Source organism: Ensifer sp. NM-2 (assembly GCF_003024455.1).
Classification (GTDB): Bacteria; Pseudomonadota; Alphaproteobacteria; order Rhizobiales; family Rhizobiaceae; genus Ensifer; species Ensifer canadensis.
Window position 1 is genome coordinate 111307 of the sequence record NZ_PVZR01000016.1, and the last position, 57671, is coordinate 168977.

Here is a 57671-nt window from a genome sequence, read left to right on the forward strand (position 1 = left end):
AGCGACTTGCGGCAGCGTAGCGCACCGAACCAGCCGATCCGCCAGGGGCCGTCTGGTCGCGCTGTGGGGGCCGCGGAAACCTGCAGGCAATCTCGATCGCCGAGCTCCAGCACCTTGTTCTCCAGCAGCATGACTGGCGTCTCCAACCCGGAGAGTGGGCGGAAATAATGCTCGACGAAGGCGGGAGAACTGGTGATCAAAAGCCGCGCATTGCGTCCGAGATAGGCTTCGCTGGCGCGCATGGCGCGTCCAGCCACGTCCTTGCGCAGAAGCAGGCGGTGAATGTCGAGGCATTCATAGACAATAGGGACATCACCGCCGAACATGGAAACCGCCTTGTTGGCGACGGCGAGCATGTCGAGGTTGCGGGCGATGATCAGGTCGGGCCGGCCGACCGCGCGCAGCTTGGCGGGTAGCGACAGGCAGGCCTTGGTGATCGCTGAGACCCGCTGGGCAAAGCGACCGTCGCGCGTCGTGCCGAGCTCGATCGGATCGATGCCCTCGATCGCGGCCAGTGCGTTCGCGCCCCGGCGAAAGCCGGCCAGCGTCACGCGCGCACCGCCTGCCTTCAACATCAGGATTCGACGGCGAACCGCGGGGTCAGCCAGATCCTGCGCGAAATAAAGTATCTGCAGCATGAAAACATCCGTTTTCGTGCTTAGCCCGAGCCAAGCTTGATTCAAGAAATCGTGCATCGCAACGGTGGCGTTGCGATGCACGGATGCGGCGGCGTTGTGCCGTCCTCAGTTCAATTTGCAGGCGACGGACTCGGCGAACTGGCACTTGTCGTTGGGTGCGGTGAAGGCGATCCGGTCAACCTGCAGCGCTGTCGGCCCCTTGTAGTTAAAGGTGCCCATCCAATCGCTGAGGGTGTCGGTGCCCCACAGGCTGAAGAAGATCTTCTGGGCGTTGGACGGGATCTTGGCGGGATCGGTCACTTCGTGAACCAGTTCACCATTGACGTAGTAACGGATACGCTCCTTCTCCCAGACGAAGGCGTAGTCGTTGAAGCCTTGGTTGGCGCCGCCCGGTACGTCGGCGAGCTTCTCGTTGCCGCCCTTGGCGGAGACGTACTGATTGAGCTGCACCTTTGCCGGGTTCTTGCCGAGCACTTCGAAGTCGATCTCGTCATGCGCCTTTTTGTCGGCAGGACCGATATAGGTAAAGAAGGCTGAGTTCAGCCCCGATCCGTCGGCGGACTTGATGCGGGCTTCGTAGGTCCCATAGCCGAACCGCTTGCGGGTCTGGACCTCGCCGCAGGCATAGTTGCGTTCGCCTGTCTTGCCCTCCTCGAACTTCAGTTCAAGGATGCCGTCAACGACCACCGCCTGCTCCTTCGACCAGGTGCAGTTCTGGTGCGGCCCGTTGTTCCAGCCATCCGAAACATACCAGTGGCCGGTGTCGAGCGTGTCGAAGTTGTCGAGGAACGACGTGCCGGTGGCACCTTCCTGTGCCATTGCGGAGCCGGCAAGGCCGGTGGCGAGACATGTGAGAAGGGCGAGGCGGTGAGGTCTGATCGATCTCATGGTCAGGTCCTTTGCTGTGGCGAGTAGTCGGAGCGACGGCCGGTATCCGGGCGCGCGTTGGCTTGGGAGGAGCCGGTGCGGCTGCCGGTCAGGACGGCGGTGAGGCCCGGTGCCAGGCGCTTGGCAAGCCCATGCGCGGCAACGAGAATGGCGATCGTGATGAACGGGATCGTGAAATAGAACAGGCGATAGTCGGCGATCTCGGTGCGATTCCAGACCATCCAGGAAACGATGAGCAGGGGGTAATGGGCACAGAAGATCCAGAAGCTGAGGCCACCGGTACGCGCCAGGCGTTCGCCGAGCCGGGTGCGCACGAGAAGCGCTGAAACGGCCCAGGATCCGACGATTCCGGAAAGTGCTGTCAGGCTGCGCAGCATATCGACCCAGACCGGGAACTCCGGACCCGTCTGGTAAAGAACGATCGAGAGCGCGACAGCGGCGGCGAGGAAAACGGCGGTGATCGATCGGGCATAGGGGTCGAGCAGCTTGGTATCGATGCGATGCAGGCTCAGATAGATACCGGTGCAGAAGCCGAAGAGGATGGATTTCTTCAGGAAGATGCCATTCGGCAGTGGAAGCACGGCGAAGGCGAGCAGAACGCCAAGCGTTTGCAGCGGATAGCGCTTGATCAGCCAGGCCAACAATGGCGAGAGCAGGATGCATAGCAGCAGATCGCGCAGAAAGTAGAGTGGAACGTTGATCGGCAGCGCCTCAAGCGCGAAAGCAAGGCTCAGCCATTCGCGTGGCGTGGCATTGACCACATCGGGAAGGTAGCCGAAGCCAATATTCTTGAGCTGCGCCACATAGACGAGTGCGAGAAACGCGAAGTTCCACAGAAGGAAGGGAAGCAGCACCGTGCGCGCCTTGGTCCGAAGCGTCTTCTTATAATCGAACGTATCCAGACCGCGTCGGAACATGAGATAGCCCGAGATCGCGCTGAGGCAGGGAACGCCGACGCGAAACAGGCTGTCGCCCAAAAACACGCGCAGCCAGTCCAGAAACCCATAGGTTCCCAGGAACGGGCTGGTTTGCGGATCATGCGGCACATGTACGAAGACGATGCCCGAGATCAGCACGATGCGCATCAAATTGATCCGCGAGGAAATGTTCGCGTCCATAGCCACGATATCCGTCACTCCTATCTGCCAGCGTCATTTTCGGCGCCGTTTCAACAGAGCAGACTAGAGCCCGCATCGATTAAACTAGGGCAGGGGCGTGGATAAAAATATGGCGCTGCAACAAAAGAATCAGCCATGATTTGTTGCGGTGCAGCATTCGCCACATTTCGAGTTAGCGGCAAAACAACAGGGAATCGACCCCTTCAATCCTTAAAAGCGCACGTATTGTCGCATGTTGCGGAATATGTTCATATTCTCATGAACCAAAGTCTGTGATTGAACGCACGCCGATTAATTGCGATCAAAAATTGCAGATTTTTTTCGTTGATCATTGTCAAATCGGAGTTTTTTTGCTGCCGGCGGCGCGAATTGCGGCGAGTGTAAGGCAGGGCCGAGCTCGCCATTTACGATCATTCCGCAGGTTCTGGCGAAACACCCACCGCGCCGCGCTGGCGGATCATCCGATGTAGTTTCACCAGCAACTGCCGCTCGGTCAGAACCATCAGAATGAGATAGATGAGACCGCCGATGGCAGCCCCGATCAGCACCTGCAAGATGGCGTTGGGAACCAGGGGGCCGAATCGCTCGAGCAGAAAACGCACGGCAAGCGCCATGGCAAAGGCCGCAAACATCGGCCGCGTTGAGACGAAGAAGCCTCTCACGAACGGCATATGGTCGGCCCGGAATACCACCCATGAATATCCGACCAGCGTCAGAACGTTGACGATGCAAAGCGCGATCATCGCGTCGATCAGCGAGCCGTTGATCGCCCCATAGGCGACCGCGCCGGTGGTGATGACAGCTCGGATCACAGCCCACCAGAACAGGATGGCGCCCTGGCCGATGCCTTTGAGATAGGGTACGTAGGTGCTGCAGGGGGTCAGGATGCCCTTGGACAAAGCCAGAAGGCCGAGAACCGGCCAGGCCGCTGCCCATTGGCTACCGAAGAGGACGAGCATCGCTGGTTCGGCGAGCGCCCACAGCCCGAACATCATCGGAGCAAGCAGCACTGTGGTGACCTGCGTGCTCAGCATCAACGCCTGCGACCGGCGCTCGCGATCCTCGCCCATATGGCTGAAGGCGGGGAAAAGCACACCCATGACAGCCGAAAGCACGATCTGGTTTGGAATGCTGGAGAAGCGGTTGGCGGCGGAATAGGCACCGGCATCAGAAAGGCCGAGATAGCGGGAGATCACCACCATCGGCGATTGGAAGGTGATGAAATTGGCGATTTCGGAGCCCATCATGCCGAGACTGAAGCGGCATAACGTCCATACGCGTTGAAACGAAAAAACCAGCCTCGGCACGTAGCCGGAGACGGAATAGAGCCCGAAAAGACGGATCAACGCCGATACGAAGAGCTGCCCGAGGAGCGACCACACGCCGAACCCGACGAGCGCCATGGCAACGGCGACGAGAGCGCCGAGCGTCTCCGAAATCATGCTCCAGGCGGCATCCTTGCTGAAATTCATGCGCCGGGCGAGGAGCGCATAGGCGACATCGCCGCCAAGCTGAAGCGGGATGAGCAGGCTCATGATCTTCAATAGGTAGGCAGCTTCCGGCGCGCCCAGCAGCGTTGCGAGGGGCGCGGCAAAGACAAAAAGCCCAAGCGCCATTGCCATGGAAATCGCCAGATTCGCCCAGAACGCGGAGTGGACAAGGTCCATTTCCTCGTCGCGCTGAATGATCAGCGCGGAGGCCAGACCGGCGCCGCCGATCATCGCCAGAAATTGCACGACGGTGAGCGCGACCGCGACCGTTCCGAACTCTTCAGGCGTCAGGATGCGCGCAAGAATAGGCACGGTGACAAATTTCAGCCCGAATGTGCCTGTCTTTGAGAGCACGCTCCAGCCGACGTTACGGGTGACGGATTTGGCATTGACGGTTGAGGGCATGGCGAACATCCCGTGAGCCCTTTGAAAGAATGAATGACAAAGGACAAGCGATAGACATACGGCCGCGACCCAGTGGGAGGAGACCACGCAAGACTCTTTGTAGAGAAGCCGCAGGGGCGAAAAGATGGCAAAGCTGACGATTATTATACCTTACTACCAGAAGGAGCCGGGCATCCTTCGGCGGGCGCTTTCGTCCGTCTTCGCCCAGACTTTTCAGGACTTCCATGTTTTGGTCGTCGACGATCAATCTCCTTATCCTGTTGATGAGGAGCTGGCGCCGCTCAGTGAAGACATGCGCGAGCGCATCACGATCGTGCGCCAACCCAACCAGGGACCGGGCGGCGCACGCAACACCGGGCTCGACAATGTTCCTCAAGATTCCGAGTTCGTGGCATTCCTTGATTCCGACGACGTCTGGACACCGGATCACCTGAGAAATGCCTATCAAAGCCTGACGCGATTCGATGCCGATTGTTATTGGGCGTCGATAACGGGTGGCGATGCCTTCTACTATCATTTTGGCGTCGCCGATCTCCTGAAGAGCGATACCTGCATCCGGCTGCAGGAGAGCCCGCTGGTCGTGGAAATCCCCGATCTATCCAACGTCATGCTGAGGAATTGGAGCTTTCTGCACCTTTCCTGCATGGTGATCGGGCGCTCGCTGTTCGAGACGATCCGCTTCGACGCCGCACTCCGGCTGGCAGCCGAGGACGTGCTGTTCTTCTGCGATTGCGTGCTGTCGGCGCGGCGTGTGGTGCTTTGCGATGCCGCGGGTGCGGAACGCGGCGAGGGCATCAACATTTTCCATTCGATCGACAACGATTCGCCGGAATTTCTGCAGCAGCAGTTCAACACTTTCGTGGCGCTTGAAACGCTTGAGGGCAGGTTTTTGCGCCGGCCGCAGGAAATCGCCTCGATCCGCTCCTACCAGCATACGGCCCGCCGCCAGGCCCTATGGAGCCAGGCACGGCGACTGCGTCGCAAGAAGCCGCCACAATTCAGGCTGCTTGCGCGCTGGGTATGGCGCGATCCGAAATTGCTGCAAAGCGCGCTTGAACTGGCCGTCGGCAAACTATCACCGCAACGCTGATCACGAAGACAGCATCCCTCAGGAGGGAGAAAGACCCGTCGCTTGCGGCGCCGGACACATTTTTATTTGAGAGAAGGGACCGCTTATGAAGCCCTATTACTGGGAATCACATCACGGAAATTTTGGAGACGACCTCAATCTTTGGCTCTGGGATTTCCTCTTGCCTGGTTTCCGCGACAGCCATGACGACATTCTGCTCGTCGGCGTCGGTACGGTGCTCAATCGAGCGTTATTACCTGACGGCATGCGAAAATTGGTGCTTGGCAGCGGCTTTGGCTATGGCACGCTTCCAGATATGCGCGATACGGCGGAATGGGACATTCGTTGTGTGCGCGGCCCGCTGACGGCCGAAAAGGTCGGTATCGAACCCGAACGCGGCATTGTTGACCCGGCCGTGATGGTCGCCGAAATGCCGGAGTTCCAGAACTTGCCCAAGATCCATAAGCATAGCTTCGTGCCCCATTGGGAGAGTGCGATTGCCGGCATGTGGCCAACGACATGCGGCACGGTCGGCCTGCACTACATCGACCCACGCGGAGAGGCCGGAGCCGTGATCCGGGAGATCGCGCAGTCCGAACTGATCGTAGCAGAATCGATGCACGGTGCGATCCTGGCGGACGCCTTTCGCGTTCCGTGGGTCGCAGTCTCGACATCGAACAGCATCAACAGCTTCAAATGGAACGATTGGGCCCGGACGGTCGGGGTCACCTATCGCCCTCGCCATGTCCCGGTTTCAAGCCGGGCGGAAGCGATGATCAAGGGAACCCGGTTCTGGGGCATGGGTTTTGATGTCGCCGAGACCTATGGTGAAGACCCGAACCGGCGACAGATCGACGGAGACCTCGTCGTCAGCGCGACGCAGCCAAGGCAAACTTTCTTGCGTGGAGCGGCCAAGCAGCTTCTGGCGGCGCCGTCGACGCTAGCATTGTGGCAGGCAAGCAGAGCGCAGCCGCAATTGAGCGAAGACCGCGTCCTGGCCGAACGCAAGGCACGCTTCCGCGACGTACTCGATACGGTTCGTCGCGATTATCTCTAAGGGCTGAGATCAAGCGGCGCCCCGAGCGGGCGCCGTTTAGCCTATCATTGGCTCAACTCAGCGGAAGCCGGCAGCAGGTAGCGCAGCCGCCCCGAGCCGCCGAGCCCCACCGGAGCGTCCGGCTTGCCCGGTCGCATACGTTCGGTCTTATCGGCAAAGATCCCACCGGCGACTGCCGGAACTGCCCCCGGCTTGCCGAGCAGGTAGGTGACGGCGGCGATCGGGCCGCCCTCGCGCTTCAGGTCGAGAAAGCGCCGATGTTCGTAACGTCCCCGGATGTGGCGTTCATGCCGGCGGATCACGGCCGTCGCTTCTGCACTCAATTGATTGTCGGCGAGGATGGCACGGTCGGCCTCGTAAAGGCGCTTCAGGTCCTCGGTGCGGTGACTGCCGCTAAGCGAATTGCCACGCACGATCGCCGCATAGCCGCAGCTGTGGATGATCTTGTAGCGTGCACCTTTGGCAAGCGCCCGCAGATAGAGGTCGTAGTCTTCACCGAGGCGGAGGGTCTCGTTGTAGGCGAGTTGATAGCTGGACAAAAACGCACGCCGCATGAGGGGTTTGAGAAAACCGATCTCGCCACGCCTGACACCGCGGCGCGAGATATTACCTTCGACGAAGCCGGTGAGATCGAGAAGGCGCGGCTCCGGTTGGAACCGGCCGACGTCGGCCGCAGCGCTGGCGGCAGCCCTCTCGTCCATGAAGGCGATGTTGTCGGCGACAAAATCCCAATCCGAAACCTCAAGAAGCTTGGCCAGCCTGCCGGGCAGAAAAAAGTCGTCGGCATCGAGGATGGCGAGGATAGGCGAGCGGCTGATCGAGATCGCGTGGTTTCGCGCTGCAGCCGGCCCCCTGTTTTTCTCAAATCGCACGATGTTCAATCGTCCGGTGTCATCGGCAGCGGACAGGGCGGCTGATGCAGTCGCGTCGGTCGAGCCGTCGTCGATGACGATGACCTCGGCAGTCTCCGGCTCGGCTAGCGCCGAAGCGACGGCCCTTGCGATCGTTTCGGCGGCATTTTTTGCGGCGATGATGACACAAACGTCCATCGTTGCAGCTGCGGTCATTGTGGCCTCCAGCGTTACGTCGGGCATGGCCGGCATCGGTATTCCTTGCCGGCCCACCGCACGATGCAACGGGATCATGTCGCAACCGCGTCAAAACGTTGACATTTTTGTTGTGGGCATTGCGGAGGGCGAGGGGAGTTTCCCATCGTGCCCTACGGGTTGAAGTGACCCGGCCTGTTCAAGCGCCCCGGCGAAACCTTACCCGCCTGTTTTTCATCGGTCGTTGCGCGTGCGTTCTCGGCCGCCTGCCTGTCGCGTTCGCGCGCCTTCTTCCAGACGAGAAAGACAACAGCCAGGAAATAGCCGACCTGCATCAGGACGGCGCAGACCAAGGTTTGAATAAGGGTCGAGGTAAGCGAACCGTTCAGCAGATAGGTGACGATGGCAAAGACCGCCAAAGCGCCAATCATGCTCGCAAAGACGCGTGGTGCGAACATCGCGCTACCTTGCCTTCGGGGCTGTTGTTGGTGTCTCCATATGAGCTAAGGCCCTTCCCACCACAGGGTTTCAATATATTGGCGGTTATCCCTCGGTTCAACCGACAATAACCGCAGATGCAATATGAGCCGCTATAGCCCCTAAAATGTTTATGTCGCCTTTAGAACAGGCCGCCTCCGATCAAATTCCGTTGATTGCCCGGCGTGGGGCGGATGCAAGGAATCAGTTTGCGGCCGGCCGTATCGAGTTTGGTCGGGGTTTAACGGGGCGAAATGTGTCGCTCGATATTCCACCCTCCGTGGGTTTCGCCCTGTTTCGCTCGTCTCGAAGTTGGCCTCGCTCTCACTTTGTTATCAACTTTTGTTACAAGATTCGCGTTTGTGAAGGATTTGTGCGTGCAGTGCAAAAGAATGCTGCGCCGCAAAAAGCGCCCGTGAAGTTGACGGATTTCAATTTACAGGGCGGGAAAATCTTCTGATGCAAGACGAAAGCAAACATCACTAGTTCAAGGTAAGGTCAATTTTTTCATGAGTAAATTCGGTTTGCCCGCGAACTACATCGAAATCGACTGGAAGCCACTTGGCTCGCCATGAATAGATGATCTTCGGTCCCGAAGAAATATTACATATTCGCGATCGATGATATACGTCCGCGAACCGCGGGCACGGCACCGGCCATCATTTCGCCTTTAAAAACCAAATTCTAACCATACACTCATTCTTGGATACGAGTGCGCCCCCACAGGGGACCGACCAATCGCCAACGTAAATGGAGTCTTCTCTATGAAGTCTGCGACTCGATCGGCCAATTCGCCGTTTTTCAGTACCGCAGAGTCGGGAGCATTTCGTCCGGTAGGAGGAATATCGAAGCGTGGCTTCGATATTTTTACCGCTTCACTGGCTCTCGTCTTTCTCAGTCCGCTCTTCCTGCTCTTGATGATGCTCGTCAAGTTTTCCGATGGCGGATCCGTTTTTTACGGTCACCGCCGTATCGGCCATAACGGCCGTGCATTCCGCTGCCTGAAATTCCGCACGATGCGGGCAGACGGAGATCGGCTCTTGCAGGACTATCTCCGCAACAATCCGGCCGCCTACGAGGAATGGCGTGCGACGCGCAAGCTTCAGGACGACCCGCGCGTGACCATTGTCGGCAGCGTTCTGCGCAAACTCAGCCTCGACGAGTTGCCGCAGCTGATCAACATCATCCGTGGTGAGATGAGCATCGTCGGCCCGCGACCTGTCGTGGAAGACGAACTCGAACTCTACGACGCCGCAGCCGTGTTCTATCTGCAGTCTCGCCCGGGTCTTACCGGCCTGTGGCAGATCAGCGGCAGGAATGACGTTTCCTATGCCGCCCGCGTCGCCTTCGACACGCACTACGTACAGAACTGGTCGCTGATCCGCGACTTTTTCATCGTCGTCAAGACGATCCCCGCAGTCTGCTTTTCTCGCGGCAGCTACTGACAAACGCTGCGCCACGGAGCCTGACGACCTCGTCGTCGGACGCCGGCGCGCGCGACCAGCAACCGGGAAACCGTAATGAAACATCAAATTGCCAAGGGGAGATCGCGTATCTCCCTCCGAAAGCCGTATTCTCTGAAGGTCGCCATGCTGGCGGCCATAACTGTGTTCGGCACCTTGCCTGTCCATGCCGACGAGTACCATCTCGGGGTCATGGACAAGTTGAAGATCCGCGTGGCCGAATGGCAGACCGCAGAAGGTGCTGTGCGCGACTGGTCGGTGGTCAGCGGCGAATACACCGTTGGTGCCTCCGGCATGGTCTCCATCCCCTTCATCGGCGATCTGCCGGCGGCGGGCAAAACGACCAACGAGATGAGCGAGGCGATCGGCCTCAAGATGCAGACGCTGTTCGGCCTGCGTGATCGGCCTTCGGCGTCGGTCGAGCTCGCGCAGTATCGTCCGGTCTATCTTTCCGGAGAAATCCAGAAGCCCGGTGAGTACCCTTACGTGCCGAACCTGACGGTCCTCAAGGCCGTCAGCCTTGGCGGCGGGTTGAGACGTTCGGAAAGCGGACAGCGCTTCGCACGCGACTACATCAACGCACGCGGAGATTCGAGCGTGCAGGTCTCCGAACGCAACCGGTTGCTTATCCGGCGCGCGCGCCTGCAGGCGGAGATCGCCGGCAAGGAAAAGATCGAATTGCCGAAGGACTTGAAGGACGCGCCTGACGTCGCCGGCTTGCTTGAAAGCGAGACTGCATTGATGGTTTCGCGCGACAAAAGGCAGAAACGCCAGCTGGCGTCGCTGGCCGATCTCAAGTCTCTGCTCGAAAGCGAAATCCAGGCACTGGCGAAAAAGTCAGAAACGCAGAACCGTCAATTGGATCTGGTGATCGAGGACCGGGACAAGATCGAGGGGCTTGCCGAAAAGGGGCTGGCGCTGAGCGCGCGCAAGCTCGCGCTGGAACAGCGCGTGGCGGAGCTGCAGTCAGCTGTTCTGGATATCGACACGGCGTCTCTGAAGGCAAAGCAGGATGTCAGCAAGGCCACCCAGGACGATACCAACCTGCGCAACGATTGGGATGCCCAGCTTGCCCAGGACCTGCAGAACACCGAAGCTGAGCTCGATACGCTGTCCATCAAACTTGGTACCAGTCGCGACCTCATGACCGAGGCGCTGCTGCAATCGGCCGAGGCGGCACAGTCCAAGGACGACATGTCGGACGCTGTCATCAGCTATTCGATCGTCCGTGAAAAGGATGGCAAGGCGCAACAGATTGCCGCCGACGAGAACACGCCGGTGCTGCCGGGCGACGTGATCAAGGTCGAAGCCAATCTGGCGATGCGCTAGAGCCTTTCCAAGGAAAAGTGCGAAGCGGTTTTCCGTCAGGAAATGCTTGGAAATAAAGAGATGGAGCGTTTCTGTGACTCTGTTTAACCCGGCTACGCTCTAAGGAATCGTGATGAGGATTTCCAAGGCAAGCCTCGTTTCTCCTGGTGCAAACCAGGCCTACGGTACGTTTGCGCTGGCGATATCGTTCTTCGTCTTTGCCTATTCCTCGCGGTTCGGGCAGGCGTCGATCCTTGTCTACTATGCGCTGTGGCTGCCGTTGGTGCTCGTCGACTATCGAAGCGTGCTCGGCAATTACGGCAGATATATCTGGATCCTTGCCTTCGCCGTCTTTGCCTGCCTTTCCGTCTTCTGGTCGGCAGCGCCCGGGATGACGGCAAGGACGGGAGTTCAGTATCTCTCGCATGTCGTTTGCGCGCTGATTGCCATGCGCACGATCGACATCCGCACGCTCGTGCGCGGCGCACTGGCGGGCGTCGGTATCGTGCTCACCTATTCGCTGCTGTTCGGCGTCTACCACCTCGATCCGCTCGACGGTACGTTCAGCTTTGTCGGCGCCTTTTCCTCGAAGAACCAGCTTGGCTTTTACGCCTCACTCGGGATCTACTTCGCCTTCATCGCCCCAGTCGCGCTCAGGGAACGCGGGCTTTGGCTCGCCGCCGCCGGGGCCGTTGGGCTGATATCAGCCTATTCGCTGCTTGCCTCGCAATCGGCGACGTCGGTTCTGACGGCCGTCGCCATCGTTGGCTGCTGGCTCGGCATGCGCGCCGTGGGCATGCTGTCGCCCGGTCATCGCAAGGGACTGTTCTTAGGTGCTGTTGTCGTCGGCGGGATCACCGCCATCGCTGCGACCTATGGCGGCGGCGTCGACCTCGTTCTCGGCCTCTTCGGCAAGGATTCCACGCTTACGGGGCGAACCTACCTTTGGCAGCAAGGGATACACGCCGCTTTATCCTCGCCTGTCGTCGGGGTGGGCTACCAGGCCTATTGGGTCCAGGGCTTCTCCGAATCCGAACGTCTCTGGGAAGAGTTCTTCATCGCCACCCGCTCGGGCTTCCACTTCCACAACACCTTCATCGAGGCGATGGTGGAGACCGGAGCAATCGGGCTCGTGCTCCTATGCACCGTGCTTCTGGTCACTGTCTTTGGCCATATCAAACGGTTGCTCGCCTATGACCATCACATCGAATCCTCGGTGCTCTTCGGCGTCGCCATGCTGCTTTTCGTGCGGGCATTTGTCGAAATCGACATCATGAATCCCTATCACGTCGGTTCCTTCCTGCTCTACTTCGCAGCCGGCAAGCTGACGATAAGGCAAGGCCGGCGCGTCGTCACCGAGCGGCGCCTTGCAGAGGGCAGGGTGTTGGCGAGCCATCATCCGCAGCTGAGGTTCTGATGGCACCAACGCCGATGAAAACCATCCACGGCATCCAGTATCTGCGTGCGCTTGCGGCGCTGGGGGTCGTGCTCTTTCATGCAGCCGAACGGACAGGCCATCACTTCGCGATCGGCGCAGCCGGGGTCGACGTCTTCTTCGTCATCAGCGGCTTTATCATGTGGGTGATCAGCGACCGACGCCCGGTTGCGCCGCTGGCATTCCTTAGAGAGCGGCTACGTCGGATTGCGCCGATCTATTGGCTCGCGACCCTGGTGATGATCGGCGGTGGCGTTGTCGGCCTCTTCCCGAACCTCGTGCTGACGCTCGGGCATATCCTGGCGTCCTTGATGTTCATTCCCGTGCGTTCGCCCAGCAGCGGCGAGATCTGGCCGGTGCTCGTGCAAGGTTGGACACTCAATTTCGAAATGTTCTTCTACGTCGTCTTTGCGGCATCTTTGATGCTGCCAAGGGACCGCCGGCTACCGGTGATGGCAGCGCTGTTTGTGTCGCTGGTGCTGCTCGGCCTCACGATCACTACGCAAAACGCGCTGATTTTGACCTATACGCGCCCGGTCATCCTGGAATTTGTCGCCGGCATGATTGTCGCCGAGTTCTGGCTGCGGGGCAGGACCGCCGGGCCAGGCCTCGGCATTGTGCTTGTCCTTGGCGCATTCACCGGATTTGCAGCCCTTGCCGTCCTGCGCCTGCCGTTTGACGAAAGAATATTAGGCCCGCTGGCGGTCATGCTCGTCGTCGGCACTCTTGCGCTTGAAGCCGGCGGCTGGTTTCAAAAATGGACATTACCGACGTTGCTCGGCGATGCCTCCTATTCGATCTACCTCTGGCACACCTTCGCCATATCGGTCGTCGTCAAGGCTGCGGCGATGATCGGGCTGGATTCAGTGCTGACGCTGCTCTGCGCTCTGGCCGCCGGCTCGCTGGCTGGTGTTGCGGCCTATCTCCTGATCGAGCGTCCGCTCATTCGACGCACCCGCTCCAGATTGCCTCTGAACCGGGTACGCGAGGCATCCTAGGCATCTAAGCCTGGGGTGCGATCAGCCGAGGTGCCCGATGTCAGGCGCCCTGGTTGCGGCGGGAATGCCAGTTCCAGGCCGTGCGCGTGATCGCCGCCAGGTCGTATTGCGGCTCCCAGCCGAGGACTTCGCGAGCCTTGTCGTTGTTTGCGACAAGCGTGGTCGAATCTCCCTCGCGGCGATCGACATAGTCGATGCCGAAGCTGCGGCCCGAGACATCGGTAATGGCGTTCAGCAGCTCCTTCACCGTCGTGCCGGTTCCCGTACCGAGATTGAGTTCGACGCTGTCGCCGCCTTCAAGCAGGTATTCGACGGCGCGGACATGGGCGTCGGCGAGGTCGAGGACGTGGATATAGTCGCGTACGCAGGTGCCATCGCGGGTGTCGTAGTCCGTGCCGAAGACCTTGAAGCCGTCGCGGCGGCCGAGCGCGGCATCGATTGCCAGCGGGATCGCGTGGGTCTCGGGTTCATGCCACTCGCCGATCCGCCCCTCCGGGTCGGCACCGGCGGCGTTGAAATAGCGCAAGATGACCGAGCGCAGGCCCTTGTACTGGCCATAGTCCTTCAATGCCTGCTCGCAGACCCACTTCGTGCGGCCATAGGGGTTGATCGGGGCCTGGCGGTGCTGTTCGTCGATCGGCACGCTCTCCGGCAGGCCGTAGGTGGCGCAGGTCGACGAGAACACGAAGGCTTCGATGCCGGCGGACAGTGCTGCCGACAGAAGGGTCAAGGTCCCGATGACGTTGTTGTCGTAGAACGAGACCGGATCTTTGACGGATTCCCCGACCTCGATCATCGCGGCGAAATGCAGGATCGCCCGCGGTTTGTGGCGCGCAAGCACCTCATCGAGACGCTGGCGGTCGCGGATATCGCCCTTTTCGAGAACGCCCCATTTGACGAACTCCTCGTGGCCGTTCGACAGATTGTCGTAGACCACGGGTTCGAACCCCTTGGACGCAAGCTGAAGGCAGGTGTGCGATCCGATATAGCCGGCGCCGCCGACGACAAGAACCTTGTTATTTGTCATGAATATCTCAATCTCGGGCTTGGAAGGAATTGGCAAAGTTTTCAATGAACAATGGCCGAATTGTCAATGCCTCTTGAAGCGTTTCACGCGTGATCGAACGCTCTCTTTTCGCACGATGATCCGCATGCCGCTTGAGACCAGCAAAAGAAGGCAGGGAAGCGGCCGCGGGAGAAATATCTCCGTCGGCTCTGAGGCGGAGATGCTTCTTTCGCTTCGCATGAAACATATAGCATATTAATTTACTAGATTTAGTTGATAAGCCGGCGCCTAGTCGTACGATAGCCTCCAGACATCTAGAAGGAAGGCTCCCATGACGACGAAACTGAAACGGCTCGCGCTGACGCTGGCGACACTCTCCGCCTCCGGCTTTTTCCTGTCCGGCGCTTTTGCACAAGGTGCAGGCGATCCGATCAAGGGCGGGACGCTGATCTATCTCGAGCAGCAGGCCCATACTAATCTCTACCCGCCGGCCGGCGGCTTTTACCCAAATGGCGGCATCCTCAACCAGATCACCGACAAGCTGACCTACCAGAACCCGAAGACGCTCGAGATCGAGCCTTGGATCGCGGAATCGTGGACGGTCAACGCTGATGCGACCGAATACACCTTCAAGATCCGTCCTGGCGTCACCTTCTCCGACGGCACGCCGCTGGATGCCGCTGCCGTCGCAAGGAACTACGACGTCTTCGGGCTCGGCAACAAGGAACTGAAGCAGCCGGTCTCGGAGGTCATCAATAACTACGCGCGCAGCGAGGTCATCGATCCGCTGACCGTCAAATTCTACTTCAAGAAGCCGTCGCCGGGCTTCCTGCAGGGCACGTCGGTGATCGGCTCCGGGCTCGTTGCCGCAAGCACGCTGGCGCTTCCGTTTGAACAACTGGGCGATGCCACCAAGATCGTCGGCTCCGGTCCGTTTGTCGTCGACAGCGAAACGATCGGCAAGGAGCTGAGCCTGAAGGCGCGCGAAGAATACGCCTGGGGTCCGGCAAAGCTGGAGCATCAGGGACGGCCCTATCTCGATGGTATCACATACATCATCACCGGCGAGGATAGCGTGCGCATCGGCGCTCTACTGGCGGGCCAGGCCGATTTCATCCGGCAGGTCCAGGCTTATGACGAAAAGCAGGTCGAGGCACAGGATTATCAGATCTATGCCCCCTCGACGCGCGGCGTGAACAACAGCGTCGTCTTCCGACCCGACAATCCGCTCGTCGCCGATGTCAGGGTCCGCAAGGCGCTGCTGCACGCGACCGACGCCAAGGAAATCGTCACCACGCTGTTTTCCGCCAACTACCCACAGGCGACCTCCATCATCGCCTCGACGGCGCTCGGCTACCGCGACATTTCGGCGAAGCTTTCCTTCGATCCGGAAAAGGCAAAAGCCCTGCTCGATGAGGCCGGCTGGACGGTCGGCGCCAACGGCCTGCGCCAGAAAGACGGCAAGGAACTAGTGCTGACGGCCTATGAATCTCTGCCGCAGCCGCAGAACAAGGAAACCTTGCAACTGGTCGCCCAGCAATGGGGCAGGCTCGGCGTCAAGCTGACGGTGCTTGCCGGCGACAGCGGCAGCAGGATCGTCGACGATCTCGACCCGCTCAAGACACCGGTTTCACCGGCCATGGTCGGGCGCGCCGATCCCGACGTGATCAAGAGCCAGTACTACCCAAAGAACCGTGACGTCCTTCGCCAAAAGGGTGGCCAGAGCGACAAGGTCCAGAGCTTCGCCGATGACAAGCTGAACGGCCTGCTCGAGGCGCTTGCTTCGGAGCCGGACCGCGAGAAGCGGTTGGCGATTGCCGGTGAGGTTCAGGACTATGTCGTCGACCAGGCCTATGCGGTCCCGATCTTCGAGGAGCCGCAAGCCTTTGCCGGTGCGCCTTACGTCCAGGGCATCGCCTTCGAGGCGGTTGGCCGCCCAAGTTTCTACAGCACGTGGCTTGCCGAACACTGACATCGACCGGTCGGCCACGCCCATTGCCGTGGCCGACCCTCGCAATGAGATCAAGCAAAGGAACGGCGAATGTCCGGATATTTGCTCAATCGCCTGGGGCAGGCGTTGTTCGTCCTATGGGCGGCTTTTACCATCTCCTTCGTGTTGCTGCAGGCGATGCCCGGTGATGCCGTCCTGATCAAGTTTCAGAACCCGGAACTCGGGCTTAACCCGCAGCAGATCGCCGATATCCGGGCATCCTACGCCGCCGACAGCGCCATCTGGGTGCAGTATCTCCAGACCATCGGCCGGTTTCTCACCGGCAACTTCGGCTATTCCGTTCAAGTGGGCGTTCCGGTCAGCACGATGCTTGCGACCCACCTGCCGGCGACGCTGAAACTCGCGTCGCTTGGTTTCGCGCTTGCCGCTGTCTTTGCCGTCGCAATCGCCTTCGTTTCGAGCCTCACGCCCTTCGCCTGGCTCCGCGGTGCACTCCAGTCCGTGCCGTCGCTCTTCATCTCGATCCCGACCTTCTGGCTCGGCATCATGCTGATTCAGATCTTCTCGTTTCGTTTGAAACTCGTACCGGTCATCAACCCCGGCCCTTGGCAGGAACTCATCCTGCCCGTCGTCACGTTGGCAGTGCCGATTTCCGCGCCGCTCGCCCAGGTCTTGGTGCGGAACATCGACGATGTGCTCACACGCCCCTTCGTCGCGGTTGCTCGCGCCAAGGGGGCAACCCGCCACTGGGTCCTTTGGCGCCACGTTGCCAAGAACGCGCTGCTGCCGACGCTCACCATTGCCGGCGTGCTCTTCGGTGAACTCATCGCCGGCGCCGTCGTCACCGAGACTGTCTTCGGCCTTAACGGCATCGGAGGGCTGACGGAAAGGGCGGTCGGCAGCCAGGACGCGGCCGTGCTCCAGGCGATCGTTGTGCTCTCGGCCTTGGCCTTCGTCGTCATCAATCTCATCGTGGATCTGCTCTTTCCTGTGCTCGATCCGCGTCTTCGGACAAAAGCAGGAGCCACCGCATGACCACGTTCGATACAATCCACGATGACGCCATCGCGTCAGGGCACGGACACCGGGTGGGCGGGCGCTTCTCGCTCCCCCATTTCATCCGCCGGTTGCCAGTGGGCCTGGCATTGTCCTGGCTGGTTCTCGCCATCGCCTTCCTCTGGGCAGTCGCTCCGTGGCTTTTCACCATCTACAATCCGCTCGAAGGGGTTGGTGGGGAACAGCTTCGGCGGCCGGACGCCAGCCATCTGCTCGGTACCGACGCGCTTGGGCGCGATCTCTACGGCCGTATCGTCTACGGAGCGGTTCATTCGCTGACCGGTGCCTTTGTCGCTGTGGCACTTGGTCTTGTCATCGGTACGGGCCTTGGCGTGGTCGCCGGCTCGGTCGACCGGCGGCTTGACGATGTGATCATGCGGCTTGTCGACGTTTTGCTGTCTATCCCGCCACTGCTGTTGTCTCTCAGCATCATCATCCTGCTCGGCTTCGGGACGGTGAACGCGGCGATCGCCGTTGGCGTCACCTCTGTTGCCGGTTTTGCCCGCTTGGCGCGTTCGGAAGTTGTTCGTGTCCGGCGCAGCGATTATGTCGAGGCGGCTTTCGGCAGTGGGGGCACCTTCACCTCCGTCCTCTGGCGGCATGTGTTGCCGAATTCGTTGACGTCGGTTCTCGCGATCGCCGCGCTGCATTTCGGATCGGCGGTGCTGCAGATCTCGACGCTCGGGTTCCTGGGCTACGGCGCACCGCCGCCGACGCCGGAATGGGGCTTGCTGATTGCTGAGGGCCGAAACTACATCTCGACCGCCTGGTGGCTGACGACCGCGCCCGGCATCGTCGTCGTTCTGGTCGTTCTGGCCGCCAATCGTGTCAGCCAATCCTTCGGCAAGGTAGCCGCATGAACACCTCAATCGCTGCATACACACCGATGCTAGAGGTCGAGAACCTGTCGATCTCCTACCATGACGGCGTCGCCCATCGCCGTGTCGTGCACGATGTTTCGTTCCGGATCGAGCCCGGCGAGGTGGTCGCGCTGGTCGGGGAGTCCGGCTCCGGCAAGACGACAACGGCGCAATCGATCATCGGCCTGCTCCATGCCAATGGCCGCATCGACGGCGGCAGAATCAAGCTCAACGGCACGGACATTTCCCGCTGGTCGGATCGACAGCTCGATGCCGTGCGTGGCGCCAAGATCAGCCTGGTGCCACAGGATCCGGCAAGTTCGCTCAATCCGGTGAAAACGATCGGCGCGCAGGTTGGCGAAATTCTTCGCATTCACGGCGCCGCCAGCGGTCGCGACGTGGACGCGCAGGTGATTTCTCTTCTAGAGCGTGTCGGGCTGAGCGAGCCTGCGCTTAGGGCGCGGCAATATCCGCACGAGCTTTCGGGCGGCATGCGCCAGCGTGTGCTGATCGCGATTGCGGTCGCGCTGAAGCCGCAACTCATCATCGCCGATGAACCGACAAGCGCACTCGACGTGACGGTGCAGAAACGCATTCTCGACCTGATCGACGAATTGCGCACCGAATACGGCACATCCGTTCTACTTGTGACCCATGACCTCGGGGTCGCCGCCGACCGAGCCGACCGGCTTGTCGTACTGCAGGGCGGCCTGGTGCAGGAAGTCGGCGCGACCAAAGTCGTGCTTGCCGCACCGCGAAGCGCCTACACACGGCAACTGATTGACGACGCGCCGTCGTTCTCAGCCGTTGCGCGCCGGGTCCCAGCGACCGCGCGCCAAAAACCCACATCATCAGACGATGATGTCGTTATCGTCGAAGGTCTTGCGCAGGACTTCGTTCGCCGGGATGGCGATGGCAAATCCTTTCGCGCCGTCGACGGTCTCAGTTTTCGGGTCCGTCGCGGCACGACCCATGCCATCGTCGGCGAATCCGGCTCCGGCAAGACCACCACCATCCGCGCGATTGTCGGCTTTCAGAAACCGACTGCGGGCCGTATCGAGATCGATGGCACCGATCTTTCGTCGCTTCGCGGCGAATCGCTGCGCCAGTTCAGGCGCAAGATCCAGCTGGTCTACCAGAACCCTTATGGCTCGCTTGATCCGCGCCAGACGGTGTTCGACATCGTTGCCGAGCCGCTCTTAAATTTCGGCAAACTCGCCCGGCCGGCACGCGAAGAGAAGGTCCGGGCAATCCTCAGTCGCGTCGGCTTGCCGGAAGCGGCGCTTGGCCGCCGCCCTCACGCGCTTTCGGGCGGTCAGCGACAACGGGTGGCAATCGCCCGCGCACTCGTTCTCGACCCCGACGTCGTCGTTCTCGACGAGGCGGTCTCGGCTCTGGACGTGACGGTGCAGGCCCGCATCCTCGATCTTCTCGACGAACTCCAGCGCGATCTCGGTCTGACCTACCTGTTCGTGTCTCATGACCTCGCAGTCGTTCGGCAGATCTCAGACACGGTGTCCGTGCTGAAGGACGGTCGTTTGGTCGACGGAGGACCCGTCGAGGACGTCTTCGAACGGCCGGGCAGCGACTATACCCGCGAACTCATCAACGCCATCCCCGGACAAAAACGAGCAGTCCTCGTCTGACGACGCAGGAATGAATGACAGGACAGAAAATGACGAATACGACGCCACGCAAGCGACTGGGGTTCTTTACGCGTCTCCTCGACGACGTGCCCGCCGGCACGCGCTATCATTATGCGGCCGAGCAGATCGCGACCGCCGAACGTTTCGGCTTCGATACCGCCTGGGTCGCCCAGCATCACTTCCATGCCGACGAAGGCGGTTTGCCGGCGCCACTCGTCTTCCTGGCACATGTCGCCGCGCAGACGTCGCGGATCAGGCTCGGAACCGGCGTCATCACCCTGCCGCTTGAAAATCCGATACGGGTTGCCGAGGATGCGGCTGTGCTCGACCTTCTCTCCTGCGGGCGGGTCGAAATCGGCTTCGGTACCGGTGGCACTCCGTCGTCCTTTACGGCCTTCGGCCTCGAGAGTGCCGAGCGCGGAGACATTTTCGCCCGGCATCTGCGCGTCGTGCTCGACGCCTGGGCCGGACGCAGCCTTTCAGGCGGCGACCAACTTTATCCGACGGCGCCGCAATTGCTCGACCGGATTTGGCAGGCCACGTTCTCCGTCGCAGGCGGGGAGAGGGCAGGGCGGGCCGGCGACGGCCTCATGCTGTCGCGCACCCAGCCCCGGACCGCCGAACGACCGGAGGCGTCGCTCGCCGAATTGCAGAACCCGATCATCAACGCCTATCTCGCGGGATTGCCGGCAGGCAGCGCACCCCGAATTTTGGGTTCACGTAGCCTGTTCGTGGCAGACAGCCGCGCTGAGGCATTGCGCCTGGCCGAAATCGGCTTGCGTCGCGGCGCCGAACGGCTGATTGCGGCCGGCCACAAGCCGACGGGCAACTCGCTCGCCGAACTGATCGCCGCTTTCGACGTCCATGTCGGGACGCCCGACGACGTGATCGAAAGCCTCCGTGCGGATACGACGCTCGATCGGGTTACCGACCTCGTCTTCCAGGTTCACTCCATCGATCCGCCCCACCCTCTGATCCTGCGCTCGATCGAGCTAATCGCAACCAAGGTCGCACCGGCGCTCGGATGGGCGCCGGAGGAAAAATTCGCCCCCCGCCGCCTCGGAGCCGTCGGCTGACAACGCCGATCACCACAGTGGCACCCGGGGCGCCGCTAAACTGAAGGAAGGAGACTTACCGTGACCACATCGACACCCGATATCATCGACCTGCTGGCCGGCATCAAGCCGGGCTCATCGCTTGATCGCATCCGCACCCAGCGGCCGGAAACACGCGAGCAGGCGCAGAAGAGCTATCTCGCACTCTTCGAACCTGAAAATTTTGGCGACGTCTCTCATGCCGAACGGCAGGCAATTGCCAGCTTCGTCGCGGGATTGCATCGGCATCCGGATATTTTTGAGTTCTACGTCAGCCCACTGGAGGAAGGCGAAGCGAACCGCTGGGTGGTCGAGGTGTTGAAGGCCGAGATCGGCGCGGCGCAGGCCGTCGGCCCCTATGGGCGATATCCGGCCGGCGCTTTGAGCGTCGAGGACGCACCCGGGCCGATCTACCAGGTCTCTGATGCCGGGCGTGAAGCGCTCGGAGCAAAGCTTGCGGCAGCCTTGGAACATGCGCATCTGCTTGTCTTCCATCTCCGTGACGCAAGCCCTGGGGCGCTTCAGGCGCTTATCGATGCCGGCTGGACGACGAACAGCATCGTGACGCTGTCGCAGCTTGTCGCATTCGTTGCGTTCCAGATCCGGGTAATCGCCGGCCTTGGCCTGCTTGCGGCCTCCGCTAGGCGCGCTGCCGCCTGAGCCTTAGAAGGAGTTTGTCATGACTGACCACATCATCACGCCCAACATTGAAAATCGTCCTGTCGCGTTCACGCAGGCCGAGATCGGCTGGACACCGTGGCTGGAACCGCTCGCGGAGGACGATCTGACGGAGGCACACCTTGCCGGTCTCGTCGAGGCGTCGCGCGCCAAGTCGCCCTACTTCCGCTTGCTCGTTCGCGATCCCCAGGTTCTGGAGGCGCGGACGAAGACGGACAAGGATATTTTCTACAACACCCGCACGGGCCTGCCGCGTGCCGAGCGCGAGCTTGCAGCGACCGCCGCATCGCGGTCAAATGGATGCATCTTCTGCGCCTCTGTGCATTCGCGTTTCGCATCTCATCATTCCAGGCGGGGCGACGACGTTCAGAAGCTTCTCTATGAAGGTGTGGATGCTGATCTCGGCGAACGCTGGAACGCGATCGTTGCAGCCTCGGTCGCACTGACGGCTACGCCACCCACATTCGGCGATGATCATATCGAACGCCTGTCTGCCGCCGGCCTCGATGAACTCGAGATTGCCGACGTGATCCACGGCGCCGCCTTCTTCAACTGGGCGAACCGCCTGATGCTCTCGCTCGGCGAGCCGACACCGGCGGTACAATGATCTGAGATTGAGGGGCGCGGCCAAGCATGCTGCGGGGTCCCGGCAAATGCCCGCATCACCGCGGTTGAACCGTGCCGATGGGTAGCACGGTCCGGCCATGCCGCATCGATCAGCGTCCAAGAAGGCCAACCGAACAAGGCGCGAGCATTGCTCGCGCCTTGTTGATATTCGTTATCGGTACCGAACCATGACGGATGGCCATCTGACGTTCAGTGCCAGTCTGCCAACCGAAAGCCTATTGGGTCGGGGCGAGCGGTGGCTCGACCTGTCTGCGCACGAGCTTTCCTTCCTCAGCCTTGTAGAAAAACTGGCTTGAGACCAGCCATCCCTTGAGTGGTCGAAGTGGTGGAATGCACGTCAGCAACATGAATGGGCCGGTGACCAGAAGGTGTATCCACAGCGGAGCGCTGAATTGCACCTCCAGCCATACGCCGAGCAGCACGCTCGGCACGCAGCCGAAGCAGATGACGAAGAAGGCGGGGCCGTCAGCGGGATCGGCGAAGGAGTAGTCGAGATCGCAGACCTCACACTTCTTGCGCATCTTGAGGAAGCCCTCGAACAGATGCCCCTGGCCGCAACGCGGACAACGACCGCGCAAGCCAGTTTGCATCGGAGGTATGGGAGGCCAGTCGTGATCCGAAGACATATGCGTTCCTTTCAGGCGTCTGCGGCGCAGCCATTCCGGCGCGCCAGCTGATATGCCTGGGTGCGGTCGACGAATGCTCCGTGCCGCCTCAGGCCTGCAGGGATTAAGACGCCTAAAAGCACGCATTGTCAATTTATTGTATGCATACATTGCTGCGACAATTTCGCCGGCCGCAAACAAAAGACCTCAAACGACGAGACTCGATGCAGCCGGAGATTGCTGAAGCAGATCTGCAATCGTCATCAGGCTGCGCTGCAACTCCTCGTGCGTCCGTGCCGCGCCAAGGCCGAGGCGCACGGCTTCAGGTGCTAGGTCAAGCGCGAAGGCATCGCTGGCCACGACGCTGATGCCTGATGCCCGCAGCCGACCGGAAAAATCGCCTCGCGTCCAGGGTAGTGGCAGGTGTAGCCATACGTGGAAGCCTTCCTGGTCCGTCTGGACAACGTCCCTTGGCAACAAGCGGCTGACCATGGTCTGTCGGATCGTCACTTCCTGGCGGATCGCGCCGAGGACCTCCCTTGCCGTCCCGTCCTCAATCCAGCGTGTTGCGATCGCGGCGTTGAAGGGGGGAGCCATGCCACTCGTCGCGCGTATCGCGCCCTCGATGCGCACGCAGCTTTGGCGATCCGGAACGACGAGATAGGCAATCCGCAGCGCTGGCGACAGGCACTTGGCGAGACCGGCAATGTGATAGACGAGGTCAGGCGCAAGTGCTGCCAATGGCAGCGGCGCGGCGATTGGTAGCGCTCCATAGGCGTCGTCCTCGATGATTGCTACGCCGTGGGTTCGGGCAATGGCAACGATCGCCTTGCGGCGCTCAAGCGGCAGTGTTGCTGTGGTCGGGTTGTGGAGCGTGGGGTTACAGTAGAGCGCTCTTAATTTCGTGCTTTTGCAAATCGCTTCAAGCTGTTCTGGTACAATGCCATTTTTGTCGATAGGAACGCCGACGATATCGATGCCGAGATGGGCGGCGAGCGCCCGTAGGCCGGGATAGGCAATGGTTTCCGCGGCGATCACATCGCCGGGCTTTGCAAGGCTGCTGATCGCGGCCAGCAGGGCGCTTTGTGCTCCTGCGCAGATCAGTACGCGCTCGGCTGGGATTTCTCCCAGGCGCGGCTGTAGCCAGTTGGCCCCGACAGCGCGATTGTGAAGCGTGCCGCCGGGCGCCTGATACCGCATCAACAGATCGAGCCCATGTTCGACCTGCAGGCTGGCGATGTCGCTCCACAGGCGCATTGTCAGGGCCGCGTCGTCGAAAAGTGGCGGCAGGTTCATGCTCATGTCGACAAGGCCGTCGGCTGCCGGCTGCAATCCCTTCATTCTTTTCGCCTTGACATAGGTGCCCTGGCCGACGCGCCCTTCCACCAATCCGCGGTGTCGCGCCTCGTTGTAGGCGCGACTCACCGTGGTGAAGTCGATGCCCAATGCGCTGGCGAGCGCGCGCTGGGGCGGCAGCCGCGCGCCTTCGGACAGGCGACCTTCGGCGATATCAGCTGCGATGGCGTCGGCAATAGCGATGTAAAGCGGTCCGTTCGCTTTCCGGATGGCCGGCAGCCAGGTCGTCTCCGATGCATCCGTCGTCATGGCACTACCTCAAGATCACATTGTATGGATATTGCATGTTTTACCATGCTGGCGCAAGCCGCCGTATTTCGGGGACGGGCTAGCGTGCTCGGGGCCACCGAATCGCTGCGTCGAGCGGCACAAACGGTTGCTCCATTTCCGTTACTGCGGAAACCTAGGAAGCTTTTCGACGTTCAACCTACCCGGCGCTCGACAGTTGAGCGTTCGATGCAGGCATTTGGTTGCATTTGTCCTGACTGCTCGCCGGGCGACCGGACCCCATCGCCGATTGGGTTGCTGCCGAGGCTGGTAGGTTTCAGTCTTTTTCCCCCTCAAGGCAAATCTTGTTTGCCATATCGCGTGGCTGTCATTTGCGCGAAGGGCAACAATGTCATACGCTTAAGCCGTGACGCGCGCTTTGTATGGTTGTTTTCGCCGACGAAGCCAGCAAACGAGAAATGCAACAGAACCGGTCCATCCCAAGGGGCCGTGGAGCAGCGCCATGCATATCCTAAAGCCGAAGCCCATTCGTTCGTTTGTCGCAACCGGGGAGGGTGGGTTTAGCGACACAATCGGGATCAAACGCGCCATTCGCGCCTGTGGCAAACGGTCGGCCATCGGCCTCTCTGCATTTCTTGTGACGCTGGCGCTCTCGAACCTTGCCTATGCGGCGAACTGCAAGGATCCATCGGCGCCGGGCGCTGACTGGAGCGATTGCAACAAGAAACAACTAATGCTTGGCGGGATCGATCTCGAGGGTGGGAACCTGGTCAACACTGATTTCACCCTGACGGATCTGAGGGGCGCGAATCTCACGGCGGCAAACCTGGAGAAGGCGACGCTGGTGCGTTCGTCATTGGCCGGGGCCAGGGCCGACAAGGCGAATTTCGCCAAGGTTGAAGCCTACCGAACCAGTTTTGCCGGCATCTCGGCGGAAGGCGCTTCATTCAACAGTTCTGAACTGCAGCGAACGAATTTCACAGGAGCCAAATTGACGGGCGCCGACTTCGAGAAGGCCGAGCTCGGGCGCGCCAACTTCGAAAAAGCGGTGATCACGGGCACGCGTTTCCCGATGGCCAATCTGTCGCGCGCCACTTTCAGCGGCTCTAGCTTCGAGGGCCCGATCGACTTCACCGATGCGTTCATGTTCCTGACGCGCATCGAAGGGGTGGATCTGTCGGCCGCAACCGGGCTCGAGCAGGAGCAGGTTAACCTGACATGCGGCGACAGCGCCACCAAACTGCCGGCCGGGCTATCTACTCCAGCCAATTGGCCGTGCCCGGTCGACTGAACGGGATCGATCTCAACGGAGATGTTGCTTGGCGGCAATCGCCAGGCATTGCTTGAATGCCTCGAGATCGGTCAGCCGGTCGGCTTCGGCCACTTCGCGCTTTATGAAGGTTCCGCCGCGCGCCAGGATGCCGCCATCGAGCATCAGATTGTCGGCCATATCGAAATCCTCGATGCTCAACCCGTCCTGTCCAGCCATGCGGCCGTCCGGGCGCGTGCCGGCCTTGCCGCCGTAATGGCCGTGGAGGATGCGGTCGTAATAGCTGCGCGACGTGTTGGTGTAGGCATAGACATGGCGGCCACGGCCGCACATGAAGCCGAGCTCGAAAACCGTGCCGACATCGGCGCTGATGCCGCGAAACGGCGTCAGATTGGCGATGATCATGTCGCTGGCCAGCATCATGCCTTCATCCACGCCATAGATCGCAACGCCGCGTGCATGCTTGGTTTCGGCCGGCGGAATTTCCAGGTCGCCCGGCACGAGTGGCGTGAAGCCGGCCGCACGGGCAAGTTCGGCCTTCTGTGCCTGGATCTCCACGGCATTGCTCAGGAACACTTCAGGCCCGGCCAGATATACTTTCACGATCATGCTCCTTGCAGATTTCCCAGTCCGTCAAAGGAGGTCAGCCTAGGGAGGTCGCGGGCGGGCGCCTAGTAGGCGTGGTTGCACGGCCGGCGCTTACCCACCGATATTTCGGTACTTGTCCGCGCTGATTGCAGGAGCGGTCGATGATGGCACGGCATGGACAGGCGGCTTCGTCATCCGCTATCTCTCAGCCGTTCTGTCCAGGCATATCCATCAGCGGGGTCCATCGATGCCAAGTCAGCCTTTGACCACCTATGTCGGCGTTGCACATCCGTGGATGTGCGACACGATGGGGCATATGAACGTTCGCCACTATGCGGCGATGTTCGATGATGCCAGCTTCCAGCTGCTTGGTCATATTGCCGGGATCGAGGTTGAAGGCGAGCCGGGCAGGGGCTGGGCCGACGTGCGGTCGGAAGTGGAATACAAACACGAGACGAAGGCAGGCACCCTACTCACCATTCGCTCGCGGGTGGTCAAGCTGGGCCGTTCCTCCGTGACCTTCGAGCAGATCATGTCAGGCACGCTTGATGATGTTGTTCACGCCGTCAACCGAACGGTGACCGTTCGCTTCGATCTTTCGGCGCGCACGGCAATGGCGCTGGAGCCGGCGGCACGCGCACGCGCGGAGGCATTGCTTCAAGCGTGATCTGCCGCCCGCGGTCCGTCGTCAGTCCGTATAGATCCGCTCTTCGACAGGGGTTTCGGCGATCAACATCTGCAGCCCGGCAAGCAATGCCTTTTCTGCACGGTTCAAGGCCTTGTCGGGGTTCGTCAGCAGGAAGATGTCGATCGCCGGCGGTGCTTCATAGGGTGGCAGCCGCCACAACACACCATCGGCCACGTCGCGGCGTGCCACATGCAGCGGCAAGGGACCGACGCCGAGGCCGGCGACAATCATCCGGCGAACTTCTTCAAGGCTTGAAGAAACGCCAACGACGTTGGCATTGAGCTTGGCCTCGCTACGCAGAAGCGCAACGGGCCGCAATGCATCAGCGATATGGTCGGTGTGGAACGACACCGAGGTCTCCCCCTTGAGGTCAGCAAGTTTCAATCCTTCCCTGCCGAACAGCCGATGGTGCGGACCGCAGAAGAAGCCGAAGAACTCGCGAAAGACCAAGAGGTAGTCGAGCGCCGGGTCGCGGACGCTGACAAGGCAGAGGCCGAACGATGCCCGTTTCTCCCGCACCTGGCGGGTGACTTCGCCGCTTGCCGCAACCGAGATGTTCAGCGTCGCGCGCGGATAGTTGCGATGAAACTCCATCAGCGCCCGATCAAAGATCGGCGATACCACATGGCTGGCGACGGCGATCGTCACATGCCCGGTCACGTCGTCGCTGACCCCGCGCACCAGTTGCGGCAGCTGGGATATGGTTCCGAAGACCTCGACCGCCTGCTCGTAGAGAAGTTGGCCGACCTCCGTCAGGTCGAAACGCGTCGCGTCCCGCTCGACGAGCCGACGCCCGACACGGTCCTCCAGCCGCTTCAACGCGTTGCTGACGCTCGGCTGTTTCAGGTTCAGCCGTTCCGCGGCGCGCGTGATGCTTTTGACCTCGGCGATCACCACGAAGGTGCGCAGAAGGTTCCAGTCGAGCTCCCAGACGAGCCGTTCGGATCGAGGTGTGACCATTCCTGAAATCTATGCCCTCTATTCCCATTATCTATTTGCGCAATGCTGATGCAAAGGCAATCATGAAATTCGGAAGGCGCCTCGATGCCCGTCCCAAGCGCACGAGAAGGCGCATTCATCCAGAGGAGCAAGGAACATTTCATGAAGACCATTTTCTCCGGCCTTTTGGCCGCTACGCTCACCATTGCCGCAACCTTCTCCGCCGTTTCGGTGCGCGCTGACGACCTCGAAGCGGTGAAGTCTGCGGGTGAACTGAAGATCGCGATGAGCGGGCAGTATCCCCCCTTCAACTTCGTCAATGAACAGAACCAGGTTGTCGGCTTCGATGCCTCGATCGGCCAGGCGATTGCAGAGCGCGTCGGCGTCAAGGGCACTCTGGTGACGACGGCTTGGGACGGCATCATCGCAGGCCTGCTCGCCAACAAATACGATACCGTCGTCGGATCCATGACGATCACGCCCGAGCGTGAGAAGGTCGTCGATTTCGTCGGTCCGTATTATCACGCCGGCCGCGCGGTGTTCGTCGCCGAAGCCTCCGCCGTTCAGAAGCTCGACGAACTCAAGGGCAAGACGCTCGGCGTCACGCTCGGGGAAACCCATGAGAAATGGGCCCGCGAACAGGGCGGCTGGGACGTGCGCACCTACAAGGGGCTGCCCGAGCTGATGATGGAACTGAAGAGCGGCCGGGTCGATGCGATCGTCGTCGACAACATTCCGGTCATGGTGGCCGTCAAAGAAACCGGTGAGAAGGTTCGCCGTCTGGAAACGCCTGACATCGAAGGTGGCAGCGTCGCCATCGGTATCGCCATCCGCAAGAACAATCCGGAGCTGAAGGCTGCAATGCAGAAGGCGCTCGAGGATATGTTGACAGACGGTTCCTACGAGAAGATTTCGATGGAATGGGTCGGTAGCGACATCCGCTGATCGCTGGCTTCTACCCGTCTCCGGCCGCCCATTGACGGCAGCGGCCGGAGATTGTCGCGTTCTCCCCCCGGAGTTTTCCAATGGACTTTTCGCTGGTGCAGCGCGTCTTCCCGTTCTTCGTGGAAGCGGCGTGGATAACGATCGAGATATCGGCGCTTTCGCTGGCGCTTGGGCTTGTCGTCGCCTTTCTCGTGGCGGCGGCGAAGATGTCGCGCTCTTGGCCTTTGCGCGTCTTTGGTTCTGCCTATGTCAGCCTGTTTCGCGGCACGCCCTGCCTGATCCAGCTTTTCGTCCTCTATTTCGGCGGGCCGCAGATCGGCATCAATCTCGAGCCGTTCGCCGCCGGCGTGATCGGGCTTGGGCTCAATATCGGCGCCTATATGGCCGAAGCCATCCGCGGCGCGATCCAGTCGGTCGACCGCGGCCAGACCGAAGCTGCCCGCTCGATCGGCTTCAGCCGGTTCCAGACGATGCGCAAGGTGGTGCTGCCGCAGGCCGCACGGTTGATGATCCGCCCGCTCGGCGTCAACGCCGTGGCTCTGGTGAAGGGATCGGCGCTGGTATCGACGATATCCGTGGTCGAACTCACCTACACGGCCCAGCGCTATATCGGCTCGACCTACAAGCCGTTCGAGATCTTCGGCGTTGCCGCCGTGCTCTACATGCTCATCGTCTATGTCGTCGCGCGGATCGTCGATCTGCTTGACCGACGCTACGCCATAGCCTGAGGGGGAGGCGCGCATGCAAGGTCTCGATTTCAGCGTCGTCCCGCCCTATGCCGATATCCTCTGGATGGGGGTCTGGTGGACTGTCGTCCTTACCGTCTCGGCGGCTGCTATCAGCTTCATCTTCGGAGTCGTTTTTGCCCTGGTTGTTCTCTATGCGCCGAAGGCGGTGGCCTTGCCGGTGCGCGCCTTCATGTGGCTCTTCATGGGCACACCGCTGCTGTTACAACTGTTCCTGATCTACTACGGGCTGGGGCAACTGGGGTTCAAGATCCCGGCACTTCTCGCCGGCATCATCGGTCTCGGCCTGCACTTTGCCGTCTATAACGCCGACATTCTGCGCGCCGGGATCGTGGCAGTGGATGTCGGGCAGACAGAAGGCGCGCGCAGCCTCGGTTTCGGCCGTTTTCAGACGCTGCGCTACTTCGTCGTGCCGCAGGCCGTGCGCAACACCATTCCGGCCATGGGCAACAACCTGATCGTGCTGTTGAAGGAGTCCTCGCTGGTGTCGATCATCGGCATTGCCGAGTTGGTTCATGCTGCGCAGCTGGCGATCAGCGAAACCTTCCGGCCGTTCGAATTCTACATCACGGTCGCCGCACTCTATTACATCCTAAACCTCGTGCTCGAAGCGGGTCTGCGCCGGGTCGAACAGAACGTGGAGGTATCACGATGACCGCCCAGCGACCCATGGTCGAAGTCAAGAGTGCTCGCAAGGCCTATGGCGAGCTTCAAGTCCTGAAGGGCATAGACTTGTCGGTTGCCCGGGGGCAGATCGTTGCGATCATCGGCCCGAGCGGCTCCGGCAAGAGCACGCTGCTGCGCTCGATCAATCATCTGGAAACGCTGAACGGCGGCGAGGTGTGGCTCGACGGCGTCCAGGTCAACCAGAGCCTGCGCGGCCAGGCCTTCGAGCGCCACATCAACGCGGTGCGCCAGCAGATGGGCATGGTGTTCCAGCACTTCAATCTCTTCCCGCACCTGACGGTGATCGAAAACGTCACGATGGGACCGATTATCCTGAAGGGCATGGCGAAGGCGGCTGCACGCGAGCTGGCGGTCGAGCTCCTGTCGAAGGTCGGGCTGGCGGAGAAGGTCGACGCCTATCCCTCGCGGCTGTCAGGCGGCCAGAAGCAACGTGTCGCCATCGCCCGGGCACTCGCGATGCAGCCGAAGGTCATGCTTTTTGACGAGGCGACCTCGGCGCTCGACCCCGAACTCGTCGACGAGGTCAATGCGGTGATGAAGCAACTCGCCGCCGAGCACATGACGATGCTGATCGTCACGCATGAGATGCGCTTTGCCGGCGAGGTCGCCGACCGCGTGCTGTTCATGGATGGCGGTGTCGTCGTCGAGCAGGGTGCGCCAGCCGAGATTTTCCGCGAACCGAAACAGGAGCGCACGCGGGCTTTCCTCAAGAAATATCTGGCGGCGTGATGGATGCGATGAAGATGACCAGCAACCAATTCCCCGATTTCGGCCTGACACCTGAGCAGCGCCGCGAAGCGGTGCTCGGCCACTACTTCGAATACCCCGGAATGGATGGCGAGCGCGGCGAAATCTGGTGCTACACCGACGCCTATGCCTACCCGCCCGGTGCAACGGTCCGGCTTCAGGTGAGTTCGACCGCAGCCCTGTTCGAACTGGAGATCGTACGCGACGGCGCCGTCGAAACACCGGTCATGAAGCGAAGCGGCATTGCCGCCCGCTGGCAGGATACGCCGGACCAATGCTCGGTGGTCGGCTGCGGCTGGGAGACGACGCTTGAATTCCAGGTGGGCGCGGACTGGTCGTCCGGTGCCTATCGCGTCACCTTGACGGCTGAGGGCCGCGACCGTTCGCCCATTCGCTGTCACCATCTGTTTATCGTGCGCCCCGAGGCCGGCCGCAAGCCGGGCCGCGTACTGCAGGTGGCGGCGACAGGATCCTGGACGTCTTACAACACCTGGGGTGGATCGAACCATTATCAGGGCATCACCGGCCCCGATCGCGACCAATATGCAACGACCGTCAGCATTGACCGGCCGTTCTGCCGCGGCTTCGTCCAGCTCCCAATCGATGCGCCGCGGGTGCCGCTGGAGATCTATTCTCCGATGGCAGTGGCGCCACGCTACCCGCACATGGAATGGGCCTATGCCAACGGCTATTCCAAGAAATATGCCTCGTCCGGCTGGGCAAGCTATGACAGTCATTTCTTCCGCTGGGCCGAGCGCGAAGGTTATGCTGTCGATCTCGCCAGCCAGCATGAATTGCATTTCAATCCGGAAATTCTCGACGGCTACGATTGCGTCGTCTTCGTTGGTCACGACGAATATTGGACCTGGGAGATGCGCGACGCAGTCGACACCTATGTCGAGCGGGGCGGCCACGCCGCCCGCTTTGCCGGCAATTTCATGTGGCAGACGCGGCTGGAGGACGGCGGCAAGCGGCAGGTATGCTACAAATATCGCTCGCGTGCCGAGGACCCGGCCTACCGTTCCGCCGATCAGACGCGCACGTCCGGCTCCTGGGAGGCGGCAGAGATCGGCCGCCCCGGCGCTTCGACCTTCGGGCTCAATGCCACGCGCGGGCTCTATGTCGGCTGGGGCGGTTGTGCCCCGCGCGGCGCCCGCGGGTTTCCGGTCTATCGTCCGGAGCATTGGGCATTTGCCGGAACCGGTATCTACTATGGCGACATCCTCGGCGCCGAAGGTCATGCCTTCGGTTATGAGGTCGACGGCCTCGACTACATCATCCGCGGCGGTCTGCCGGAGCCGACGCAAGACAGCGGCGCCCCGGATGGTCTGGAAATCCTGGCGCTCGGCATGTCATCGCTGAAGGAAGAGAGCGCCGATATACCCGCCGACGATCAGTTCCTCTCCGACGCGGACGCTAAGTTCGTGGCGGAAACACTGATCGGCGATACCGGAGAGGCGGCAGTCGATCGCGTCAAGCGCGGCTGTGGCATGATCGTCAATTTCCCACGCGGCAAGGGCGAGGTGTTCCACGCCGGCAGCTGCGAATGGGTTGCCGCCCTGATGCGCGGCGACGCGATGGTCGAACGCGTCACCGCCAATGTTCTTAACCGTTACCTCAAACGCTGACAGAGACCCGACATGCTCAAGACGACAGCTTCCAACGAACGGCCCGCTTCACACCTGTTCTACCAGTCGCGTCTTCGCCGGCCGCTGGTCGACCGGGCCGAGGGCATCTATCTCTGGGATCAGGATGGCCGCCGGGTGATCGACGGTTCGAGCGGTGCGATGGTGGTCAATATCGGCCACGGCAATCGCAACGTGCTCGAGGCGATGAAGCGGCAGATGGATCGCGTGACCTTTGCCTATCGTCTCCACTTCGAAAACGAACCGGCGGAAGAATTGGCCCGCCGCGCCGCCGAAAAGCTGCCCGAAGGCATGGACAAGATCTTCTTCGTCTCCGGCGGGTCGGAAGCGGTCGAATCCTGCCTGAAGCTCGCCCGCCAATGGGCGGTTGCGACCGGCCAGAAGGACCGTTGGAAGGTGATTTCGCGGTTTCCGTCCTACCACGGCGGCACGCTCGGCGCTCTGGCGGTCACCGGCTATGCGGCGCTCTCCGATCCGTTCTCGCCGATGATGCGCGAAATGCCGAAAGTGCCGGCTCCAACCGCCTATCTCGACCGCGACAATCTCTCGATGGAGCAACGCGGCATCAAATATGCCGATATGCTGGAGGATAGGATCCAGTCCGAAGGCCCTGATAGCGTGCTGGCGTTCATCATGGAACCGATCGGCGGCGCCTCGACTGGCGCCCTGGTCGCACCCGACAGCTATTACAAGCGCATCCGCGAAATCTGCGACAAGTACGGTATCCTCTTGATCCATGACGAGGTCATGAGCGGAGCCGGTCGTACCGGAAAATTCCTTGGCGGCGACCATTGGGATTGCAAGCCGGACCTGATCGCGCTGTCGAAAGGCTTTGCCTCAGGCTATTGCCCGCTGGGCGCCATGGCAGCACCATCGAGGCTGGTGCAGCCGGTGCTCGACGCCGGCGGTTTCCAGCATGGTTTCACCTATGCCGGCAATCCGCTCGCCTGCGCTGCCGGCCTTGCGGTGCTCGACGAGATCGATCGCCTGGGCCTGATCGACAATGCAGCTGTCATGGGTGGTGCGCTCAAGGCCGAACTGGTCGCGCTTTCCGAACGGTTCCCGTTTATTGGCGATGTGCGCGGCAAGGGTCTGTTGCTTGCCGCCGAGTTCGTTTCTGATCCTGAGACGATGAAGCCCTTGCCGAAGGAATTGAACGCACATCAGCGGGTCGTTGATCTCGCCTATGAGCGTGGACTGATCATCTATTCGCGGCGGACACGCGGCGGCGTCGAAGGCGATCATTTTCTGGTCTGCCCGCCGATGATCATCACCAGAGAGCAGATCGGCGAGATCGTCGCCATCCTCGGCGATGTCCTCGAGCAGCTTGCCGCTGAGCTCACTCTTCCCGTCAACCGTTGAGATCGACATCATGACGAAAACCAAGACGTCGCGCAGGAAGGTCATCATCACCTGTGCGGTGACGGGCTCGGTGCACACGCCGACCATGTCGCCCCATTTGCCGATCACGCCGGACCAGATCGCTTCGGAAGCAATCGCTGCGGCGGAGGCCGGCGCCTCGATCCTGCACCTGCATGCGCGAAATCCCGTAGACGGCCGGCCTTCCGCCGACCCCTCGCTGTTCATGCAGTTCCTGCCGCGGATCAAGCAGTCGACCGACGCCATCGTCAACATATCGACCGGCGGCTCGTCGCTGATGGCGCTGGAGGACCGCCTGGCGGCGTCCTTGCGGGCCGAGCCGGAAATGTGCTCGCTGAACATGGGGTCCATGAACTTCGCCCTGTTTCCGGCGCTCGACAAGCCAGTGGCGTGGAAACACGAGTGGGAGCCGGAGCTGCTGGAGGCGACGCGCAGTTCGATCTTCAAGAACACCTTTGCCGACATGGAGTTCATCCTCACCCGACTCGGTCAGGGATGCGGCACACGGTTCGAATTCGAATGTTACGATGTCGGCCATCTCTATTCGCTGGCGCATTTCCGCGACCGCGGTCTGGTCTCCGGTCATCTGTTCATTCAGTTCGTCTTTGGCATTCTCGGCGGCATCGGCGCCGATCCGGAGAACCTGACGCATATGAAGCGCATCGCCGACAAGCTTTTCGGTGACGACTATTCGTTCTCGGTGCTGGCCGCCGGCCGGCACCAGATGCCGATGATCACTATGGCGGCTGCGATGGGCGGCAATGTGCGGGTGGGGCTGGAGGACAGCCTTTACAATGGCCGCGGGCAACTTGCGACCAGCAATGCCGAACAGGTTCTGCGCATCCGCGCCGTTCTCGACGCCTTGTCGCTGGAGGTTGCCACCCCTAAGGAAGCACGTGATCTTCTTGGCCTCAAAGGCGGAGATCAGGTGGCATTCTGACGCCGCTGGTAACAGGCGCGTCATCGATGCCATAGGCTCATCGGCAGAAAAGGGGACGGAAGTGACGACGACGCACGGGAGGACCGCAGATATCCGCATTCGCCCCGGTGAAATCAAGGACGCCGAGGCGATGCACGGCGCGATCCAGGCTATGGGCCGCGGGCTCGATATGGCCGGCAAGGTCACCTGCACGGTCGATGACTACCGTCGTTTCGGTTTCGGCCCCGATGCCGGCTTCGGCAGTCTGATTGCTGAGGTTGAGGGAGAATTTGCCGGCCTTTGCCTGTTCTTTCCGATCTTCTCGACCTGGCGCGGCCGGCCCGGCGTCTTCGTGCAGGATCTGTATGTCGGCGATCGCTTCCGCGGCCTCGGTATCGGCGAGCGCCTGCTGCGCGAAGTGGCCTCGTGGTCGAGGGCGCGGGGCGGGGACTACCTGCGGCTGGAAGTCGATGTGGAGAACGAGCCGGCGCAGCGCCTTTACCAGCGGCTTGGCATTACCTGGCAGACGAAAGACCGCGCTCATGCCGCCTATGGCGAGGCCTTTGTGGCTCTCACCGAGGGACTGAAAGCTTGACGATGCAGGAACGGGAGAGAGCATGAAAGCCTTCTACGCACAGGAACAGAAGCGACACGACCCGAAGGCTTTCCTTTCGAGCGGGGCGCCGCAGCCGAACCCGGAGCAGCCCGAACGGGTTGAAAGGCTCCTGATCGGCGCCCGTGACGCCGGATGCTCCGTCGTTCGGCCGCGCGACCACGGGCTCGCCCCGATTGCCGCCGTGCACACGCCCGAATATCTCGACTTTCTCGAGCATATCTACGCGCGCTGGCAGCGCATCGCCGAAGCCTCGGACGAGGTGATACCGAACATCCACCCGCTGGCCCGCGATGGCCGATACCCGGCTTCCGCAGTAGGGCAGGCCGGATATCACATGGCAGACACCGCATGCCCGATCTCCGGCGAAACCTGGGAGAGCGTGCGCTGGAGCGCCTGGAGCGCGGTCGATGCGGCAGATGCGGTGCTGGCTGGGGATCGCGCCGCCTATGCGCTCTGCCGCCCACCCGGTCATCATGCCTTTGCAGACGTTGCTGGCGGCTTCTGCTTCCTCAACAACTCAGCCGTTGCGGCGCAGCGTTTTCTGTCGAACGCGTCGCGCGTGGTGATCCTCGATATCGATCTGCATCACGGCAACGGCACGCAGGGCATCTTCTATCAGCGCTCCGATGTGCTGACGGTCTCGATCCACGCGGATCCTGTGCGCTTCTACCCCTTCTTCTGGGGACATGCGGACGAACGCGGCGAGGGGCCGGGCCTTGGCTACAACCTCAATCTGCCGCTCGAGCGCAAGTCCGGCGACGCCGATTTCCTCGCAGCCCTCGACGTCGCCTTCCGCCGGATCCGCGCCTACGCGCCGGACGCGCTTGTGGTGGCACTCGGGCTCGATGCGTTCGAGGGCGATCCCTTCGGTGGCCTGTCGGTCTCGACATCAGGCTTCGCAAGGATGGGCGCGGCGATCGCCGGTTTGGGCTTGCCGACGGCCATCGTTCAGGAGGGCGGCTATCTCTGCGATGCGCTGTCCGACAATCTGACGTCTTTCCTCACGGGCTTCGGCGCGACGGCCAAGCTCTGAGGCTGCCGTTACGTCAACGAACGGACGTTGTAATCTATTGTGTCAGGAAAGACGCAGAAATTATTGTTTTTGTTGTCGCTTTCTGCAAAGGCAATGGCGTTCTGAACATGTCGCCCACTTCGGGCAACAGGCGGCTCGCCTCATCGAGGAAGCCGCGGATCAGCGGCAGATGACGGCGCTCGGCCAGGCAGATCGCGTACTCGTCGATGATCTCTCTCGCGTCGTCGATCGGCACGAACGAGAGCCTGATGTCATGGCCGAATTCGAGATCGGCAACGACGCCACAGCCGACGCCATTGGCGATTGCCTCGCGCACGCCCTCGCGCGAGGAAATCTCGACGATCTGATGGATCGAGATGGAGTGGTCGGCGAGATTCTTCTCGAAGATCTCGCGGGTGCGCGAGCCGCGCTCGCGCATGACGAAGGAGAGACCTTCGAGTTCCTTCATGGTGACGCCGTCGCGCGATGCCAGCGGATGGGATGCCGGCACGCAGAGGCCGAGGCGCATGCTCAGAAAGCGGACGCCATGGAGGCGCGGGTCGTCGGGGATCTGCGCGGTGATCGCGACATCGGCGCGATAGTCGATGATCTGGTCGATCACACGGGCGGAATTATCGACGGCAAGGGAGAATGTCAGTTTTGGCCGATCAATCTTCAACCGCGAAAGAATCGGTAGCGCCAGGATGGGGCCGTCGGCGGCAACACGCAGATGACCGCCAGTCGTGCCGGCCTCGCCGCGCAGGAAGGCGTTGGCCTCCTTCTCCGCCTGGAACAGGCGCGAGGTGATTTCGAACAGGCGCTCGCCATGGGCGCTGAGGCTGACGCCGCGCGCCTTTCGATCTAGCAGGTTCTGCCCGCATAAAGCCTCCAGGTCCCGCACATGCTGGGACAATGTGGACTGGCTGATCGCCATGTCGCGGGCAGCCTGGGAGAAGCCGCCGGACTGGGCGACGATGTGAAACGCTTTCAATTGAGTGATCGACATTGCTTCCGGTTCTGTTGCCCGCGGGCATGGCCTGTTGGATCCGCGCGCGCATCATTGTCGGAAAAGCTGACAGGCACATGACACCGGCGGTGACCACACCGATCGGCCCCCCCCGAGGTGGGGTGAAACCGATGGCAGCCATCGGAAAACGCTATGGCCGTTTTACGTTTTGTTAAGCAACTGTCATCTGCGCGGTAAGGGTGGCGGCTAACGGTGACGCACGGCCAAGAGCCGATCCCGTTCACATTTAGAGAGAAAGCCGACATGACTTCCTCCCCCAATTCGCTTGCGACTCCGATCCAATCTTCGTCCGATTGGCTCCTGAACATCCCGCGTGTGCAGGCCCAACAGGGCATTCTCGTGTCGCCCGGCGGCACGGGCAATGTTTCGTCCTACAGCCTGGTCTACGACGCCTACTTCCCGTCGGCTGGCTCCAGCGGCTGGATCCCGTTCCTGCAGACGGATGTCACCAACACGTCTGATGGCGATATCTTCGGCAAGGTTGGCGGCGAGAGCTTCGGCCTCGGCATCAACAGCGACTATCGCGGCACCGCCAAGCTCGATGCCTGGAACCGAATTGGCCTGACGATCGACAAAGACGCCAGCGGCGGCGTCTCGATGAAGAAATACATCAACGGCGAGTTCGTCGCCGAACAGAAGATGACCGGCACGCTTGCCGCCCGCTTCACCATCGACAAGGCCAAGGGTTTCCTGATCTTCGCCGACGAAGACGGCGAAACGTCTTCCGGCTATCTCAGCAACTTCCTCTTCATCGAAAAGGTGCTCACGGGTACGGAACTGTCGGCGCTCGGCAATGCCAAGCCGGAGGGCATCGTTCCTGATGCGCTGAAGACTGATGCGCTGTCGTCCAACGGCACCGAGTTCCGTTTCGGCGAAGGCTCGACCACGCCGGCCTTCGGCCAGGGTTCCTTGAGCGGCCAGGGCACCACCGTGTCGACGACGACGCCGGCAACGGCCGGCATTCCGGCCGTCGGCCAGGACACGACGCCGAACCCGGGCTCCGTCGTCAAGACCACCGCCATCAAGGACATGATGGTCACGCCGGATGCGGCCAATGTGACGATCGACCTGTCGCAGCATTTCTCCGGTGAAAACCTGACCTTCACCGTCCAGAACAGCAAGGGCGAGGTGCTGAATGCCGTCCTCACCAATGGCAACAAGCTGGTGCTGGACTTCGCAGCGCTCGGTCACTCCGACGTCCGCGTGACGGCAACCGACGCCGCCGGCCATGCGGTCAGCGATGATTTCCGCGTCCGCGTCGCCGGTGCGAATGCCTATACGATCGCCGTCTTCCCGGATACGCAGGACTACACGTCCAACGATGGCATCAAGCACTTCTTCGGCGACATGACGCAGTGGCTGCTGGACAATCGCCAGAGCCACAACATCGTCTTCATGACCCATGTCGGCGACATCACCCAGAACAACCTGTCCGGCCAGTGGGACATCGCCGAAGCTGCCCTTCGCAAGCTCGACGGCAAGATCCCCTACGCCCTGCTTCCGGGCAACCATGACCAGGCCAATGGCGGCAGTGCTGCCGACCACTCGTCGATCTATCTCGACCAGCGTTTCTCGCCGGACAAGCAGGCAGAAACCAGCCCGGGCACCTTTGGCGGCGCCTACGATCAGGAGCTGATGAGCGCCCGCAACACCTACAGCACGTTCACGGCCCCCGATGGCACCAAGTGGCTGTCGATCTCGCTCGAGTTCGGTCCGCGCGACGACGTGATCCGTTGGGCAGGCGACGTCATCGAGGCCCATCCCGATTATCGCGTCATGCTCGCCACCCACTCGCTGACGAGCTATGCCGGCCGCCAGGACAATCTGGCCCTGCCGCTCTACGACGAAGGTGCAGGCTACGACTACGGCATGCGCACCGACCAGCGCGGCGCCAACGACGGCGAATATGTTTCGCGCGAACTGCTCGCCCGCTATCCGAACATCGTCATGACCTTCTCCGGTCACATCTTCGGCGATGGTGCTGAAACCGACATCACCTACAATCAGTACGGCGAGCCGGTCTTCCAGTTCCTGGTCAACTACCAGAATGGTGTGTCGCGCGAGATCACCGGCAACGGCAACGAAGCGAAAGGCAACAATGGTGGCAACGGCGCCATCCGCCTGATCACCATCGATCCCGACAACAACCGCATTTCCACCGAGACCTACTTCACCGGGTTTGACGACTACCTAGACGGCTTCCGCACCAAGCCGGAACTCGATCGCGACGGCCTGACCGGCCCCTATCGTGGCCACCAGGAAGTGTTCGAGAACATTGACGTCAGCGGCGGCAATGCACGCGCCATGGCTGAAGCCGGTGACGACATCATCGCTGACGCTTCTGCGGGTGCCTCGTCCGCCAATGTCGCGCTTTCCGGTGCCAAGTCGCTGCTGCCGGCAAGCGTCAAGAGCTGGGTCTGGACCAACGAGAACGGCGACGTGGTGGCTGAAGGCAAGGACGCTAAGGCCGAGCTCGAGCTTGGCAAGCACAAGCTGACGCTGACCACCACCGATTTCAACGGCATCAAGACCAGCGACACCGTCGACGTGATTGTCCGCGGCGATCGCACTCTGTTGGTCGAAACCTTCAACGACGGCAATGCCAACGGCTGGGCAACCGATATCGGTGCGGCCGACGGCAATACCGGAAACTTCCTGTTGAAGGGAACGGTCTTCTCGCGTCCGACCGGAGCAGCTGGCCTTGCCGCACCTGAGGCCGCGCTCTTCGACCAAAGCGATGCCGCCCGCAACAAGCTGGTCTTCGTCGGCGAAGGCTCGTCCACCTGGACGGACTACGTCTTCGAAGCGTCGTTGACCCAGCTCGACAACGACGCGATCGGCGTCCTCTTCTACTACAAGGACGCCAACAACCACTATCGCTTCACGCTCGATGGCGAAACCAACCGCCGCCAACTGGTCAAGGTGGCCAACGGCGTCGAGACCATCCTGGCATCGGTGAACGAAGGTTCGCCCTACAATATGGAAATCCCGTTGACCGTGGCTGTCACCGGCGGCGCCATCAACATCTTCCTCGGCGACAAGAATGTCTTTGCCGGACCGGTCATGGACGCCAATGCGCCGCTTAGTGGCGGTACCGTCGGCCTCTATTCCAGCGGCCAGCGCGCTTCTGTCTTCGATGATATCGTCGTCACCAAGGCGGACACAACGGCAAAGGCCGGCATCGCCCAGCGGACCTACGACATCGACGGCGACGGCAAGGCTTCCGTCAAGCTCGACGCCTCCGGCTCGTTCGGTCCGAAGCAGTTGCTCGACTACGTCTGGACGGACCTCGCCGGCAACGTCATTGCCAATGGCAAGACCGCCAACGTCAATCTCGACACCGGCGTCAACAAACTGCTGCTCAAGGTGACGGCTGTGGACGGTTCGGTCTCGACCGATCGTGTCGATATCACCGTTGTCGACCGCACCAAGATCCTTGTTGCCGAAGACTTCTCGTCGCCGCAGTCCCTGTCGCGCTTCAACATCGTCGATGAGGGCGAGCTTGGCGGCATCGGACCTGATGGAAAGGCCTCCGAATGGCTGCTTGCCGACGGAAAGCTGGCACAGACGACGGGGCTTGCGAGCCGCGAACTGACTTGGAGCGGGGCAACTGCCGCGGATCTGTGGAAGCGTGGCTGGAGCCCGCTTGGCGACGGCGTCAACGTCCTTCGTCTCGGCACTTATGCTTTGTTCAAGGATCCGGCAGCACTTGCCTGGACCGACTATGCGGTCGAGGCGACGATCCAGACGCCTGACAAGGACGGCCTCGGCTTCCTGTTCCGCTACAAGGACAACAAGAACTACTACAAGCTCGAGCTCGATGCCGATGGCATCCTCGACCGCAGCCCTGGCAATGGTGCTGGCAGCATCTTCAACCTGGTGCGCATGAAGAACGGGGTCGAGGAGATTCTTGCCCAGGTTCCGGGCAAGTATGAGCCGGGCCAGGCGATGAAGCTGCGCGTCGAAGTCGTCGGCGACAAGATCACCGCCTTCCTCAATGACGAGGCACTCTTTGCCTATCCGGTCGGCGACCGTGGTCTCGATGCTGGTACCTTCGGCCTCTATTCCTGGGGCAATGCCGGATTGTCCTTCGACGATCTGACGGTTGTCGATCTGAAATCGGGCCTCGAAGGGGGCCAGGTGATCAACGGCACCAATACCCGTGACATGCTGGTCGGTGGTGAAGCCGGCGAGACGATTTACGGTCTTGGTGGCAACGACACCCTCATCGGCAACGGCGGCGACGATCGCGTCGATGGCGGCGACGGCGACGATACGCTGATGGGTGGTGCCGGACGTGACGGGCTTGTCGGCGGCAAGGGCAACGATGTGCTGATGGGCGGCGAGGGTGCCGACATTATTGCCGGCGGTCTCGGCGACGACCTGATCGAAGGTGGTGCCGGCAACGACGTGCTGATCGGCGGTGACGGTTCTGATACTTACGTCTACGGACGTGGCGAAGGCTCCGACGAAATCGTCGAAACGGCCGCTGCATCTGCTGATAGCGACGTTCTCGTCCTGCACGACATCGCCCGCGGCGAAGCCGTCCTGCATAAATACGGTGAAGCCGTCGAGGTCGAATTCGCCAATGGCGAAAAACTGACCCTCAACGGCCAACTGGCAGGCGGCGGTGTCGAACTCGTTACCTTCGCCGATGGCACGGTCATGAACCGCGCGTCGATCGCCAACAGCCTCGTCAACCGTGGTCCGGTTGCCGCCACCGACACGCTTGCCCCGATCGATGAGGATGCGCCATCCTTCGTCATCCCGTTTGCGAGCCTGCTCGCCAACGACAGCGATGCCGATCTCGATCAGTTGAAGGTAACTGGCGTCACTTCGGTCGTCGGTGGTACCGCCACCGTCGAGGAGGGTGGCATTCGCTTCACGCCCGCCGCCAACTTCAATGGCGAAGCCTCCTTCCACTATCAGATCTCCGACGGTCGCGGCGGCTCGAGCGAAGCCGGCGCCACCTTCGTCGTCAAGCCGGTCAACGACGCGCCTGTTGCATCGTCGCTGACCATTGAGACGAGCGAGGATACGTCGATCAGCGGCACGATCACGGCAACCGATATCGATGGCGATACGCTGAGCTATGCCGTCAAGACGGGCGCTGGGCCCGCCAATGGCAGCGTCGCACTCGATAGCAGAACCGGCGCCTGGACCTACGCTCCGAACGCCAATGTCAACGGATCGGACAGCTTCATCGTCGTTGTGTCCGACGGCAAGGGTGGCAGCAGCGAGAGCACCGTCAGTGTGACGATCAAGCCGGTCAATGATGCACCGGTGGCTGTTGCCGATACCGGCGGCGTTGCCGAGAACGAGACCGCCACCTTCGACCTCGTTGCCAACGATACCGATATCGAAGGCGACCGGCTGACGCTCGTCGGTTTTGCGGTCACGGCGGTGACCGGTCTGGCACTGACGAATGCTCAGGCTGCTACAGCCTTCTCGATCGTCGATGGCAAGCTCGTCGCCGATCCGTCTTCTGCCTTTATGGCTCTGGAAGACGAGCAGAACGCCATGGTCACCGTCACCTACACCGTGCGTGACGCCCAGGGTGGGGAATCGACCGGCACCGCCTCGATCAAGATCGACGGCTACACCGAGTACAACGTCGTCGAAGGCACCGACGGCAACGACACGCTGGTTGCCACTGACCGCAAGGACATGATCGAGGCCGGCAACGGCAACGACACGGTGCTGGCGGGCGATGGCAACGACATGGTCGATGCCGGGGCAGGCAATGACCGCGTTGTCGCCGGAGACGGCAACGATGTGGTCGAGGGTGGTGCTGGCAACGACGTGCTTATGGGCGGCGCTGGCAATGACGCGCTGAGCGGCAGTGCCGGCAATGACCAGCTCAACGGTGGTACCGGCAATGACACGCTGAATGGCGGCACGGGCAATGACGTGCTGACCGGCGGTGCGGGTGCCGACACCTTCGTCTTCGCCTCCGGCGACGGTCGCGACGTGGTCCTGGACTTCCAGGCGGGTGCACAGGGCGACGACGTGGTCGTGCTTTCGAAGGACATGTTCGCCGACTACCAGGCGCTCGTGTCCTCCGGTGCCTTCACCGACGGTGACGCCGGTGCACAGATCGCGTTCGACGATGGGTCGTCCATCACCTTCAACGGTGTGAAAACGGAAAACTTCGTCATCGACGACTTCCGCTTCGCCTAACCAAAGCGAGGGGCGCACTATTCGGTGCGCCCCTTTTTCGCGCGGCGTAGGCTTCGGCCACTTCAAGCATGTCATTTCCTTGTGATGCCTGCCTGCTACCGCCGCGATCTCAACGGATCAGGGACCATGCGCGACAGTTCTTCCAACAGAAATTCCAGCCAGTTCAAGGGTGTGTTTGCGGGCTGTGCGAGTGCCTTCGTCGGCATTGGCCTGATGAGTGCCGTCGTCAACGTGCTCTACCTCACCGGATCGCTCTTCATGATGGAGGTCTACGACCGGGTGCTTCCGAGCAGAAGCCTGCCGACGCTTGTTGCGCTTCTCGCCATCGTTGTCGTGCTATACGCGTTTCAGGGCCTGTTCGACGCGCTGCGTGGCCGATTATTGGTGCGCATAGCCGATCGGCTCGACCAGGCGCTTTCACCAAGGATCTACGATGCGATCGTCGGTCTGCAGTTGCAGGTGCCGATCAGCGGTCGCTACGCCCAGCCGTTGCGCGATCTCGATACCATCAGGGCCTTTCTCTCGGGCAGCGGGCCGACCGCGCTCTTCGATCTCCCCTGGCTTCCGTTCTATATCGCCATCTGCTTTGCCTTCCATTTCTGGCTGGGTGTCACGGCACTCGCAGGCGCTGTCATTCTGGCGGCGATTACCCTGTTGACGGAACTCGTTTCGCAGCGGCCGGTCGAGGAGGCTGCGCGCCATTCTTCCAAGCGCAATCGCATGGCCGAGAGCGGCCGCCGCAATGCCGATGTGATCACGGTGATGGGCATGGGCCCGCATCTGAGGCACCGCTGGCAGGATGAGAACCGCGCGTTTACGCGTGAGCAGCGCCGCGCAAGCGATGTTTCCTCGGGATTCGGCGTGTTGAGCAAGGTGCTGCGCATGATGCTGCAGTCCGGCATCCTTGCGGTCGGCGCCTGGCTCGTGATTAACGAGCAGGCAACGCCCGGCATTATCATCGCTGGCTCCATCCTGTCCGCCCGGGCACTGGCGCCGGTCGATCTGGCGATCGCCAACTGGAAGGGCTTCATCGGTGCCCGCCAAAGCCGCCGACGCCTGCAAAAGACGCTGGCGCTTTTGCCCGATGCGCCTGATCGCATGGATCTGCCCGCACCGAGCCGCGCTCTTTCCGTCGACCGCATCAGCGCTCTTCCGCCTGAAACGACAGAGGCCGTGTTACGGGATGTCACCTTCACACTGGAGGCTGGCACGGGGCTCGGCATCATCGGTGCGAGCGGCTCCGGCAAAAGCTCGCTTGCGCGTCTGCTTGTCGGCATCTGGCATCCGGCGCGCGGCGCGATCCGGCTCGATGGCGCCACGCCGGACCAATGGCCGGCCGCAGCGCTTGCCCGCCATATCGGCTACATGCCGCAATCGATCGAGTTGCTCGACGGCACCATCGCCGAGAACATTGCCTCCTTCGACCCCGACGCTGGGTCCGACGACATCATCGCCGCTGCCCGCGCAGCAAGGGTTCACGATCTGATCGTCAGCCTGCCGGAAGGCTATTCCACCGAAGTCGGGGAAAATGGCCGGCCGCTTTCCGCCGGTCAGAAGCAACGGATCGCGCTTGCAAGGGCCCTTTACCGGGATCCCTTCGTCGTCATCCTCGACGAGCCGAATTCAAACCTCGATTCCGAAGGAGAGGAAGCTCTGACGTCGGCGATCCTCGGGATCCGTGAACGCGGCGGCATCGTCATCGTCATTGCCCACCGCCCGAGCGCGCTGCTTGCGGTCGACAAGGTGCTGATGCTTGCCGCCGGCCGCCAGCAGGCTTTCGGCCCGAAGGACGAAGTTCTCTCGAAGGTTCTAAGGCAGACAACCGCCAATCCGGGTGCGCTCAAGGTGGTGCAATCAGCAGAAGCAGCAAAGGCATGAACATGGATGATTGGCAGACACTCAGACGTTCGATCCGCACCCACCTGATCGTCGGTGTGCTCGGATTTGCCACGCTGGTCGGGCTCTTCGGCGGTTGGGCGATCGGTACGGAAATCGTCGGGGCGGTGATCGCTCAAGGATCCGTGGTTGTCGAAAGCAGCCTGAAGAAGGTGCAGCATCCCGTTGGCGGCGTCGTCAGCGAACTCATGGTGCGCGACGGCGATCACGTGAAGGCGGGGGATGTCGTCATGCGCATCGACGCGACGATGACGAAGGCCAATCTGGCGATCATCCTCAAGAGCCTGGACCAGTTCGCCGCCCGCAAGGCGCGGTTGGAGAGCGAACGCGATCGTACGGAACGTGTCGTTTTCCCGGAGACATTGCTGTCGCGCGCCGAGGATCCTGATGTGGCTGCAATGATGCATGCCGAGCAACGCCTTTACGAAAGCCGCAGGGATGTGCGCGAGAGCAAGAAGCGGCAACTGGAGCGGCGTGTGCAGCAGCTGAACGACGAGATCCGCGGCATGGATGCCGAGCGCACCGCCAGTAGCCGCGAGCGGATCTTGATCAAGGAGGAGCTTGGCCGCTACACCTTCCTGCATGACAAGGGGCTGATGGAAAAGAGCCGCCTCAGCGCACTCGAGCGCCAGGCAACCGACATCGATGGCGAGATGGGCAGGCTGCTGGCAGGCGTCGCCGGCGTGCACGAGAAGATCGCCGAGACATCGCTGCAGATCATTCAGGTCGACGAGCAATGGGCCGAGGAGGTCGGAACCGACCTGCGCGAAATGGATGCCCGCATCGGCGAATATGTCGAGCGCAAGGTGGCGGCCGAAGACCAGCTGAAGCGGGTCGATATCGTCGCGCCGCAGAACGGCATCGTGCACCAGCTCGCCGTCCATACGGTCGGTGGTGTGGTCGCTCCGGGCGAGCCGATCATGATGATCGTGCCGGATATCGACAAACTCGTCGTGGAGGCCAAGGTCGCGCCGCAGGACATCGACCAGATCTATTCCGGACAGAAGGCGATCCTGCGTTTCTCCGCCTTCAGCCAGAAGACGACGCCGGAAATTGTCGGGGCCGTCGAGCGGGTGTCCGCCGATGTTTCGGTCGACCAGCGGACGGGTGCGAGCTTCTACGTCGCGCGCATCGCGATCACGCCGGCAGAGATCCAACGGCTTGGCAATGTCTCGCTGATGCCAGGCATGCCGGTGGAGACGTTCATTACCACCGGGGAACGAAGCGTTGCTTCATATTTCATCAAGCCGCTGATGGATCAGGTCAGCCGAGCCTTCCGCGAGAGCTGAGCCAACCGTCGATTCGCGGTCCGCCGGCCGTTGCTAACGAAAAGCAGTCCGTTCCATCCGGTCATCCGACTGCGACGGGGCGGGCTGTTTTGGTGTTCTGGACGCAATGAAGCAGCAAGAACCCGCAGATTTCTGCCTGCATGCGGCCTGCTAAGATCATGCTGCCGCCGGCTCATTGTGTCTCCCTCAACAGCAATCCACCTTGAAAAGTGGGCTGTTGCCCACTTTATCACGTCACGATTGCAAGTAGCCGCCGCTTCAAAGTCGCTGAATTCGCACGGTTTTTCTCCGTAAAACCGGAATCGCTAATTCTTGCCAACATAATTGTCGACAAAATAGTTGACATTAGAGCCGACAACTTCAAATCTAGCGCTGTCAGCCATCCAGTAATCGAGGGATCGCGGACCGACCGGGTCGGCACGGCACGGCGACGAATGGGAAAAACAGAGGGAACCACATGAAACTGAGAAAGCATCTCCTTGCGGGGTTGGCATTCGCCTTTCTCGCCTCGACGGCACAGGCCGAAACGCTGCGCTGGGGCAGCCCGCGGGATATCTTCTCGCTCGACCCGTATTCCTACGGCAGCACGTCGAACCTCGCCTTCCTCAATCACGTCTATGAGGGACTGACGCGCTACACGCCAGATTTCGTCGTTGAGCCGGCACTCGCCACCAAGTGGGAGTTGGTCTCCGAAAAGGTTTGGCGTTTCCACCTGCGCAAGGGTGTGAAGTTCCAGAACGGCGCGGATTTCAACGCCGACGACGTAATGGCCTCGATGGCTCGCGTCAGCCACCCGACGTCGCCGCTGCGTGGCAACATTCCGGCCTATGTCTCCACCACGAAGGTGGACGACTACACGGTCGATATCGAGGTGAATTCGCCAAGCCCGCTGTTCCTGAACGACATGACCAACATCTTCATGTTCGACAAGGACTGGCTGATCGAGAACAAGTCCGAATTGCCGACCGATGTCGGCGGCAAGGTCGAGGGTTACACCACCTATCACACCAACGGCACCGGGCCGTTCATCGTTGAGTCGCGCGTGCCTGACAGCAAGACCGTGCTCGTCAAGAATAACGGCTGGTGGGATACCCCGAAGCACAATCTCGACCGCATCGAATTCACCCCGATCACGTCGGCTGCTACTCGCGTCGCGGCCCTCCTGTCGGGCGAGATCGACCTGACCGACGGTGCGCCCGTGCAGGATCTCGACCGGCTGAAGAGCGATCCGAACATCAAGGTCGTCGAGCGCTCCGACCTGCGCACGATCCACCTGGTCTTCAACCGCAAGGACAAGCTCAACGACGGCCGCGAAAACTTCTTCAATGACATCAAGGTCCGCCAGGCGATCGATCATGCGATCGACCGTCAGCTGATCTTCAAGCGCGTCATGCGCGGCAAGTCGCATGTGGCCGGTACCATGGTTGCGCCTGAGATCCCGGGCTACAGCGCCGAACTGGATGTGCCGACCACCTATGATCCGGAACTGTCTAAGAAGCTCCTGGAAGAAGCAGGCGCCGTCGGCACCGAGTTCACGCTTGTCTGCATGAACGACGAAAGCGTCAACGAAGAAGACGTCTGCAGTGCGCTCGTGTCGATGCTGTCGCGTGTCGGGCTCAAGCCGACGCTCGACATTGGTCCGCGCGCCGTGCAGGCGCCGAAGCGCGCCGGCGGCAAGTCCGATGCCTTTATGATCGGCTGGGCCAACGAGCCGACGCTCGATGCCTACTCGATCCTGATCCAGGTGCTTTCGACCCGCGAAGGTGCTGCCGGCGTCGCCAACTATGGCGGCTGGTCCTATCCCGAACTCGACGCCATGGTGAAGAAGGCCGCCGTCGAAATGGATCGCGACAAGCGATTGGCGATCGAGACCGAAGCGCTGAAGTTTGCCAAGGATCAGGTCATCATGATCCCCTTGCATCAGCAGCCGATGGCATGGGCGATGTCGAAGGAAGTGACCGACGTCACCATCCGCGCCGACAACAAGCCGCGCCACTGGCTGACCCGTGTCGGCGATTGAGTCCACATTGCCCCGGCAGAGCCTGCTCTGTCGGGGTTTCTCATTGAGCGGGAAATCCAATGATTGTCTTTCTGATCAAGCGGCTGGCTAATGCCGTGATGGTCATGCTCGCCGTCGCGCTGATGGCCTTCATGATCTTTCGTTTCGCCGGCGATCCGGTCGAACTGATGGCCAACGAACAGATGTCGCAGGCCGATCGGCTCGAACTGCGCGAAAAGCTCGGGCTGAACGATCCGTTCCTGACCCAGTATGTGCGCTTCGTCGTCAACGCGGCCCAGGGCGATTTCGGCATCAGCTACCGAAACGGTCAGGACGTGATGACGCTGATCGCCGAACGGTTCCCGGCGACCATCGAACTGGCTCTGGTCGCCACGGTCCTGTCGCTGCTGGTCGGCATTCCGCTCGGCGTGCTGACGGCGATCCATCGAGGCCGCTGGTATTCGGAAGGCTTGCAATTCGTCAGCATTATCGGCGTTTCCCTGCCGAGCTTTGTCGTTGGCATCCTGCTGATCCTTGTCTTTGCCGTTTCGCTCGGCGTAGTGCCGGCCTTCGGCCGCGGCGACGTCGTCCAGATCGGCTGGTGGAGCACGGGCCTCTTGACCGCATCCGGGCGTGCGTCCCTGCTTCTGCCGTCCTTTGCGCTTGCCCTCTACCAGATCACGCTCGTCATGCGGCTCGTGCGCGCCGAGATGATGGAAGTGCTGCGTTCTGATTTCGTGAAGTTTGCCCGTGCCCGCGGCGTGCCGCGGTGGCGCATCAATTTCCGCCATGCGCTTCGCAACTGTCTGATGCCTGTTGTCACCATGACGGCGATGAACGTCGGCTCGCTGATCGCCTTCGCGCTGATCACTGAAACCGTGTTCCAGTGGCCGGGAATGGGCATGCTGTTCATTCAGGCGGTGACCTTCCTCGATATCCCGGTGATGGCAGGCTACCTGTGCATCGTCTCCTTCATCTTCGTCACGCTGAACACGCTTGTCGATATCGCCTATGCGGTCATCGATCCCCGTCTTCGCGATGCCACACGCTGAGGCCGCCCCATGACTGACCAGGCTCAGGAAACAACCTCGACAGCCAAGATCGGCCGGCTCGCGCGCTGGCGTCAGAGCGATCTCTGGTGGTCCTTCACCCGCAGTCCGTCGGCAATCGCCGGCGCGCTGATCCTGCTCGTGCTCATCGCCGCGGCTTTTGCCGCGCCGTTGATCGCGCCGCAGAACCCGTTCGATCCGGCGCAGCTCGATCTCTGGAACTCGGAGCTGCCGCCGATCTGGCAGGCTGATGGCCAATGGCCCTTCATTCTCGGCACGGACACCCAGGGCCGCGACATGCTTTCGGCTATTCTCTACGGCTCTCGCATTTCGATCCTGATCGGGGTCTGCTCGGTGATCCTGTCGCTGACGGTCGGCCTCAGCCTCGGTCTCATCGCCGGCTATTTCGGCGGCGTTGTCGACAACATCCTGATGCGCATCGGCGATGTTCTGCTCTCGATCCCGACGATCCTGATCGCCATTCTCGTTAGTGCCGTTGCCCGCCAGATGCTGCCGCCGGAGCTGCGCGACGTCGGATCGGCAGCTGTTCTCGTGCTGGCAATCACGCTCAGCGCCTGGGTTCAATATGCCCGAACCGTCCGCGCCCAGACGATCGTCGAGCGCGGAAAGGAATATGTCCAGGCAGCCCGCCTCCTGAAGACGCCGGCGCGGCGGATCATGCTCAACCATATCCTGCCCAACACGCTGACGCCGATCATGGTTGCAGCCACGCTGAACTTCGGCATGGCGATCCTCACGGAAGCGACGCTCTCTTTCCTCGGCATCGGCATGCCGCCGAGCCAGCCCAGCCTCGGAACGCTCATCCGACTTGGCAACCAGTTCCTGTTCTCCGGTGTCTGGTGGGTCGTCCTCTTCCCGGTGCTGCAGCTTTGCCTACTTGTCGTCTCGGTCAACCTTCTTGGTGACTGGCTGCGCGACGCACTCAATCCGAAACTGAGGTGAATGATGTCCAACCTTTTGATCCGTAACGTCCGTCCCCACGGCGGGGCGCCGACGGATATCCTGATCCGCAACGGCAGGATCGAAGCGATCGGCCAGAACCTTCAGGCCGATGGCTTGGCGATCGAGGATGGCCGTGGCCACATCGCCATTCCCGGCCTGGTCGAAGCCCATACCCATCTCGACAAGTCGGTCTGGGGCATGCCCTGGCATGAAAACGCCAAGGTCGCATCGTTACGCGGACGCATCGATTTCGAACGCGAGAAGCGGCTTGAGATCGGCATCGATCCGCATCGCCAGTCCATGCGCCAGGCGATCCTGCTGGCGGCGAACGGCGCCAGCCATATCCGCAGCCATGTCGATATCGACACAACCCATGGCCTGCGCCTGATGGAAGGCATCATCGAAACGCGCGAGGCGCTCGACGGCATCATTGACATTGAGATTGTCGCCTTTCCGCAGTCGGGCCTGGTGACCCGCCCGGGCACGGTTGAACTTCTCGACCAGGCTCTGAACAATGGCGCGGAAGTCCTTGGCGGAATTGACCCTTGTGGCATCGACCATGACCCGAAGGGGCATCTCGATGCCGTCTTCGGCCTTGCGGAAAAACATGGCAAGCCGATCGATATTCATCTGCATGAAGCCGGTGAACTCGGCGCTTTCAGCATGGAAATGATGTTCGAACGCATTCGCGCGCTTGGCATGCAGGGAAAGGTTGCGATCAGCCACGCCTTTGCGCTGGGCGCCCCGGATTACCTGCGGGTCGCCGGCCTGCTCGAGCAGATCGCCGAGCTCGATGTGCGCATCGTCACGACGGGCTCGCCGTCCTCGACGGTTCCGTCAATCCTGCGCCTCAAGGAGGCTGGCGTGAAGGTGGGCGCCGGTTGCGATGGCATTCGCGACACCTGGGGCCCCTGGGGCCAGCCGGATATGATGGACCGCGTTCGCATCCTCGGCATGAAGAACGGCCTGCGCCGCGACGTCGACCTGGAGCATGCGCTTCATGTCTGCTCGACCGGCGGTGCTGACGTCATGGACATTGCCGGCTACGGCCTCGAAGTCGGCTGCAATGCCGATTTTACCCTGCTCGTCGGCGAAACGCTTGCCCATGCAGTCGTCGAAGTCGCACCACGTCCGCTGGTCGTCAAGCGCGGCCGTGTCGTTGCCCGTAACGGTGTCGCGGAGGTAGCCATCCCATGATCGACCTCAAGGATTTGAAACTCGGCGCGCGCGCCGAAGGCCGTACGTTGCTGACGGCGCAATGGGTTCTCGGCCACCGCGACGGCAGTCACCGCCTCATCCCGAACGGCGACGTGGTCATCGAAGGCGGCAGCCTGCTTTATGTCGGGCCGCACTTCGAGGGCGAGGTCGCACGTAGGGTGGATTTCGGCGCGGCGATGATCAGCCCCGGCCTGATCGATCTCGATGCCCTCTCGGATCTCGACACGACGATCCTTTCCATCGACCATCAGCCAGGCTGGGCCAAGGGCCGGGTCTGGCCGCGCTCCTACGTCGAGCGCGGGCCTTATGAAATGTATACGCAGGAGGAACTGGCATTCCAGAAACGCTTCTCCTTCGCTCAGCTTTTGCTCAACGGCATCACCACCGCGGCACCGATCGCGTCGCTGTTCTATCGGGAGTGGGGCGAAACGGTCGAGGAGTTTGCAGCCGCCTCGGATGCCGCCGGCGATCTCGGCCTGCGCGTCTATCTGAGCCCAGCCTACCGATCGGGCGGCATGGTTCTGGAAGCGCCGGGACAGCTCGAGGCAGTCTTCGACGAGGCGAGGGGCCTTCAGGGTCTCAACGACGCCATCGGTTTCATCCGTGAGCATGATGGCCGTCATGGCGGTCTGGTTCATGGACTTCTGGCCCCTGATCGCGTCGAGACATGCACCGAGGCGCTGCTGAGGAGAACGGCGGATGCCGCGCGCGATCTCGATTGCTCGATCCGGCTGCACGCCGCACAGGGCACGATGGAGGTCGATACGGTCCGTCGTCTTCACGGCAAGACGGCGCCGGAGTGGATGGCGAGCCTCGGCTTCCTGAGTTCGCGGTTGATCGCCCCGCATGCCACGCAGGCAACGGCCAACGATCTCAAGCTCTATGCCGAAAACGGCGTCAGCATCGTCCATTGCCCAATGGTCTCGGCACGCGGCGGCAGCACGCTCAACTCCTTCCGCTCGGTCAAGGAGCGCGGCATCAACATCGCCATGGGCACCGACACGACGCCGCCCGACATGCTGATGAACCTTCTGGTCGGCCTCATCACCTGCCGCGTAGTCGAGGGCGACACCGCAGCCGTCAGCTGCGCCGATCTCTTCGACGCCGCCACTTTGGGTGGAGCAAAGGCATTGGGACGCAGCGATCTCGGGCGGCTCGAGCCAGGCGCCCGGGCTGACATCGCGGTCTTCGACCTGATGGATCACCACATGGCACCGGCGATCGACCCGATCACGACGCTGGTTGTCGGTGGCTCCGGGCGTGTCACCAAGACGGTCTTTGTCGATGGCCGTCTCTCCATGCACGAAGGCAAGGTCGCCGGCATCGACATGGATGCGGCACGCCGGCAGGCACAAAAGCAGTTTGACGGGCTGATCGCCAAGTACCCCGAACGCAGCTGGGCGCATCCACCCGTCAGCGAAATCTTCCCACCCAGCTATCCCTTGGAGGACCTGCGGCATGAGTGAGCTCGTAACTTCGCCGGTTCTCGACGTGCGCGGACTTTGCGTCGAGTTTCCCGGTCGGCACGGCACCGTGGCGGCATTGTCCGACGTCTCGCTCAGCATACGTCCCGGTGAGATACTGGGTGTGGTCGGCGAATCCGGCGCCGGCAAGTCGATGACCGGCCTTGCCGTTCAAGGTCTGCTCGAACCGCCGGGACGGATATCCGGTGGTGAGGTCTGGCTTTCGGGTCGCCGCATCGACCAGCTTTCCGACAGGGAAATGCAGGGCGTGCGCGGCCGACAGATCGGCGCGATCTTCCAGGATCCGCTGACATCGCTCAACCCGCTCTTTACCGTCGGCGCGCAACTGGTCGAGACGATCCGCCTTCACCTGAAGCTGTCGAAGCAGGGTGCCAAGGAACGGGCTATCCACCTCCTGAAGGAAGTGGGTATTCCCGCACCTGAGGCACGTTTCGATCACTATCCGCACCAGTTCTCGGGCGGCATGCGGCAGCGTGTGGTCATTGCGCTTGCGCTTGCGGCGGAGCCGAAGCTGATCATCGCCGACGAACCGACGACGGCGCTGGATGTTTCGATCCAGGCGCAGATCACCTCTCTCCTGCGTCGTCTCTGCGACGACCACGGCACATCCGTGATGCTGGTGACGCACGATATGGGCGTGATTGCCGAGACAGCAGATCGGGTCGCTGTGATGTATGCCGGTCGTCTGGTCGAGATCGGGCCCGTGGAAGAAGTGCTGCGCAATGCGCGCCATCCCTATACGCGCGGGCTGATGGGTTCGATCCCGGCGCTTGGGCGCCGTGTCGAGCGGCTGAACCAGATCGACGGCTCGATGCCACGCCTGAACGCCATCCCGCGTGGATGCGCCTTCAATCCGCGTTGTCCCGAGGCAGGACCGCGTTGCCGTGAAGATCGTCCGGAGCCGACCCCGGTCGGCTTCGGCGTCAGTGCTTGCTGGCTCAATGCAGGAGGAGTTCTATGAGTGACGCCCTGACCGTCAATGATCTGACGTGCAATTTCGATGTGTCGGCCCCCTGGCTGAACCGGGTCCTGGAGCGCAAGCCGCGCCAGTTCGTGCGCGCGGTGGACGACATCAGCTTTTCCGTGCCGATGGGCGGCTGCCTTAGTCTCGTGGGAGAATCCGGCTGCGGCAAGTCGACCGTCGCCCGGCTTGTCACCGGCCTCTATCGCGCCTCGGAGGGTGAGGTTCGTTTTGCGCCGGGTCGCTCCGGCGAGCCCCTTTCCGCCCAGATGATCTTTCAGGATCCTTTCGCCAGCCTCAATCCGCGCTGGCGGGTGAAAAACATCATCGCCGAGCCGCTGCGCGAGCTGAAGCTGCGCAATTCGGAAGCAGAGGTGATGGAGCGCGTCGGCGAATTGCTGCGCATCGTCGGACTTGCGCCTTCTGATGGTTCGAAGTTTCCGCACGAGTTTTCCGGCGGCCAGCGACAGCGCATTTCGATTGCGCGTGCGCTTGCCGGTGAGCCGGAATTCCTTGTCTGCGACGAACCAACCTCGGCACTCGACGTATCGGTACAGGCGCAGATCCTCAATCTGATGCGCAAACTGCAGGATGAGATGGGGCTCACCTATCTCTTCATCAGCCACGACATGAGCGTCGTCCGCCATATGTCGGACCGGATTGCAGTGATGTATCTCGGCCGCATCGTCGAGGAGGCGGACACGGAAACGCTTTTCGCCAATCCGCGCCATCCCTATACGCGGCTGCTGCTGGAAACGATCCCCGATATCGCCGAACCGAAGCGCCAGCGCAGCATCACGGCCAGTGAAGTGCCGAGCCCGCTCAATCCGCCGTCGGGCTGCACTTTTCACCCGCGTTGTCCGCTGGCTGATGCCCGCTGCAAGAGCGAACGTCCGGCAATGAGAAGCTTTGCCGATGGTTCCCGCGCGGCATGCCACCGCGTCGAGGAAGCTGTCGCGTCAATGGCAAAGCCGACGCAGGCAGCCTAGCCCAATTGTCATCACAGAATGAAAAAGCTCCGGAGGTAGTTGCCTCCGGAGCTTTTTGTTGCAGCTGTTTGTTAAGCTACCGTATCCACAAGGCGGGTGACGGCCGCAGACTTAACCCGCGGATAGTCATAGGCGCCCACCTTAGAGGTGGTATAGCCCGCGCCAACCAGTGCTTCGGCGAGCTTGATTGCAGCGGTCACGCCGTCGATCACCGGCATGCCCGTTCTAAGCTTCAGCCGGTCGCACAGTTCCGACATTCCCGCACAGCCGAGAATGATCGCCTCGGCGCCGTCCTCATGTTTGGCGCGCAGGATTTCCTGTACGAGCATTTCCTCCGTGTGGGCGAGGTCTTCCTCCAGCGCCAACACCGGCATGTCGACAGAGCGCACCTTGCGACAGCGGTGGCCCGCACCATAGGCGTCGACCAGGTCCTCTATGATCGGCACAGAGCGAGGCAATGTCGTGATGATGGAGAAGCGGGTGGCGATATTCATCGCCACTTGGATGGCGGCCTGGCAAATGCCGATGACCGGTCCACGGGCGATCTCACGTGCAGCGCCAAGGCCGGGGTCGTCGAAGCAGGCAATGACATAGGCATCGACCCCGCGCGCCTCTCCGGCGCGGATTTCGGCAAGCATCGCCGGCACCGCCATGGCTTCGTCCGCATGGCCCTCTATGCTGGCGGGACTTGTGGTCGGGTTGACGGACTCGACCAGCGTCGGGGCGGCTGCAACCCGCTCGGCGCTGCGGTGCGCTTGTTCGGTCATCGAGGCAGTGGAGTTCGGGTTGACGAGAAGGATGCGCATGGATCAGTTCGTTTTCGTTTTGAGGGCGGCAAAGGACGCGATGTCGGGTGTCCGCATCTCGAACTGTCGATCGGAGGTGATGTAGTTGTTGGGCAGTTCGGTGAAGTCAAAGTCCATCAAGGAGCTCTCAGGTCAGCGCGGTCGGTTGTCACACCGGTTGATGGCCGTCGTTTAAGTGGTTGCCACAGCATATCAAGTTACAGTACACAATATTGTCTACAATTTTGTAGTCAATATCAAACTGCAGTGAGTGGAATTGACTTTGAACGCTGGCCGACGAGAGTATGCGAACGGCTATGGGAGATTTCATGTACAATGCGGACGAGACCGCCGGAGCGCCGACGGCTATCATTTGTGAGAAGATCTGGCTTGCCATTGCGGAGCGGCGCCTGCGCCCAGGCACCCGCCTCAAGGAAGAGCAGCTTGCCGAGATTTTCTCCGTCAGTCGCGCCCGTATCCGCCAGGCGCTGACCGCGCTCGAACGGGATGGGCTGGTTACGATCATGCCGAACCGGGGCGCCTTCGTATCCGAGCCGTCGGTGGATGAGGCGCGCGACGTGTTCGTGACGAGAAGGGCGATCGAGCAGCGGGTGGTCGAGCGCTTGTGCGAGCGGGCGACGGTGGAAGACATCGAGCGTATGCGCTCCCATATCGACGAGGAACGGGTTGCGGGTAGGGCAGGCGATCTCTCTGCAATCGTTCGTCTTTCCGGCGGATTCCACCTGCTTTTGGCGGAGCTCTCCGGCTCTGCCTTCCTTTTCGGCATCTTGCGCGACCTGGTTTCGCGCACATCGCTGATCACCGCCATGTACCGTTCGAAACACCTGCACAATTGCGGGCCGGACGAGCATATGGCGGTCGTCGACCGCATCGCGGCGAGGGATGTGGACAGGGCGATCCGTGAGATGGCCGAACATCTGCATCACGTCGAGGCGGAACTGGATCTCGACGAAGAGAAGGATCAGCCGCGCGACCTGCGCGCAGCACTGCTTTGACATTCCATTGGCAATAACCCAACCGCACCGCTCTTGTGAGGAGGCGGTGCCTGTTTTGAGAACTGAAGGACGGAAATGACTGGTCGTAATTACTATGCGCCCCAGGGCGGCGCTCCGGAACAAACGCAGCTCC

50 protein-coding genes (2 of these 50 only partly in view) are annotated in these 57671 nt (G+C 61.4%); 37 read left to right on the forward strand and 13 right to left on the reverse strand.

Annotated features, from left to right (window positions below):
* The 4 genes from C6558_RS26790 to C6558_RS26805 form a co-directional block, all read right to left on the reverse strand.
* Positions 1–638: the 5' portion of a glycosyl transferase family 1 gene (locus C6558_RS26790; RefSeq protein ID WP_025428866.1), read on the reverse strand. The gene continues 565 nt to the left of window position 1, outside the view; the window shows 638 of its 1203 coding nt (coding positions 1–638); it begins with the start codon at positions 636–638; its stop codon lies off the left edge, out of view.
* 105 nt (positions 639–743) lie between these two features.
* Positions 744–1526 carry a glycoside hydrolase family 16 protein gene (locus C6558_RS26795; protein ID WP_025428865.1) on the reverse strand — a complete coding sequence of 261 codons (783 nt, stop codon included), beginning with the start codon at positions 1524–1526 and terminating at the stop codon, positions 744–746.
* Positions 1527–1528: 2 nt separating this feature from the next.
* Positions 1529–2644, reverse strand: coding sequence for an acyltransferase (locus C6558_RS26800; RefSeq protein ID WP_057206354.1), 1116 nt, complete (start codon positions 2642–2644; stop codon positions 1529–1531).
* A 410-nt stretch (positions 2645–3054) separates the two neighbouring features.
* Complete coding sequence (locus C6558_RS26805; protein WP_057206441.1) at positions 3055–4539, reverse strand: lipopolysaccharide biosynthesis protein; 1485 nt, start codon at positions 4537–4539, stop codon at positions 3055–3057.
* Positions 4540–4663: 124 nt separating this feature from the next.
* Between C6558_RS26805 and C6558_RS26810 the strand changes: the two genes are divergently transcribed.
* The gene (locus C6558_RS26810) at positions 4664–5629 is read left to right on the forward strand and encodes a glycosyltransferase family 2 protein (protein WP_107027956.1); all 966 of its coding nucleotides are present in this window, start codon (positions 4664–4666) and stop codon (positions 5627–5629) included.
* An 85-nt stretch (positions 5630–5714) separates the two neighbouring features.
* Entirely contained in the window at positions 5715–6665 is a 951-nt protein-coding gene (locus C6558_RS26815) for a polysaccharide pyruvyl transferase family protein (RefSeq protein ID WP_025428861.1), read from the forward strand.
* 44 nt (positions 6666–6709) lie between these two features.
* Here the strand turns inward: C6558_RS26815 and C6558_RS26820 are convergent, their stop codons facing one another.
* Together C6558_RS26820 and C6558_RS26825 are read right to left on the reverse strand one after the other, a co-directional pair.
* Complete coding sequence (locus C6558_RS26820; RefSeq protein ID WP_057206443.1) at positions 6710–7732, reverse strand: glycosyltransferase family 2 protein; 1023 nt, start codon at positions 7730–7732, stop codon at positions 6710–6712.
* A gap of 152 nt (positions 7733–7884) precedes the next feature.
* Positions 7885–8169 (reverse strand): exopolysaccharide production repressor protein, encoded by a 285-nt coding sequence (locus tag C6558_RS26825; protein WP_025428859.1) that lies wholly within the window; start codon positions 8167–8169, stop codon positions 7885–7887.
* Positions 8170–8321: 152 nt separating this feature from the next.
* Between C6558_RS26825 and C6558_RS40040 the strand changes: the two genes are divergently transcribed.
* From C6558_RS40040 to C6558_RS26845, 5 genes are all read left to right on the forward strand, one after another.
* Positions 8322–8648: a hypothetical protein gene (locus C6558_RS40040; RefSeq protein ID WP_158268964.1), complete on the forward strand. Its 327-nt coding sequence runs from the start codon at positions 8322–8324 to the stop codon at positions 8646–8648.
* A gap of 304 nt (positions 8649–8952) precedes the next feature.
* Complete coding sequence (locus C6558_RS26830; RefSeq protein ID WP_025428858.1) at positions 8953–9633, forward strand: sugar transferase; 681 nt, start codon at positions 8953–8955, stop codon at positions 9631–9633.
* A gap of 144 nt (positions 9634–9777) precedes the next feature.
* Positions 9778–10980 (forward strand): polysaccharide biosynthesis/export family protein, encoded by a 1203-nt coding sequence (locus tag C6558_RS26835; RefSeq protein WP_272502213.1) that lies wholly within the window; start codon positions 9778–9780, stop codon positions 10978–10980.
* 112 nt (positions 10981–11092) lie between these two features.
* Positions 11093–12376 carry an O-antigen ligase gene (locus C6558_RS26840; RefSeq protein ID WP_107027957.1) on the forward strand — a complete coding sequence of 428 codons (1284 nt, stop codon included), beginning with the start codon at positions 11093–11095 and terminating at the stop codon, positions 12374–12376.
* Positions 12377–12390: 14 nt separating this feature from the next.
* Positions 12391–13392 (forward strand): acyltransferase, encoded by a 1002-nt coding sequence (locus tag C6558_RS26845; protein WP_025428855.1) that lies wholly within the window; start codon positions 12391–12393, stop codon positions 13390–13392.
* Between the two features lie 40 nt (positions 13393–13432).
* On the opposite strand, the gene galE is transcribed toward C6558_RS26845, so the two are convergent.
* Positions 13433–14419: a UDP-glucose 4-epimerase GalE gene (gene galE / locus C6558_RS26850; RefSeq protein ID WP_057206363.1), complete on the reverse strand. Its 987-nt coding sequence runs from the start codon at positions 14417–14419 to the stop codon at positions 13433–13435.
* Between the two features lie 310 nt (positions 14420–14729).
* Between galE and C6558_RS26855 the strand changes: the two genes are divergently transcribed.
* The 7 genes from C6558_RS26855 (at position 14730) to C6558_RS26885 (ending at position 22290) form a co-directional block, all read left to right on the forward strand.
* Positions 14730–16370 (forward strand): TIGR04028 family ABC transporter substrate-binding protein, encoded by a 1641-nt coding sequence (locus C6558_RS26855; RefSeq protein WP_107027958.1) that lies wholly within the window; start codon positions 14730–14732, stop codon positions 16368–16370.
* A 69-nt stretch (positions 16371–16439) separates the two neighbouring features.
* Positions 16440–17384, forward strand: a complete 945-nt coding sequence (locus tag C6558_RS26860; protein WP_057206367.1) for an ABC transporter permease — start codon at positions 16440–16442, stop codon at positions 17382–17384.
* Positions 17381–18265 (forward strand): ABC transporter permease, encoded by an 885-nt coding sequence (locus C6558_RS26865; RefSeq protein ID WP_107027959.1) that lies wholly within the window; start codon positions 17381–17383, stop codon positions 18263–18265. Before C6558_RS26860 ends, C6558_RS26865 begins: the two co-directional genes overlap by 4 nt.
* On the forward strand, positions 18262–19911 hold the full coding sequence (locus C6558_RS26870; protein WP_107027960.1) for an ABC transporter ATP-binding protein: 1650 nt from the start codon (positions 18262–18264) through the stop codon (positions 19909–19911). Before C6558_RS26865 ends, C6558_RS26870 begins: the two co-directional genes overlap by 4 nt.
* A gap of 29 nt (positions 19912–19940) precedes the next feature.
* On the forward strand, positions 19941–20987 hold the full coding sequence (locus C6558_RS26875; RefSeq protein ID WP_107027961.1) for a putative FMN-dependent luciferase-like monooxygenase: 1047 nt from the start codon (positions 19941–19943) through the stop codon (positions 20985–20987).
* Positions 20988–21047: 60 nt separating this feature from the next.
* Positions 21048–21665, forward strand: coding sequence for a CMD domain protein (locus C6558_RS26880; protein ID WP_107027962.1), 618 nt, complete (start codon positions 21048–21050; stop codon positions 21663–21665).
* Positions 21666–21684: 19 nt separating this feature from the next.
* Entirely contained in the window at positions 21685–22290 is a 606-nt protein-coding gene (locus C6558_RS26885; RefSeq protein ID WP_107027963.1) for an alkylhydroperoxidase domain protein, read from the forward strand.
* Positions 22291–22525: 235 nt separating this feature from the next.
* Here C6558_RS26885 and C6558_RS26890 read toward each other — a convergent pair whose 3' ends face one another.
* Both C6558_RS26890 and C6558_RS26895 read right to left on the reverse strand, forming a co-directional pair.
* Positions 22526–22936, reverse strand: coding sequence for a DUF983 domain-containing protein (locus C6558_RS26890; RefSeq protein ID WP_025428846.1), 411 nt, complete (start codon positions 22934–22936; stop codon positions 22526–22528).
* Positions 22937–23122: 186 nt separating this feature from the next.
* Positions 23123–24520 carry a PLP-dependent aminotransferase family protein gene (locus C6558_RS26895; RefSeq protein WP_107027964.1) on the reverse strand — a complete coding sequence of 466 codons (1398 nt, stop codon included), beginning with the start codon at positions 24518–24520 and terminating at the stop codon, positions 23123–23125.
* A 595-nt stretch (positions 24521–25115) separates the two neighbouring features.
* Here C6558_RS26895 and C6558_RS26900 point away from each other — a divergent pair.
* The gene (locus C6558_RS26900) at positions 25116–25790 is read left to right on the forward strand and encodes a pentapeptide repeat-containing protein (protein ID WP_371412307.1); all 675 of its coding nucleotides are present in this window, start codon (positions 25116–25118) and stop codon (positions 25788–25790) included.
* A gap of 12 nt (positions 25791–25802) precedes the next feature.
* Here the strand turns inward: C6558_RS26900 and C6558_RS26905 are convergent, their stop codons facing one another.
* Positions 25803–26378, reverse strand: a complete 576-nt coding sequence (locus tag C6558_RS26905; RefSeq protein ID WP_057206378.1) for a nucleoside 2-deoxyribosyltransferase — start codon at positions 26376–26378, stop codon at positions 25803–25805.
* 226 nt (positions 26379–26604) lie between these two features.
* On the opposite strand from C6558_RS26905, the gene C6558_RS26910 reads away from it, so the two are divergent.
* Positions 26605–27024 carry a thioesterase family protein gene (locus C6558_RS26910; protein ID WP_025428842.1) on the forward strand — a complete coding sequence of 140 codons (420 nt, stop codon included), beginning with the start codon at positions 26605–26607 and terminating at the stop codon, positions 27022–27024.
* 21 nt (positions 27025–27045) lie between these two features.
* On the opposite strand, the gene C6558_RS26915 is transcribed toward C6558_RS26910, so the two are convergent.
* Entirely contained in the window at positions 27046–28005 is a 960-nt protein-coding gene (locus tag C6558_RS26915) for a LysR family transcriptional regulator (protein WP_057214440.1), read from the reverse strand.
* Positions 28006–28146: 141 nt separating this feature from the next.
* On the opposite strand from C6558_RS26915, the gene C6558_RS26920 reads away from it, so the two are divergent.
* The 9 genes from C6558_RS26920 to C6558_RS26960 all read left to right on the forward strand — a co-directional run bounded on the left by C6558_RS26920 (position 28147) and on the right by C6558_RS26960 (position 36703).
* The gene (locus tag C6558_RS26920) at positions 28147–28929 is read left to right on the forward strand and encodes an ABC transporter substrate-binding protein (protein ID WP_057206382.1); all 783 of its coding nucleotides are present in this window, start codon (positions 28147–28149) and stop codon (positions 28927–28929) included.
* Positions 28930–29009: 80 nt separating this feature from the next.
* Positions 29010–29657, forward strand: a complete 648-nt coding sequence (locus C6558_RS26925) for an amino acid ABC transporter permease (protein WP_057206385.1) — start codon at positions 29010–29012, stop codon at positions 29655–29657.
* Between the two features lie 13 nt (positions 29658–29670).
* Complete coding sequence (locus C6558_RS26930) at positions 29671–30330, forward strand: amino acid ABC transporter permease (protein ID WP_107027966.1); 660 nt, start codon at positions 29671–29673, stop codon at positions 30328–30330.
* Positions 30327–31091, forward strand: coding sequence for an amino acid ABC transporter ATP-binding protein (locus tag C6558_RS26935; protein WP_057214447.1), 765 nt, complete (start codon positions 30327–30329; stop codon positions 31089–31091). Before C6558_RS26930 ends, C6558_RS26935 begins: the two co-directional genes overlap by 4 nt.
* Before the next feature lie 8 nt (positions 31092–31099).
* Positions 31100–32737: a N,N-dimethylformamidase beta subunit family domain-containing protein gene (locus C6558_RS26940; protein WP_107027981.1), complete on the forward strand. Its 1638-nt coding sequence runs from the start codon at positions 31100–31102 to the stop codon at positions 32735–32737.
* A gap of 12 nt (positions 32738–32749) precedes the next feature.
* Complete coding sequence (locus C6558_RS26945) at positions 32750–34117, forward strand: aspartate aminotransferase family protein (RefSeq protein WP_057206390.1); 1368 nt, start codon at positions 32750–32752, stop codon at positions 34115–34117.
* A gap of 10 nt (positions 34118–34127) precedes the next feature.
* Positions 34128–35075 carry a 3-keto-5-aminohexanoate cleavage protein gene (locus C6558_RS26950; RefSeq protein ID WP_025428834.1) on the forward strand — a complete coding sequence of 316 codons (948 nt, stop codon included), beginning with the start codon at positions 34128–34130 and terminating at the stop codon, positions 35073–35075.
* A gap of 130 nt (positions 35076–35205) precedes the next feature.
* The gene (locus tag C6558_RS26955; protein WP_082523518.1) at positions 35206–35649 is read left to right on the forward strand and encodes a GNAT family N-acetyltransferase; all 444 of its coding nucleotides are present in this window, start codon (positions 35206–35208) and stop codon (positions 35647–35649) included.
* Positions 35650–35671: 22 nt separating this feature from the next.
* Positions 35672–36703: a histone deacetylase family protein gene (locus C6558_RS26960; RefSeq protein WP_107027967.1), complete on the forward strand. Its 1032-nt coding sequence runs from the start codon at positions 35672–35674 to the stop codon at positions 36701–36703.
* Positions 36704–36737: 34 nt separating this feature from the next.
* Here the strand turns inward: C6558_RS26960 and C6558_RS26965 are convergent, their stop codons facing one another.
* Entirely contained in the window at positions 36738–37688 is a 951-nt protein-coding gene (locus C6558_RS26965) for a LysR substrate-binding domain-containing protein (RefSeq protein WP_107027968.1), read from the reverse strand.
* 264 nt (positions 37689–37952) lie between these two features.
* Here C6558_RS26965 and C6558_RS41485 point away from each other — a divergent pair, with 264 nt between their 5' ends.
* The 10 genes from C6558_RS41485 (at position 37953) to C6558_RS27015 (ending at position 55737) form a co-directional block, all read left to right on the forward strand.
* Complete coding sequence (locus tag C6558_RS41485) at positions 37953–43889, forward strand: Ig-like domain-containing protein (protein ID WP_107027969.1); 5937 nt, start codon at positions 37953–37955, stop codon at positions 43887–43889.
* A 126-nt stretch (positions 43890–44015) separates the two neighbouring features.
* Complete coding sequence (locus C6558_RS26975; protein WP_057224310.1) at positions 44016–45767, forward strand: type I secretion system permease/ATPase; 1752 nt, start codon at positions 44016–44018, stop codon at positions 45765–45767.
* 2 nt (positions 45768–45769) lie between these two features.
* The gene (locus C6558_RS26980) at positions 45770–47074 is read left to right on the forward strand and encodes an HlyD family type I secretion periplasmic adaptor subunit (protein WP_038578260.1); all 1305 of its coding nucleotides are present in this window, start codon (positions 45770–45772) and stop codon (positions 47072–47074) included.
* Between the two features lie 457 nt (positions 47075–47531).
* Positions 47532–49094 (forward strand): ABC transporter substrate-binding protein, encoded by a 1563-nt coding sequence (locus C6558_RS26985; RefSeq protein ID WP_107027970.1) that lies wholly within the window; start codon positions 47532–47534, stop codon positions 49092–49094.
* Between the two features lie 59 nt (positions 49095–49153).
* Positions 49154–50125, forward strand: coding sequence for an ABC transporter permease (locus C6558_RS26990; protein ID WP_025428826.1), 972 nt, complete (start codon positions 49154–49156; stop codon positions 50123–50125).
* Between the two features lie 9 nt (positions 50126–50134).
* Positions 50135–51085 (forward strand): ABC transporter permease, encoded by a 951-nt coding sequence (locus tag C6558_RS26995; RefSeq protein WP_025428825.1) that lies wholly within the window; start codon positions 50135–50137, stop codon positions 51083–51085.
* Between the two features lie 3 nt (positions 51086–51088).
* Positions 51089–52282: an amidohydrolase family protein gene (locus C6558_RS27000; protein WP_057224344.1), complete on the forward strand. Its 1194-nt coding sequence runs from the start codon at positions 51089–51091 to the stop codon at positions 52280–52282.
* Positions 52279–53769, forward strand: a complete 1491-nt coding sequence (locus C6558_RS27005) for an amidohydrolase family protein (RefSeq protein WP_057224314.1) — start codon at positions 52279–52281, stop codon at positions 53767–53769. The genes C6558_RS27000 and C6558_RS27005 overlap by 4 nt, the downstream gene beginning before the upstream one ends.
* Positions 53762–54748 carry an ABC transporter ATP-binding protein gene (locus C6558_RS27010; protein ID WP_057224316.1) on the forward strand — a complete coding sequence of 329 codons (987 nt, stop codon included), beginning with the start codon at positions 53762–53764 and terminating at the stop codon, positions 54746–54748. Before C6558_RS27005 ends, C6558_RS27010 begins: the two co-directional genes overlap by 8 nt.
* Positions 54745–55737, forward strand: coding sequence for an ABC transporter ATP-binding protein (locus C6558_RS27015; protein ID WP_038577875.1), 993 nt, complete (start codon positions 54745–54747; stop codon positions 55735–55737). Before C6558_RS27010 ends, C6558_RS27015 begins: the two co-directional genes overlap by 4 nt.
* Before the next feature lie 71 nt (positions 55738–55808).
* Here the strand turns inward: C6558_RS27015 and C6558_RS27020 are convergent, their stop codons facing one another.
* Positions 55809–56543, reverse strand: a complete 735-nt coding sequence (locus C6558_RS27020; RefSeq protein ID WP_025428820.1) for an aspartate/glutamate racemase family protein — start codon at positions 56541–56543, stop codon at positions 55809–55811.
* 308 nt (positions 56544–56851) lie between these two features.
* Between C6558_RS27020 and C6558_RS27025 the strand changes: the two genes are divergently transcribed.
* The gene (locus C6558_RS27025) at positions 56852–57538 is read left to right on the forward strand and encodes a GntR family transcriptional regulator (protein WP_107027971.1); all 687 of its coding nucleotides are present in this window, start codon (positions 56852–56854) and stop codon (positions 57536–57538) included.
* 75 nt (positions 57539–57613) lie between these two features.
* Positions 57614–57671, forward strand: the beginning of a protein-coding gene (locus tag C6558_RS27030) for a bifunctional allantoicase/(S)-ureidoglycine aminohydrolase (RefSeq protein WP_107027972.1). Its footprint extends 770 nt past the window's final position; only the first 58 of its 828 coding nucleotides appear in the window; its start codon is at positions 57614–57616; the stop codon falls past the right edge of the window.

Excerpts from the sequence above, each read along its gene's own strand:
- C6558_RS27020 (WP_025428820.1), bottom strand. The coding sequence starts at position 56,543 with ATGCGCATCCTTCTCGTCAACCCGAACTCCACTGCCTCGATGACCGAA.
- C6558_RS26890 (WP_025428846.1), bottom strand. The coding sequence starts at position 22,936 with ATGTCTTCGGATCACGACTGGCCTCCCATACCTCCGATGCAAACTGGC.
- C6558_RS26800 (WP_057206354.1), bottom strand. The coding sequence starts at position 2,644 with ATGGACGCGAACATTTCCTCGCGGATCAATTTGATGCGCATCGTGCTG.
- C6558_RS26830 (WP_025428858.1), top strand. The coding sequence starts at position 8,953 with ATGAAGTCTGCGACTCGATCGGCCAATTCGCCGTTTTTCAGTACCGCA.
- C6558_RS26835 (WP_272502213.1), top strand. The coding sequence starts at position 9,778 with ATGCTGGCGGCCATAACTGTGTTCGGCACCTTGCCTGTCCATGCCGAC.
- C6558_RS26920 (WP_057206382.1), top strand. The coding sequence starts at position 28,147 with ATGAAGACCATTTTCTCCGGCCTTTTGGCCGCTACGCTCACCATTGCC.
- C6558_RS26925 (WP_057206385.1), top strand. The coding sequence starts at position 29,010 with ATGGACTTTTCGCTGGTGCAGCGCGTCTTCCCGTTCTTCGTGGAAGCG.
- C6558_RS26990 (WP_025428826.1), top strand. The coding sequence starts at position 49,154 with ATGATTGTCTTTCTGATCAAGCGGCTGGCTAATGCCGTGATGGTCATG.
- C6558_RS26795 (WP_025428865.1), bottom strand. The coding sequence starts at position 1,526 with ATGAGATCGATCAGACCTCACCGCCTCGCCCTTCTCACATGTCTCGCC.
- C6558_RS26945 (WP_057206390.1), top strand. The coding sequence starts at position 32,750 with ATGCTCAAGACGACAGCTTCCAACGAACGGCCCGCTTCACACCTGTTC.
- C6558_RS26935 (WP_057214447.1), top strand. The coding sequence starts at position 30,327 with ATGACCGCCCAGCGACCCATGGTCGAAGTCAAGAGTGCTCGCAAGGCC.
- C6558_RS26845 (WP_025428855.1), top strand. The coding sequence starts at position 12,391 with ATGAAAACCATCCACGGCATCCAGTATCTGCGTGCGCTTGCGGCGCTG.
- C6558_RS26840 (WP_107027957.1), top strand. The coding sequence starts at position 11,093 with ATGAGGATTTCCAAGGCAAGCCTCGTTTCTCCTGGTGCAAACCAGGCC.
- C6558_RS26810 (WP_107027956.1), top strand. The coding sequence starts at position 4,664 with ATGGCAAAGCTGACGATTATTATACCTTACTACCAGAAGGAGCCGGGC.
- C6558_RS27000 (WP_057224344.1), top strand. The coding sequence starts at position 51,089 with ATGTCCAACCTTTTGATCCGTAACGTCCGTCCCCACGGCGGGGCGCCG.
- C6558_RS27015 (WP_038577875.1), top strand. The coding sequence starts at position 54,745 with ATGAGTGACGCCCTGACCGTCAATGATCTGACGTGCAATTTCGATGTG.
- C6558_RS26885 (WP_107027963.1), top strand. The coding sequence starts at position 21,685 with ATGACTGACCACATCATCACGCCCAACATTGAAAATCGTCCTGTCGCG.
- C6558_RS26960 (WP_107027967.1), top strand. The coding sequence starts at position 35,672 with ATGAAAGCCTTCTACGCACAGGAACAGAAGCGACACGACCCGAAGGCT.
- C6558_RS27025 (WP_107027971.1), top strand. The coding sequence starts at position 56,852 with ATGTACAATGCGGACGAGACCGCCGGAGCGCCGACGGCTATCATTTGT.
- C6558_RS26870 (WP_107027960.1), top strand. The coding sequence starts at position 18,262 with ATGAACACCTCAATCGCTGCATACACACCGATGCTAGAGGTCGAGAAC.
- C6558_RS26955 (WP_082523518.1), top strand. The coding sequence starts at position 35,206 with ATGCACGGCGCGATCCAGGCTATGGGCCGCGGGCTCGATATGGCCGGC.
- C6558_RS40040 (WP_158268964.1), top strand. The coding sequence starts at position 8,322 with ATGTCGCCTTTAGAACAGGCCGCCTCCGATCAAATTCCGTTGATTGCC.
- C6558_RS26875 (WP_107027961.1), top strand. The coding sequence starts at position 19,941 with ATGACGAATACGACGCCACGCAAGCGACTGGGGTTCTTTACGCGTCTC.
- C6558_RS26995 (WP_025428825.1), top strand. The coding sequence starts at position 50,135 with ATGACTGACCAGGCTCAGGAAACAACCTCGACAGCCAAGATCGGCCGG.
- C6558_RS26965 (WP_107027968.1), bottom strand. The coding sequence starts at position 37,688 with ATGTCGATCACTCAATTGAAAGCGTTTCACATCGTCGCCCAGTCCGGC.
- C6558_RS26905 (WP_057206378.1), bottom strand. The coding sequence starts at position 26,378 with ATGATCGTGAAAGTATATCTGGCCGGGCCTGAAGTGTTCCTGAGCAAT.
- C6558_RS26915 (WP_057214440.1), bottom strand. The coding sequence starts at position 28,005 with ATGGTCACACCTCGATCCGAACGGCTCGTCTGGGAGCTCGACTGGAAC.
- C6558_RS26980 (WP_038578260.1), top strand. The coding sequence starts at position 45,770 with ATGGATGATTGGCAGACACTCAGACGTTCGATCCGCACCCACCTGATC.
- C6558_RS26940 (WP_107027981.1), top strand. The coding sequence starts at position 31,100 with ATGAAGATGACCAGCAACCAATTCCCCGATTTCGGCCTGACACCTGAG.
- C6558_RS26950 (WP_025428834.1), top strand. The coding sequence starts at position 34,128 with ATGACGAAAACCAAGACGTCGCGCAGGAAGGTCATCATCACCTGTGCG.
- C6558_RS26985 (WP_107027970.1), top strand. The coding sequence starts at position 47,532 with ATGAAACTGAGAAAGCATCTCCTTGCGGGGTTGGCATTCGCCTTTCTC.
- C6558_RS26895 (WP_107027964.1), bottom strand. The coding sequence starts at position 24,520 with ATGACGACGGATGCATCGGAGACGACCTGGCTGCCGGCCATCCGGAAA.
- C6558_RS27005 (WP_057224314.1), top strand. The coding sequence starts at position 52,279 with ATGATCGACCTCAAGGATTTGAAACTCGGCGCGCGCGCCGAAGGCCGT.
- C6558_RS26930 (WP_107027966.1), top strand. The coding sequence starts at position 29,671 with ATGCAAGGTCTCGATTTCAGCGTCGTCCCGCCCTATGCCGATATCCTC.
- C6558_RS26910 (WP_025428842.1), top strand. The coding sequence starts at position 26,605 with ATGCCAAGTCAGCCTTTGACCACCTATGTCGGCGTTGCACATCCGTGG.
- C6558_RS27010 (WP_057224316.1), top strand. The coding sequence starts at position 53,762 with ATGAGTGAGCTCGTAACTTCGCCGGTTCTCGACGTGCGCGGACTTTGC.
- galE (WP_057206363.1), bottom strand. The coding sequence starts at position 14,419 with ATGACAAATAACAAGGTTCTTGTCGTCGGCGGCGCCGGCTATATCGGA.
- C6558_RS41485 (WP_107027969.1), top strand. The coding sequence starts at position 37,953 with ATGACTTCCTCCCCCAATTCGCTTGCGACTCCGATCCAATCTTCGTCC.
- C6558_RS26825 (WP_025428859.1), bottom strand. The coding sequence starts at position 8,169 with ATGTTCGCACCACGCGTCTTTGCGAGCATGATTGGCGCTTTGGCGGTC.
- C6558_RS26860 (WP_057206367.1), top strand. The coding sequence starts at position 16,440 with ATGTCCGGATATTTGCTCAATCGCCTGGGGCAGGCGTTGTTCGTCCTA.
- C6558_RS26815 (WP_025428861.1), top strand. The coding sequence starts at position 5,715 with ATGAAGCCCTATTACTGGGAATCACATCACGGAAATTTTGGAGACGAC.
- C6558_RS26855 (WP_107027958.1), top strand. The coding sequence starts at position 14,730 with ATGACGACGAAACTGAAACGGCTCGCGCTGACGCTGGCGACACTCTCC.
- C6558_RS26975 (WP_057224310.1), top strand. The coding sequence starts at position 44,016 with ATGCGCGACAGTTCTTCCAACAGAAATTCCAGCCAGTTCAAGGGTGTG.
- C6558_RS26820 (WP_057206443.1), bottom strand. The coding sequence starts at position 7,732 with ATGACCGCAGCTGCAACGATGGACGTTTGTGTCATCATCGCCGCAAAA.
- C6558_RS26805 (WP_057206441.1), bottom strand. The coding sequence starts at position 4,539 with ATGCCCTCAACCGTCAATGCCAAATCCGTCACCCGTAACGTCGGCTGG.
- C6558_RS26865 (WP_107027959.1), top strand. The coding sequence starts at position 17,381 with ATGACCACGTTCGATACAATCCACGATGACGCCATCGCGTCAGGGCAC.